Raw genomic sequence first — 57671 nt, forward strand, 5'->3', positions numbered from 1 at the left:
GATATATTATTGGTTATTACAGCCAATTACGACCACATCAATATAATGGCGGATTAACACCGAATGAATCCGAACGATTATATTGGTTAACCTCTAATACTGTGGCCAGTATTTGTTGACCACTACAACTGAAGCCTTACAGGGACGTCTGTTTGATAAGTACGTGCTCTTGTCCTTGAATGACTTTGATAAAGATGGATTCCCTTTAATCAGGAGACTGGCTGATGCCTACAACGGTAAGGAGTATGCCGGTGGCTTAAGTGATGAAAAGTTTGAGCGTCAGGAGGTCTCTTACCAGTTCCATCGCTCATCGCTAAGAATCCTAGCGCCTTCAGGAAAGCTCTAGGTCGTCTTGACAAGGGAGCGTTAGGACTGGTGGTTAAGCGTAAGTGGGATGAAGAAGCCGTTACCTTGAAATACACAGCCAGCGATGCTGGCGACTTCTAATCGGATCTAGTGAATCCCCTAGCGATTACATGCGGTAAACGTTGCGGAGGTCTTAACGGATTTGGTCTTTAATGCTGTTATCAGTAGTGGGTTATGCCTTAGCGATATGTCCTAATGAAACATCCTAGAGGGAGTTATCAGTAGTAGCTGTCTCGCTAAGAGGTCACAAGTGACCGTACGTATCTCAAAGCGGTCACTATAGAACAATAAACTAATAATATACAACGGCTTAACACCAGCGCAAACATCATTTAGAGGTAACTATAAAGCCGTCTTTAGGTGTCCGTTAGCACAATAATGTACTGAATCATACTCAACTTTGTTGTGGACATACTTAGCACTACGGCAACTTACTGATAGACATAAACTAATGGCCATAGTACTGTATATGGATACAGTGATAGATAATTCGAATTTTTCCAATGCTCGAGTAATAATATTCAAATGCTGACCTATAATAGGTGAAATATTGAGGTTAAAAGTTTAGTATTCGCAACTTGCGTCATATCGAGAGTTAAGATAATGAAGGTTCTACTTTCCATTAAGCCAGAGTTTGTTGAGAAAATTTTTTCCGGAGAGAAGTTGTTCGAGTATAGAAAAGCTGTATTCAAACGCCCTGAGGTTAGATCTGTGGTTATTTACTCAACAATGCCTGAAGGTAAGATAGTTGGGGAGTTCGCTATTGGTGAAATTCTAGCCAAACATCCTAAGGAGCTATGGGAAGAAACTAAAGCTGTTTCAGGTATTAACCAAAAGTTCTTTGATGAGTACTTCTCTGACAGGGAAGTTGCTTATGCAATACAGATCAAAGACTTAAGGAGATATCCTGAACCAATAAATCCATATGAAAAAGAGAGAGGCTTCAAAGCCCCTCAATCATTTAAGTATCTAGATTGTAATTCAGAGTTGTGCTTCAACTAGGCTCTAATAAATTTAGGGTCAACCTCTGCAACTCTTATTAACTCTTGGAACTGTTGATCAGACAACTCCAAGAAGCCCCAGCGATCTTCTCTATTTAAGCCAACTTGTTCAGCTAAGGTTTTTCGAATAGGTCTCTTCGGTAGAGCTACATTGTAGGTAAAATTAATAACATAATTGTATCGACGCTCTCTGTATATTTGTCGTAGTTCCTTCTCACTAAACACACTAAACTTGACACACTCACTTACGAAGTGTTCTTCGTTTTCATAAGTGTCGATAGTATGTACACCTTCGACGACACAAAGTGAAGTTGCAACAGCCCTATATTCCGCAGCTCCTCTACCATCTCCAGTTCGATAGATAACAATCACATCACCTCTTTGAAGTTCCATGACAGCCCTCATTTGGCAAATGTAGATTTTATGGATACTGTTTGAGTGTGAGATATCTTTTACTATATTAGGTGATTCCGTAAAGAGTCTAGAATCAGGGAAGAGTTTTGTATGGTGTTCAGGATATATACCTAATAGGTACTTTCTACTATCTTTACAGTGAATGAATGGGTAGTCTTTGTCTACATCGTTATGTGTTTTATTCAAGTCTCTGAGCAGCACTTGCTCTACACCATTTTTCGACGGTTTTGTCCCATAGTGTTCAAAACCATAGCGATTAAAAAGATTAACCAAGTAACCATGCTTTTCCTCAAACACAGTAACATAAATGTCTTGCACATTTGATGAATGGGCTAATGCATAGTCAAAAATCTTTTTCAAATAGCGATCACCTCGACGAGTTCCTTGTGGGTTGAACTTAAAGGTACCGACCTTCATATGATTGCTATCAGGTAGGAGAGGGGTAGTATCGTCACCTGGCCCACATTCAAACTTGCAGAATAAGAAGCCTTCGATTTCATTTTGTTCATTGTACAAAACAAGTGCCGAATCTTCCGCTTTCTTGTGAAACCAATCACTAAACTCTTTATAGCTCTCTTTGAGTGAACCAAAGAACTTATCATCAATACTAATGTCTTTAAATTTCTGAAGCCTCAAGTTGTCCATTCATCTCACCTCAAGCCAATGCCCCTCAACAATCAGACATAGCGTGCTGATTTAGTTGAATAAAAAATCAATTATACCAATATAGTTGCACAAATCTAAACATAGCTCAAAAATCAAGCCAATTATTCATTGTATGCTGCTCATACTTAAATCTGTAAGCGGAGGATATGTAATGGCAACGACTATTTTCATTTCTGGGATACATGGTGTTGGTAAAACAACTTTATGTAATAAGATCACGAATCATTTAGGTTTTCGTCACTATTCATGTAGTGATCTTATTAAGCAAAATTCAGATTATGTAGAAACGTCAAAGAAAATAGATAATGCTAGTCGCAACCAAGAAGTTCTACTGAAAGCCATAGAAAACATTAAGGATAAGGTTTATCTACTAGATGGTCACTTCTGTCTAATAGATAAATTAGAAAATGTCATACAGCTAGATCAGTCTGTATTTAAATCTATTGCTCCAAAAGCAATCGTGAATATCTGTTGTGAGACTTCAATAATAAGAGAGCGTTTGATAAATAGGGATGGAAAGGCCCTTAGCCTTACTAAATTAAACGAACTTCAATCAGCTGAAAAGACAGTGTCTGCTGAAGTTGCTGAAACTTTAAATATTCCATATTTTGTATATACCTCATCAGAACCCGTGGATGAATTAATCACCTTATTGAAGCAAATAACACTTTAATCACATTATTTAAAAACCCAGCCAATCCAATAAAATGAAATGAAATTTTCATCCACACGTTTTGTGTGAAAAGTATGGGACGCCGTAATCGTGAATGCGTTCCCTACCCTCCGATAGTTCCCCCTATGCAAATGAGGTTGAGCACAGTATATCTGATGGCAGTTAAACAACTGAGCTAGCTATGAGGATTGCGGATGCTACTAGAGCGTTCTATAAAGCACGCTGAGCGCATAGGTGATGCCAAGACAGCAAGAGATATAAACGGCTCTGTAAAGGCTCTAATAATGGCCTATAGGATGCCTTATGTGTTGTAGTAGTCGAGGGATGTTAGAACTAAGAAGGAATAGCAGGTGGAAAATCGTGATATAAACGTGAGACTGACCGTAATACATACGTGACACGATCAGTCTCATGTGTCATGCTAAGTCACTGATTTACAATGACATCAGGCATATGAGCTTTCTTACATCATGCCGCCCATACCACCCATTCCGCCCATGCCACCCATATCAGGTACACCAGCATCTTTCTGTGGTAGGTCTGTAACCATAGCTTCTGTTGTGATCATAAGACCTGCTACAGAGGCTGCGAACTGAAGTGCGCTACGCGTTACTTTTGTTGGGTCTAGGATACCCATGTCAATCATATCGCCGTATTCGCCCGTTGCCGCGTTGTAACCGTAGTTACCTTCGCCGCCTTTCACATTGTTAGCAACAACAGATTCTTCGTCGCCCGCATTCTTAGTGATTTGACGGATTGGAGCTTCCATTGCGCGAAGAGCAACACGAATACCTACGTTTTGTTCTTCGTTATCACCAGTAAGCTCAGTTAGTTTAGATGCGGCACGAATAAGAGCAACACCACCACCGGCAACAACACCTTCTTCAACTGCAGCACGAGTTGCATGAAGAGCATCTTCAACGCGGTCTTTCTTCTCTTTCATTTCAACTTCAGTTGCGGCACCAACTTTAATCACGGCAACACCGCCAGCAAGTTTAGCGACACGCTCTTGAAGTTTTTCTTTGTCGTAGTCTGATGTTGCATCTTCGATTTGTTGGCGAATTTGAGCAACACGACCTGCAATCATCTCTTCTTCGCCGAAGCCGTCGATGATTGTAGTGTTTTCTTTAGTAATAGTTACACGCTTAGCTTGACCAAGATCTTCTAGTTGAACCTTCTCAAGCTCTAGGCCTACTTCTTCAGAAATCACAGTACCTGCAGTTAGAACCGCGATATCTTGTAGCATTGCTTTACGACGATCACCAAAACCAGGAGCTTTAACAGCAGCAACTTTAACAATGCCGCGCATGTTGTTCACAACCAGTGTCGCTAGTGCTTCACCTTCAACATCTTCAGCGATGATCAGTAGAGGACGAGATGCTTTTGCAACGCCTTCTAGTGCTGGTAATAGCTCACGGATGTTAGAGATTTTCTTATCAACAAGAAGGATAAATGGGCTTTCTAGCTCCACCGCACCTGCTTCTTGGTTGTTGATGAAGTATGGAGATAGGTAACCGCGATCGAACTGCATACCTTCAACTACATCTAACTCATCTTGTAGCGCTTGGCCTTCTTCAACCGTGATAACACCATCACGACCAACTTTATCCATAGCTTCTGCAATTAGGTTACCCACAGTTGCATCAGAGTTTGCAGAGATAGTACCTACCTGAGCAATCGCTTTAGTGTCAGCACAAGGAACAGATAGTGCTTTTAGCTCTTCAACAGCAGCAACTACTGCTTTGTCGATACCACGCTTAAGATCCATTGGGTTCATACCCGCAGCAACCGCTTTTAGACCTTCAGTGATAATTGCTTGAGCCAGTACTGTAGCCGTTGTAGTGCCGTCACCAGCAGCATCGTTTGCTTGAGATGCGACTTCTTTAACCATTTGTGCGCCCATGTTTTGGAATTTGTCTTCCAATTCAATTTCACGCGCAACAGATACACCATCTTTAGTGATAGTTGGTGCACCAAATGATTTATCCAATACAACGTTACGACCTTTAGGGCCTAATGTTACTTTTACAGCGTCTGCTAGAACGTTTACACCTTCAAGCATTTTGATACGTGCATCGTTACCAAATTTTACGTCTTTAGCTGCCATGTTCGTCTTCCTTTCTTAATTATTAATTTGAAGTGATCGGATTATTCAACAATTGCCATAATGTCGTTTTCAGACATGATGAGAACTTCTTTACCGTCAATCTTTTCAGTCTTAGTGTTGTAACCTTCTGCAAAGATAACAGTATCGCCAACTTTAACGTCCAGTGGTTGAACTGAGCCATTTTCTAAAATACGGCCATTACCTACCGCAAGCACAGTGCCTCGGGTAGATTTTTCTGCAGCCGAACCAGTTAAAACGATGCCACCAGCTGACTTCGATTCAACTTCTTTGCGTTCAACGATAACTCGGTCATGTAAAGGACGAATATTCATCGGTCGTCTCTCCTGATTTTGGTAATATCCATAAAAATGAAAGGATCAGTCCCAATAACGTATTACTGGTGCTGATTTTTCTGTTATTTAGACATGTTGGGTCGTTTTTTTAGATCCCAAGTCCTAGCCCAAGATTTTTTTCGCTATTTGTGCCAGAACTTTTGCTCGATCACACTCTTTGCTTTAGGGTGGACAGGCATTTCATACATGAGACGACTATGGCAACAGAACCCCGCTTAGATAAACACGGTTTATTATCTGAGCCTATTCCCGATGTTTTACGACGACTAACTATTCCAATGATCTTTGGAATGGTCGCAATTTTACTATTTAATCTCGTCGATACTTTCTTTGTTTCACTGCTAGGCACTCAAGCTTTGGCCGCAGTGAGCTTTACCTTTCCCATTACTTTTGCGCTTAATAGCATCACTATGGGAGTCAGCGTTGGTATCTCTACCAGCTTAGGGCGATTATTAGGCCGAGGTGACAGTCAAAGCGCAGCCCGTTTTACCACTCACGGTTTACTGCTTGCTTTGGTATTAATGAGTATTGCCGCCATGATCGGTTTCTTTACGATCGATCCGCTCTTTACTTTGCTTGGAGCAGAACCTTCTTTATTACCCATTATTCATCAATATATGAGTGTGTGGTATCTGGCTATTCCCCTACTTGTCATTCCTATGGCAGGAAACAGTGCAATACGCGCAACAGGAGATGCAAAAAGTCCAGCCAAGATCATGATGCTCGCTGGCTTGATCAACGGGATCTTAGATCCTTTGTTAATTTTTGGTTACGGCCCATTTCCTGAGCTAGGTGTAAAAGGTGCGGCAATCTCTAGCGGGATCAGTTGGGCTGTGGCTTTAGCTCTTTCACTGTATCTGCTAAATAAGAGAGAAAAACTGCTCACACGCCCAGATCGCAAATGGCTTAGTGCCGACTGGAAACAAATTTTGCATGTCGGAACCCCCGCAGCCCTATCAAATGCGTTAAATCCAATCTCTGGTGCACTGCTGATGGCTCTTCTTGCAACACAAGGTACTGTTTCTGTCGCAGCTTATGGTGCAGCAATGCGCATTGAGTCTTTACTGGTTATTGTCATGATGTCCCTAGGTTCTGTACTAATGCCATTTATGGCGCAAAACTTAGGGGCTGATAACCCCAAGCGAGCCTTTGCAGCCCTATTTACAGCGATGAAGTTTGCCATCGTATTTCAAATGCTCGTCTTTATTGCCATGGTGCCTTTAAGTTGGCCACTGTCATCGCTGTTTAGCCAAGACAACGCCGTACGCGATCAGCTGTGGCATTATCTGTTGGTTGTGCCGGTGAGCTATGGATTACAAGCAGTATGTATGCTTTTGATCAGTGCGCTAAATGCCTTACATAAAACCACTCATGCTCTTATCTGGAATCTACTGCGCTTGTTTGGCTTTTTATTGCCTTTAGCTTGGTTAGGTTGTTACTTTGATGGGACTGAAGGCCTGTTTATTGGTATCACAATCGCCAATATTATTTGCGGTATTTTGGCTTTTGTTTATGCTCATCGATTACGACAAACCACCTTAGTAAATGATGCATAGAATTCACTAAAACAGTCAATTTATAAGCATTTTTAGGCCAAATAAAATATTAACAGCATTAACAAAAAAGGCAGCCTAAGCTGCCTTTTTTATATTCATCGATTTGCATTTTTACTATGCGGATTCAGTCATCGTAATCTGTGATTATTGTCTGATGACTTATTATCATCTTTACGTTCATATTCGCCATCGAAGGTATCACCTTGATCAGCGTGCGAACCAAAATCTGAATCAAAAGGTCCTTGCTGAAAACCACTACCAAAGCTCCCGCTAAACCCTGACGACTGCCCCATACCTTGTACTTTGACTCGTTGCATTAACTGCTTTGCTAACCATGCTCGAGGTGCTGGTAACAAAATGGTCATTCCCATGCAATCTGTCATAAAACCAGGGGTTAACAGCAATACCCCAGCAACAGCTAGCATGACTCCTTCCACTATCTGTTGTGCTGGTAACTCCCCTTGCTGTAAGCGATTTTGTACCGATGTTAATGTTGCTAGTCCTTGGCTTCTCACTAACGATGCACCAACAATAGCGGTGATTAACACTAAAGCAATGGTTGGCCATAACCCAAGAAATCCCCCTACTTGAATAAAGAGGGCAATTTCAATAATGGGAACAAAAATAAACAGTAACAATAGAATTGGAAACACAAATAACCTCAATCATTTACTGGCAGCCACACGTCTACACTACCAATAACAGTAAGTAATCCACACTCTCTATTATGGCATTACTCCTAGCCGGTGTCTGTGTGACAACTCGATTTATTGGTTAGCAAATACTTCAAGCCTCACCCATTCTTTCGCATTTTGATTTGTCAAAAGAGGACGAAAACAACTTTTTCACATTTTGTCACTTCTTGTCATTTTTCAACCCAAATACATATTCGATGTTAACAGGATTTGTGAGCATGATCTCATTTTAATGCAAAGATTTTCATGTCGGTCAAAAAAGTGATCTGGGTTATGTTTTTACCACTAAAGGAGAGTATTATCAGGGCCAAGTAAAGATGTCAGGTACGATCATCTAGCCAATTTTGCGGAATGGATTCGCGCTCTAAAAGTGGCTCTTAATTGAATTTTATTTATTAGCAGATTCCCAAAAGGCTAAACATATGTCTCAGATGATTGATCTTGAAAAAAATGAAGCAACAATGAACGTTGCAACTCGTATCGAAGAAGATCTACTTGGCGAACGTCACGTTCCTGCCGACGCATACTGGGGTATCCACACCCTTCGTGCTGTTGAAAACTTCAACATTTCTAGCACTACTATCTCAGATGTTCCTGAATTTGTTCGTGGTATGGTTTTCACTAAGAAAGCTGCTGCAATGGCAAACAAAGAACTAGGCGCTATCCCTTCAGAAGTTGGTGATTACATCATCAAAGCATGTGACCTAATCCTAGAAACTGGTAAGTGCATGGATCAGTTCCCATCTGACGTATTCCAAGGTGGTGCTGGTACATCTGTAAACATGAACACTAACGAAGTTGTTGCTAACCTTGCTCTAGAGTTAATGGGCAAAGAAAAAGGCGAATACAGCATCGTTAACCCTAACGATCACGTAAACAAGTCTCAGTCTACTAACTGTGCATACCCAACTGGTTTCCGTGTTGCTGTATACAACAGCATCATCGACATGGTTGAAGCAATCAGCTACCTAAAAGATGCATTTGATGCAAAAGGTGTTGAGTTTGCTAACGTTCTTAAGATGGGTCGTACCCAGCTTCAAGACGCAGTACCTATGACTGTAGGTCAAGAATTCCACGCATTTGGTGTTCTACTAAAAGAAGAGATCAAAAACCTTAAGCACACTGCAGAGCTTCTTCTTGAAGTTAACCTAGGTGCAACAGCTATCGGTACTGGTCTAAACGCAGCAACAGGTTACCAAGAGCTTGCGGTTAAGCGTCTTGCTGAAATCACAGGTCTACCATGTACTCCTGCAGAAGACCTAATCGAAGCAACTTCTGACTGTGGTGCTTACGTAATGGTTCACGGTGCACTTAAGCGTACTGCTGTGAAACTATCTAAGATCTGTAACGACCTTCGTCTACTATCTTCAGGTCCTCGTGCTGGTCTTAACGAAATCAACCTACCTGAAATGCAAGCTGGTTCATCTATCATGCCAGCAAAAGTTAACCCAGTAATCCCAGAAGTGGTTAACCAAGTTTGCTTTAAGGTTATCGGTAACGACACTACAGTAACATTTGCAGCAGAAGCAGGTCAGCTTCAGCTAAACGTAATGGAACCTGTTATCGGTCAAGCTGTATTTGAATCTATCAGCCTATTGAAGAACGCTTGTATCAACCTACGTGACAAGTGCATCGACGGCATCACAGTGAACAAAGAAACTTGTGAAGCATTCGTATTTAACTCAATCGGTATCGTAACTTACCTAAACCCATTCATTGGTCACCATGAAGGCGATATCGTTGGTAAGATCTGTGCAGAAACAGGTAAGAGCGTACGTGAAGTAGTTCTAGAGCGTGGTCTTCTAACTGAAGAACAACTAGACGATATCTTCTCTGTGCAAAACCTAATGCACCCAGAGTACAAAGCTAAACGTTACAACTAATTGAGTTTAAAGATATAATAAGGCGGATTTTCAGGATGAGAATCCGCTTTTTTTAGCTACAAATTCCCATAAAACTCGTTTTTTTTACTTTTAAGACAGGACCATTTAATTATGATCGGTGTAGAACTGTTTGTCGTTCTCGCGTTTATCTTCTTAGGCGCTCGAATCGGCGGTATTGGTATCGGCTTTGCCGGTGGTGCAGGTGTAATCGTACTTTCCCTTATCCTCGGTGTTCCAACCAGCCAATCTTTCATTCCAGTAGACGTTATCCTTATTATCATGTCAGTAATTACCGCGATTGCCGCAATGCAAGTTGCCGGTGGTATGGACTGGCTAGTTCAACTTGCAGAAGATTTTCTGCGTAAGAATCCAAAGCGTATTACTTTCTACGCACCGATCGTAACTTACCTAATGACACTAATGGCTGGTACTGGCCACACTGCATTCTCTACTCTTCCAGTAATTGCAGAAGTTGCTAAAGGTCAAGGTATCCGTCCTTCTCGCCCACTATCTATCGCTGTTGTTGCTTCTCAAATCGCAATCACAGCATCTCCAATTTCAGCGGCAGTTGTGTTCTTCTCTGGTATCCTTGAGCCACTAGGCGTTAGTTACATCACGTTACTTGCTATCTGTATTCCAACAACTTTTGCTGCCTGTATGGTTGGTGCATTTGTAGCAAACTTCATGGGTTGTGACCTAAAAGACGATCCTGTTTATCAAGAGCGTCTAGCGAAAGGTCTAATTAGCCTAGAGAACAAGACTCGTCGTGAAATCAAACCAGAAGCAAAACGCGCAACTTACATCTTTATTGCTGCGATTGTTTTCGTTGTTTGTTATGCAGCGGCAATCTCTCACTCTATTGGCCTAATTGAAAACCCAACTCTAGGTCGTAACGAAGCAATCATGACAGTAATGCTAACCGCTGCTGCTGCGATTGTTCTTACAACTAAGATTGACGCATCTCTTATCGCTCAAGCACCAACGTTCCGTTCTGGTATGACAGCATGTATCTGTGTACTTGGTGTGGCATGGTTAGGTTCTACTTTCGTTAACGCACACGTTGATGGCATCAAAGAAGTGGCAGGCGCACTACTAAGCGACTACCCATGGATGCTAGCTCTTGTACTGTTCTTTGCATCTATGCTGCTTTACTCTCAAGGTGCAACAACAACGGCTCTTATGCCTGCGGCGCTAGCGATTGGCGTATCTCCAGTAACTGCAATTGCATCATTTGCAGCAGTAAGTGCGCTATTTGTTCTTCCTACTTACCCAACGCTACTAGCTGCGGTTGAAATGGATGACACTGGCTCAACTCGTATCGGTAACCTAGTATTTAACCACCCATTCTTTGTTCCTGGTGTGGTAACAATTACAACGTCTGTTGCACTAGGCTTTGTTGTTGGCGGTATGCTACTGTAATCATTCAGTTGATTGGAAAAGGCTGCCTTCGGGTGGCCTTTTTTATATCTGAGGTTCGAGGTTCGAGGTTCGAGGTTCGAGGTTCGAGGTTCGAGGTTCGAGGTTCGAGGTTCGAGGTTCGAGGTTCGAGGTTCGAGGTTCGAGGTTCGAGGTTCGAGGTTCGAGGTTCGAGGTTCGAGCAGAATGCTTAAAAATGCGCTTAACACAAGAGATTAAAATGAATTTCTCACAGAAATGTGACGAGAAGTGATATAAAAGAAAAGAATACATCTTTACCCATCCGTGGGCAAAGACATCGAACAATAACGGATTCCCATACGTTATTGTTCTTGGTTCGAATGGCGGTTATTCCCAAAACAACCATTCGAGTATGTCTCAGTTTTTGCTACAAACTAGGCTTAAGACAGGAAAGCCTGTAGCTCTATAGTAGTCCCATAACTACTTAGGTTATAGAGGTAAAATCGTTATGCAGCGATGCAAAAATGGGATGAAGCTTGATGATCTAAGAACCTTAATTGCTATTGCAAAACACGGCAGTTTTCGCAGTGCAGCTCAGGCGTTAGATATCCCACCAACAACCTTAAGCCGTCGTTTACAACGCTTAGAAGATACACTTGGCAGTCAATTGGTATTGCGAGATAGTCGTAATGTTGCCCTTACGCCTCTTGGCCAAAATTATGTTGAACGATGCGAACCTTTAATTAAAGAACTCGAAGTTGCTACCTTAGAGTTAGATGATATTTCACATTCAGAGCCTCGTGGAGCACTACGAATTTCAGCGCCTGTAGGTTTACTGACTTACAAACTGATGCCGCTATTTAATGAGTTTCTCAGTTTGTATCCTGAAGTCACGCTCTCATTAAACCATCTCTCTAATCAGCACCACGATTACAGCCCAGAACAATACGATGTGGTTTTTCGTGTTGGCCATCAACCTGATTCCAGTTTCGCTGCCGCAACAATTGGTCAGTCGCAACGTATTTTAGTGGCCTCGCCCTGCTATTTAGCAAAGAATGATACGCCACAGCATCCTAACGATCTTTATCAACATGAGCGTTTAGCAACCGTTCCTGAATTTGAGTGGGCCTTGCGTCATGATGATATTCAGCAGCATCCAGACACACTGTGGGTGAACTCGCCTGTACGCTTAGCCATTGCCGATCTTAATAGCGTTAAACAAGCCGCGATTGCAGGATTGGGAATAGCATGCTTACCCAATTATGTAGTGGCAGATGCATTACAACGAGGAGCACTCAAAACGTTAATGACCGATTGGTACTCACCGTCTAGACCAATCTATATGTTGTATCAGCGATTAGAATATACGCCTGCTCATATCAGTTGTTTTATTGATTTCATGCGTAAAGGGCTAACGGAACAATGATCCAGCTCTTAGTTAGCGCAATAGAAATTGATTTGCAGTAAATGCCAATGCTAGCGTAGTAGTCATATCGCCGACAGATACAAACTGACGTGTAAAATCAAACTCATGGATGAAGGTGAACGAGTATGGATGCTCAATACACAATAATCATTGCCGATGATCACCCGCTATTTCGCAGTGCTCTGCTTCAGTCGGTTCATCTTGCCATTGGCGGAGTCACTTTATTAGAAGCTGACTCTTTATCCTCACTGCAACGCCTACTTGAAAAACACCATCTTGATGTCGATTTACTCTTACTTGATCTTAAAATGCCAGGCGCAAATGGAATGTCGGGGCTGATAGAATTAAGACAGTGTTATCCAGATCTGCCTATCGTAGTGGTCTCAGCCAGTGAAGAGCCCGCAATCATAAAACAAGTCTATCGTCACGGCGCCTTTGGTTTTATTCCTAAATCCAGTGGTATGAAAGCATTACATGGAGCACTCAACCAAGTATTAGCAGGTGACAATTACTTCCCAACCGATATTGATGCTCTCGATGAAACCGATGAACTGGTAGAAAAAATAGCGACATTAACACCGCAGCAACTCAAGGTACTAAAAATGCTGGCAGATGGATTGCTCAATAAGCAAATTGCCTATGAGCTTGATGTCTCTGAAGCCACAATCAAGGCCCATATGACCGCCATATTTCGTAAATTAAGTGTCACTAACCGAACTCAAGCAGTTATCTTGCTTCAAAATATTGTTTTGTAAAAAAACCTTACAGAAATATTAAAAATTAGGATAATAATTAAGCAGTTATTCGCTACAATGATATCTGGCCTAAACAATATAGGGGATATGCTATGCTCAGCGTTTTGCTTACTCAGTTTGTTTTAATATGGGCTGTGATTGATCCTATTGGTTCGATCCCGGTTTATCTATCCCAAACCCACCATCTATCCCCACATCAACGCCGCTTGGTTGCTATCAAAGCCATACTTATTGCTACCGGAATTTTGCTCTTTTTTGTTATTGTTGGCCAAATATTACTAGAGGCTATGCAGATCCCACTGCCAGCTTTTCAAGCGGCTGGCGGATTAGTACTACTCTTATTTGCTCTAACAATGATCTTTGGTGAGAGCAAAGTTGAGCAAGAGTGCAAACTTAGCGAACAAGAATTACAACATTCAGAACTTGGTGCATTAGCGGTTTACCCACTTGCTGTACCTTCTATTGCATCCCCAGGAGCCATGATGGCAGTTGTGATGCTAACCGATAACAACCGCTATTCATTTATCGACCAAGCTATCACAACCTCCGTTATGCTAAGTGTGTTAGTCATCACTCTTATCCTGCTACTAGGAGCGAGTAAAATCCAACGCTATATCGGAGATGTGGGTGCTGCGATTATCAGCCGAGTGATGGGACTTATTTTGGCTGCTGTTGCCCTAAATAACTTATTAATCGGGATTCGAGACTTTTATCTAGCCAGTTAGACTTTTGGCTAATACTCCTCTTTTTTTATGCCAGCGAATCACTAAGATCGCTGGCATTTTTATCGCTATTTTTATCTTTTGCTCGACTAAAGTTGCACGGCGCACTGTTGATTCCACTGTTATGGTTTACTGAAACATTTTATTAACAAACCAACAAGAACAGACAAGGAGATAACCATGGCATTTGAATCTAAACATCATGCCGAGGCCTACTGGAAGGAAAACCTCACCACTATGTGCAACTTACTCGCTATCTGGTTTTTAGTCTCTTATGGCGCCGGAATTTTATTTGTTGATGCACTAAATACCATTCAGATTGGCGGATTTAAACTGGGGTTTTGGTTTGCTCAACAAGGCGCTATCTATGCTTTTGTCATTTTAATTTTCGTCTACGTGCTTCGCATGAACGCCCTTGATCGTAAATACAAAGTACAAGAAGACTAAGGTGAGAACATGGATATTCAAACTTGGACATTTATCATTGTTGGAATCACATTTGCTGTCTATATCGGTATTGCGATTTGGTCACGAGCAGGATCCACCAGTGAATTTTACGTGGCAGGTGGTGGCGTTCACCCCGTAGCAAATGGGATGGCAACCGCAGCAGATTGGATGTCTGCCGCTTCCTTTATCTCCATGGCCGGAATTATCTCTTTTATTGGTTATGATGGCGGCGTGTATCTCATGGGATGGACGGGAGGATATGTCTTATTAGCCCTGTGCCTTGCCCCCTACCTACGTAAATTTGGTAAGTTTACAGTCCCCGATTTTATCGGAGATCGTTATTACTCAAAAACAGCCCGTATGGTTGCTGTGTTTTGCGCCATCTTTGTCTCTTTTACTTATGTTGCAGGGCAGATGCGAGGGGTTGGTGTCGTCTTTGCGCGCTTCCTCGAAGTTGATATTAATATGGGCATCATGATCGGAATGGGGATCGTCTTTTTCTATGCCGTTATGGGGGGCATGAAAGGGATCACTTATACTCAGGTAGCTCAATATTGTGTTTTAATTTTTGCTTTTATGGTTCCTGCGATCTTTACCTCTTTGATGATCACAGGATCTCCCATTCCACAGATTGGTTTTGGTTCAACGATTAATGGCAGTGAAACTTATCTCTTAGAAAAACTCGATGGCATCACTCAAGAGCTTGGATTTACCGCCTATACTGATGGCTCGAAAAGTATAGTTGATGTCTTCTTTATTTGTGCCGCCTTAATGGTGGGAACAGCGGGACTACCTCACGTTATTATTCGCTTTTTTACCGTCCCTAAAGTTAAAGATGCTCGAATATCTGCCGGATGGGCTCTAATTTTTATTGCTATTTTATACACCACAGCGCCTGCTGTTGCCGCTTTTGCCAGAATCAATTTGATCGACACCATTAACGGTCCAGACATGAAAGGAGTCAGTGCTGAACAAGCGCCAAGTTGGGTCACTAATTGGGAAAAGACAGGGCTGGTCTCATGGCAAGATAAAAACGGTGATGGCAAGATGTTCTACTCTGGCGATGATCGTAATGAGATGACCATCAACCGCGATATTATTGTGCTCGCAAGTCCAGAGCTGGCCAAATTACCCAATTGGGTCGTTGCACTGCTGGCAGCGGGCGGGTTAGCAGCCGCACTATCAACAGCAGCAGGACTTCTGTTAGTTATTTCAACCTCTATCTCCCACGACCTACTGAAAAAAGGCTTCAAGCCTAATATGACCGACAAACAAGAACTCCTAGCGGCTCGGCTTGGGGCCATTGTCGCAATAGTTGGTGCCGGTTATCTGGGGATTAACCCGCCAGGCTTTGTGGCGCAAGTTGTTGCCTTTTCATTTGGCTTAGCCGCCAGTTCGTTCTTCCCTGCCATTATCTTAGGAATCTTTTATAAGCGTATGAATAAAGAAGGAGCAATCTCAGGCATGATTGCTGGTATCGCCTTTACGACGGCTTACATCATCTATTTTAAATTCATCAATCCAGCAGCAAATACACCTGAAAATTGGTGGTTTGGGATCAGCCCAGAAGGCATTGGTACCCTGGGGATGTGTTTAAACTTTGTAGTTGCAATTGTGGTCAATAAATTTACGGCAGAAGTACCTAATGATGTTCAAGAAATGGTGGAGTCTATTCGCTATCCTCAAGGAGCCGGAGAAGCCCACGATCATTAACGAGTAATGGGTCAGAGTAAAATACCCATACCGCAATGTGGCGCTAAGGTAATTAACTTAGCGCCATTAAATTAGACGGGCTCAGATAGCCTCTGTTTCTTTTGCTGCTGAGTAATTTGGTTCAATAATGCGCGCAATTTTAATGGCTTAACTGGTTTGGATAAATAGGCAAACCCTTGAGTCTTAACCCGTTCTTGGATTGCCGTTGTCCGGTCTGCGCTGATCACTACCCCAGCAAACTCTTGCCCCAGTCGTAAACGACACTGCTGCAATACTTCCAGTCCCGTTTGCCCTCGATCTAAATGAAAGTCAGTTAGGATCACCTGAGGCTGCCACTGTGGCGTAATATGCTGCAGAGCCGAAAATAAATCGGGAGCTAATCGAACATCACACTGCCAACGACTCAACACGCCTTTCATCGCCGCTAAAATAGGGGCTTCATTATCAACACATAATACTCGCAACCCTTGTAAAGAGTGGCTCATTTCTTGAGAAGTCGTGCGAGCGATAGGTTTAGCTTGCGCTACGGTAGCTCGCGATACCTGTAATGAGAAAACCGTTCCTTTGCCGGGCCAAGAACGCAGATCGAGTGAATGATTTAGCACCCGAGCAATACCTTTTGCTATTGCTAATCCTAACCCCAGTCCTTGTCCCTTAATATCTTGATCAAAACGGGTAAACTCATCAAAAATTTGTGCTTGTTTACTCGCTTCAATACCCGGCCCGTTATCCCAAACTTCAATCAATAAATCATCCCTTTTACGGCGAACGCCAAGCAACACTTTTCCTCCTGGGTTATAACGCAATGCATTTGTTAAAAAATTCTGTAATGCGCGACGTAATAACTTAGGATCGGAGTAGATCATAGCTTGCGTATTGATCAATGAAAACTGAGTTCCTTGCTGCTGAGCTAAAGCGTTAAACTCGGCATTTAATGTATTTAACACATCACTTAATGCAAAAGCATGTACTTGAGTATTAAGCTTACCCGCTTCTAATCGTGAAATATCCAACAGATCTGAAATAAGATCTTCAGCCGCTTCTAATGAGCTTTCAATATGGCGCGCCAGTTGCTGACTTTCAGGATCTTGAGCCACCTCTGCCAGAGAAGATGAAAATAATTTAGCTGCATTTAAGGGCTGCATAAGATCATGACTCACTGCGGCCAAAAAACGGCTTTTTGAATGTGCTTGTCGCTCTGCTTGCTGAGTCGCAACCACTAGGCGACGATTTAATTGTTCTAACTGCTGGGTCCGTTGTTGAACACGCGCTTCAAGATTTTCATTCGCTTCTTGTAATGCACCTTCCGCTTGGCGAAAAGCCGTAATATCGGTAAAACTCATCACAAAGCCGCCACCTGGCATCGGATTTCCTTGAACCTCGATTACTTGCCCATCAGGACGAATGCGAGATGAGGTATGGGCGGTACCTCGTTTTAAATGTTCCACTCGTTTTGCCACATGCCATTCAGGATCTCCCGGACCACACAAACCCATTTGCGCATTATGCCGAATAACATCTTCTATCGGTCGCCCAACTTGAATTAAACCTGCAGGGAAGTGAAACAACTCCAAATAACGCTGATTCCACGCAACCAAATACAGTTTTTTATCAACAACAGCAATGCCTTGGCTAATATGTTCAATCGCACCTTGTAATAAGCCACGACTAAAATCAAACAGTTCAGAAGCCTCATCAACAATGGTTGCCACCTCTTCTAACTGCATATTTCGCCCCTCTAGAGCCGAGCTTAATACTAAACGTGCTGTCGAGGTTCCAAACACTCCAGCTAGCATCCGTTCGGTATGACGAATTAAATTGGCTGAAGCCAGCTGGGAAGAGACTAAGGGCTGATGTTGTTGACTGTATTGCGCAAAAGCCTGACGAGTCCGTTTTCGACCAACAAAACGGGCCACCAGCATTTCTAATTCAGCGACAGTAACGCGAGTTTGATATAAACGACCACTATCTTGCTCTGGTACTGGAACCCCAACAAAGGAGGCGGCCTGCAATCGTTCTGTTAAGCTGGCACGCGATAGTAATGACACCACAACATAACACAGCAAATTGGCTAACAAGCTGAGAAACATCCCCCAATCGGTTATCGACACCTCAGCCGCCAATAGAGTTGGCGGAGGGGTTAAAAGCCATAACACCACATTTGTTTCACCATTGCCCGCCAGTAGATCAGCTTGCTGCATTAAGGTTAATAACCAGAGTGTAATCCCCACGGCTAAACCACAAAACACCCCGTTACGATTGCCTTTACGCCAATAAATACCGCCAATTAATGCAGGAGCAAATTGTGCCATCGCCGCAAAAGCTAATAGACCAATGGTTGCCAACGAAGAGATAGATTCTAAAGCTAAAGCAACGCCCCATGCTGCCAATAGAACCAAGCCAATTAATAGCCGACGAATTTTTAACAGCACTTGAGAAAAGGCTTTAAAACTGCGTTGCGGGATCGGTAAGCGACGCAGCAATAATGGCAAGACTAAGTCGTTCGATAACATAATGGCAAGGGCAATGGTTGAAACAATCACCATTCCAGCAGCGGCAGATGTTCCCCCTAAAAAAGTTAAAATAGCCAACCAGTTATGTTGCAAATAGAGCGGTAAGTTAATGATTAAAGTATCGGCTGAAACCGTAGGTAAGAGTTGCTGACCTAAAATGGCTATAGGTAAAACACCCAACCCCATCAATAGTAGATAAAGAGGAAATACCTTGCGTGCTAAATGCAGATCTTTAGGCTGCTGATTTTCGACCACTATGGTATGAAACTGACGCGGCAAACAGATAATTGCCGTCATCGCCAGCAGAGTATGAATGGCGAAGGTTGGCCAATTAGGAGCCTGCCAACTAAATGATGACATTGAAAGTATGGTTGAACTGACTGGCGGTTGAATCAGCCAGAACACAGCAAACCCAGCTAGCAACAAAAAGGCCACTAACTTTAATAGCGACTCAAAGGCTACCGCTAACATTAAACCACGGTGATGCTCTGTTGTATCGATATGTCGCGAGCCAAAGACTATCGTAAACAGAGCAAGCAGCAAGGTAAGCATGAACATAAAATCAACACGCCCCCACTTTTGAACTAACGTCTGAGATAACTGAGGAGCAATTTGTTCAACCCCAAGGGCTATACCTCGCAATTGCAGTGCGATATAAGGCAAAATGCCCAACAGTGCAATTAAGGTTACTGCGACCGCTAAGGCTTGAGATTTACCATAACGAGCGGCAATAAAGTCGGCAATGGAAGTAATATGCTCGCGCTTAGCAATTAAGATAATCCGCGCTAGCACTCGCCATGCAAAGACAAAAACCAGAATCGGTGCAAGATATATTGGAACAAAAGACCAGGTATCATCACTGGCTTGCCCAACCGTGCCGTAGAAAGTCCACGAGGTACAATAAACCGCAATAGAGAGGCTATAAATCCAAGGTCGCCAGCGTGCTAACCACTGCCGTTTTTTATCGCCATACCAAGCAATACCAAATAAGACGATCAAATAACCCAATGAAATTAAAGTGACGACCCATCCTTGGCTCATGCTTCCTTCCTTTAACAAACTTAGCGTGTTGCTTTTTTGTTAAAGCCTACGGAGAAACCAGCTAAGTCTCAATCGTACAGATGAAAAAATAGCGGCTTTCGTGAGCCGCTATTTATTTTTATTCGTTTGTTACATTCAATTAGGCAGAAGCTTTTGCTTGCTCGGCATAATTAGTGTGACGCTTAGGTTCCATTTTCATAAAGAAGACAGGCAGCGCCATCACCGCCATTACCCAGAAAACATCTGCGCTCCAAATACCATAAATCCATCCACTCAATGTGGTCAGAACTGCCATAACAGCCCCTAATGGAATCGCATTATACAACGCCTGTAATGCCACCATCTGATTGCTTGGTGCATGTTGAATATAGCGAATTGCAGCCAAATGCGCGGTAGCAAACGTAATGGCGTGTAACGACTGCACCGCAAACATTACCCAAAGGTCGGTACTCGATGCGGTTACCCCCCAGCGAATCAGTACACCAACAGCAGCGAGACGGAACATGTTGGTAATTGTCCAACCAGAAAATAAGTGCTTACTAACGGCAAAGATAGCGACTTCTGCGACCACACTGAAACTCCAAAGGTAACCAATGGTCGCTTCATTAAAGCCCGCCACTTCCTTCCAATAAATAGAGCTAAAGCCGTAATAAGCTGCATGGCTACCTTGAATTAGGGCATTGATCAGCAAAAAGCGCAGTACCGTTGGATCTTTTAATAAACTCAAAACAGCCGGTCGTACCTGATCTTGTTCTTGATCATCAACAGGGACAATGGCAGGTAGATGCATGGTACGAAGTAAAGCAAATGCCAAACCAGCGGCTGCGACCCAAGGAATTACGTCAGCACCATAACGGTCAGCCATTAAACCCACGACAGTAGAGCCCGCAATAAAAGCAATCGAGCCCCATAAACGTGTACGTCCATAGTCAAGATGACCATCTTTAGCATAGTGATTGGCAAGAGCATCGGAGATAGGAACAACAGGGCCAGCGGCAAGGTTAAAGAAGGTGGTAACCAATGTAAGTGCCCACAAACTTCCACCGCAGTAAATATAAACAATACAGGAGATAAGCCCTAATAAGCTAAAGCCGCGTAATGCTGGAATTAGGTGGCTCACTTTATGAATGCGAGGCGTCAAGACAAGGTTGGCAGCACAACGAACCGCAAAACCTAAACCTAATAAAACACCGATATCTGCGGCATCAACCCCAATGTGAGCAAACCATAATGCCCAAAAAGGTAAATAGACCCCGTAGGAGAAGAAAAAACCAACCAAATATTGAGAAGTCCAACTAAATGGGCTGCTACGAAACATGAATCATCCTGAAAATTAAAGAACGTGATAAAGAGCACATATTATGCCTAAATCACGCCCTCTCTTTTGTGCTATCAAACGCAAAAATAGCATTCCTATTCATACTAAATGCCACATCAAAATCACTTATCTAGAGCACAAAAGTCAATGTAATACCTCTGCAATGCTATTAGGTAGCACCCAATCTTACCCTATGCGCCTAAAGTCTAATTGTAAAACACCTTCTTCTATCACAAATTATTAACAAGTGAGACCTCTAATCGACTAATTCTGTAAATGGACATCGCGAGTCAACTCAAGGAGAACCGAATGAGTGAAGCACATATTTTTCCCGTTAATGCTCAACTAGCTAATCAAGCCCACATTAACGATGAGCAATACCGCGAGCTGTACCAACAATCGATCATCAACCCTGAAGGCTTTTGGCGCGAACAAGGCAAAATACTGGATTGGATAACCCCTTATAGCAAAGTGAAAAATACCTCTTACGATCCGGGCCATGTCAGCATTAAATGGTTTGAAGATGGAGAACTTAATGTCTCTGCAAACTGTATTGACCGCCACCTACCAACCAAAGGGGATCAGGTTGCAATCATTTGGGAAGGTGATGATCCCAACGATCACGCTCATATCACCTACAACGAACTCCACCAGCAAGTCTGTCAATTTGCCAATGCCCTAAAAAGCCAAGGCGTACGCAAAGGGGATGTTGTGTGCTTATACATGCCGATGGTCGCAGAAGCCGCAGTCGCGATGTTGGCCTGTACTCGCATAGGTGCTGTCCACACCATTGTATTTGGTGGCTTCTCTCCTGAAGCTCTTGCGGGACGAATAATCGACTCCAATGCAAAAGTTGTGATCACCGCAGATGAGGGCGTCCGAGGTGGGCGTGCTGTACCTCTTAAACAGAATGTCGATCAAGCTTTACTGCATCCTGAGGTCATTTCAGTGGAAAAAGTTGTGGTATTAAAACGCACCGGCAGCCCTGTTGAGTGGTTTAGTGAGCGTGATGTGTGGTGGGATGACATCACTGCAGTTGCTTCAACCCACTGTGAACCAGAAGCGATGAATGCCGAGGACCCACTGTTTATTCTCTATACTTCAGGCTCAACCGGAAAACCGAAAGGAGTGCTTCATACTACGGGAGGTTATTTGGTTTATACCTCCCTTACCTTTAAGTATGTCTTTGACTATCAAGAAGGTGATATCTATTGGTGTACCGCTGATGTGGGTTGGATAACCGGACACAGTTATCTGGTTTATGGTCCTCTTGCCAACGGAGCAACAACCTTACTGTTTGAAGGTGTCCCTAATTATCCAGCCACAAATCGAATGAGCCAAGTCGTCGACAAACATCAAGTAAATATCCTCTATACCGCACCGACTGCAATTCGAGCCTTAATGGCAAAAGGAGATGAAGCCATCGTTGATACTTCACGCCACTCACTGCGTATTATGGGCTCGGTTGGTGAACCGATTAATCCAGAAGCATGGGAGTGGTATCACCGCACAATCGGAGACAGCCGTTGCCCTATTGTTGATACTTGGTGGCAAACCGAAACGGGCGGCATCTTAATTACCCCACTACCAGGAGCGACCGATCTAAAACCGGGCTCAGCAACACGACCTTTCTTTGGCGTACAACCGGCCTTAGTCGATAATCTTGGTAATATTTTGCCAGGAGCAACCGAGGGTAACTTAGTTATGCTCGATTCATGGCCAGGGCAAATGCGGACTCTCTGGGGTGACCACGAGCGCTTTGAACAAACCTATTTCTCTACCTTTGCTGGCATGTATTTTACTGGCGACGGCGCTCGTCGTGATGAAGATGATTACTATTGGATAACAGGCCGAGTAGATGATGTATTGAATATTTCAGGTCACCGGATGGGAACCGCTGAAATTGAATCGGCTCTGGTTGCCTTTAATAAAATTGCAGAAGCTGCCGTTGTTGGGGTTCCACATGAAATAAAAGGCCAAGCTATTTATGCCTACATCACGCTAAATGACGGCGAAATACCTAGCGCTCAGCTGCATAAAGAAGTCAAAGATTGGGTGCGAAAAGAGATTGGGCCTATCGCAACACCAGACTTTCTTCACTGGACAGATGCCTTACCCAAAACGCGCTCGGGCAAAATTATGCGTCGAATTCTTCGTAAAATTGCCACCGGAGATACCAGTAACTTAGGTGATACCTCAACCCTCGCCGACCCAAGTGTGGTTGAAAAACTGATCGCAGAAAAACAGCAGCTCTTATAGCCATTACCACCGCAATACCCTCCATCTATCCAGTTGAGCCCAACTTCTCTATTGGGCTCTTTTTTCATTCAATTCTAGGTCGGTATCACTGCGCTCAGGCAAGAAATTGCTTTCAGTTGGTGAATTTTTCACTGCTTTATTATGGATTCAGTACATTTTCTGCTGCTGATTTCTCATTTTTATTTCATGCTTTTTCAGTATTTTTGATCCTTGTATGACAAAGCATCACAAAAAATGAAAAACATTGGGATTTCCTAGGCTTATCGAAATGAACTTGTTATGTTAAACGGCGTCTAATTCAACACCTCCAAACTAATACAGCGTACACGTGTTAGCAGAAAAAAGTGGTGATTAGACCAGTATTTTGCTGCGATTTGCGGTGAAATCTCTATAATCGCTAAACAAACTTAATTTGGCAGCGTATAAAACGGACACAAGGAAGCCCAGTTGCAGAGATTTGCAACTTACTTAACTAAATCGCCTAAAAAGAGTGAAATTACGTCAAGATGTCGACCGTTAAACGAATTTTATTGATCAATGGCCCAAATCTAAATCTATTGGGTCTGCGAGAGCCAGGACACTATGGCAATGATAGCTTAGACAGTATCGTGTCCGCTCTAACTGCCAAATCAACCGAACTCGGTGTGACTTTAGAGCACATTCAATCCAATGCTGAGCACGAGATTATTGATGCCATCCATCAAGCCTACGGCAAGGTAGACTTTATCATCATCAATCCAGCCGCATTTACCCATACCAGCGTTGCTATTCGTGATGCCCTACTTGGTGTGGCGATTCCATTTATTGAAGTGCATCTGTCTAACGTTCACGCTCGGGAGCCATTTCGTCACCACTCTTACCTTTCCGATAAAGCGGTTGGAGTAATTTGTGGATTGGGGAAAGACGGTTATGAATTCGCCCTGACTGCTGCGGTTCGTCGCCTGCAATCAGACAGCTAACTGAACAAAATATTACAAAGAGAAAGATAATGGACATTCGTAAAATTAAGAAGCTAATTGAATTGGTTGAAGAATCAGGTATTGCAGAACTTGAAATTTCAGAAGGTGAAGAGTCAGTACGCATCAGCCGTAGCACCGCTCCTGTAGTTCCTGCGCAGCAATACTACGCACCAGCACAACCTGCAGCTCCTGTTGCAGCGCCAGTACAAGCCGCTCCTGCTGAAGCTCCTGTTGCAGCAGCACCTGAAGTTACAGGCCACAAAGTTCTTTCTCCTATGGTAGGTACTTTCTACCGTTCACCTAGCCCAGAAGCTGCTAAGTTCGCTGAAATCGGCCAATCTGTAAGCGTAGGTGACACTCTATGTATCGTTGAAGCAATGAAGATGATGAACCAGATCCAATCGGATAAAGCAGGTACTATCGTTGCAATTCTAGCGAAAGACGGCGATGCAGTTGAATTCGATCAGCCTCTATTTGTTATCGAGTAATAGAGGTCGATTATGTTAGATAAAGTAGTTATCGCAAACCGAGGAGAGATTGCTCTTCGTATTTTGCGAGCTTGTAAAGAGCTTGGTATCAAAACCGTAGCAGTTCACTCAACTGCTGACCGTGATCTTAAGCACGTATTGCTAGCTGATGAATCTGTTTGTATCGGCCCTGCTCGTGGTACAGAAAGTTACCTAAATATTCCTCGTATTATCAGTGCTGCTGAAATCACTGGTGCCGTTGCGATTCACCCTGGATATGGCTTCCTTTCTGAAAATGCCGATTTTGCCGAGCAAGTAGAGCGTTCAGGTTTCATTTTCGTTGGTCCTAAAGCAGAAACCATTCGTCTTATGGGCGACAAAGTTTCTGCAATCAACGCAATGAAAAAAGCTGGTGTTCCTTGTGTTCCAGGTTCTGATGGCCCACTGGGTAACGACGAAGACAAGAACAAAGCGATTGCAAAACGCATCGGTTATCCTGTGATCATCAAAGCCTCTGGTGGCGGCGGTGGTCGTGGTATGCGTGTGGTTCGCAACGAAAAAGAGATCGTTGAAGCAATTGCAATGACTCGTGCAGAAGCAAAAGCGTGTTTCAACAATGACATGGTTTATATGGAGAAATACCTAGAAAACCCTCGTCATATTGAAGTTCAAGTGCTTGCTGATGGTCAAGGTAATGCTATTCACCTAGGTGAGCGTGACTGTTCAATGCAGCGTCGTCACCAGAAAGTTGTTGAAGAAGCACCAGCTCCAGGTATTACTGAAGAAATGCGTAAGTACATCGGTGAGCGTTGTACTCGTGCATGTATCGAAATTGGTTACCGTGGTGCGGGTACATTTGAGTTCCTATATGAAAATGGCGAGTTCTACTTTATTGAGATGAACACCCGTATTCAGGTGGAGCACACTATCACTGAAATGGTGACAGGTATCGACTTAGTAAAAGAGCAGCTTCGCATCGCCGCAGGCCAACCTCTGTCATACACTCAAGACGATATCAAACTGCGTGGCCATTCAATCGAATGTCGTATTAACGCCGAAGATCCTGTTCGTTTCCTACCATCACCAGGTAAGATCGAGCGTTTCCATTCACCAGGCGGTATGGGTGTTCGTTGGGAATCTCATATTTACACCGGCTACACTGTACCCCCTCACTACGATTCAATGATCGGTAAACTGATCACTTACGGAGAAAACCGCGATGTGGCTATCTCTCGTATGAAGAATGCGCTAAGTGAGATGATCATTGAAGGTATTCACGTGAACGTACCGTTACTGCTTGATATCATGAATGATGAAAACTTCCAGCATGGTGGTGCAAACATCCACTATCTAGAGAAGAAGCTAGGCTTATCATAATTTAAGCTTGCGCTGATAAAAGGTCGCATTACGCGGCCTTTTTTGTTGCCTGTAAATCATAAGATTGCAGGATGCTTGATTTTCCTCAGTGGCACTCAAGAGTAAGTTTTGCCACAATAGCCCACCTTTTTCACCGAGGGGCTCTATAGCTCAGTTGCTATAGTCGCCGCTTAGTTCTTTGTAAATATACTGGAGACGCAGCATGAAGACGCTTTCAGCACGCTATCGTCAGGCTCATCGAGAAGCCAAATGGGCGATAGGTCTAGCGTTAGCTTATTTCATCTGGTGGTATGTCTCGGCCTATGCCTTTGCACCGACAGCGCTACCTAAAGCTATGCCTGAACTATACTGGGGCTTTCCGCTTTGGTTCCTATTGGCCTGTATTATCGGCCCAATTGTTTTTACCATCTTATGTGGCTTAATGGTGAAGTTCATTTATCAAGATATCAGTCTCGATATTGAACCTCTTGAGTCACAACCAAACGATCCTAATCAAACCAAGGGCCAAGAGCATGAATAGCCAAATTCTGATCCCACTTGTGCTGTATTTAGCGGCGGTTTTTGGCGTTGCCTTTATGACTCGTCGTCATCGCGGAAAAGGTGGCTTTCTTAACGAGTATCTCGTCGGTGGACGCAGCATGGGAGGTTTTGTCCTTGCCATGACGCTTGCGGCAACGTACGCCAGTGCCAGCTCATTTATTGGCGGTCCTGGTGCGGCTTATAAAATGGGTCTAGGTTGGGTGTTACTTGCGATGATCCAGCTTCCTGCCGCTTGGTTAACTCTTGGGGTTTTAGGCAAAAAGTTCGCTATTGAAGCCCGTCTACACAACGCACTGACTCTTAACGATATTCTTTATGCCCGCTATAAAAATCGTGGTGTTGTTATTCTGGCCTCGATCGCTCTATTACTCGCGTTCTTCGGTACTATGGTGGTGCAGTTTGTAGGGGGAGCGCGTCTACTACAAACGGTTACAGGCCTCTCTTACAATGAAGGCTTGATGATCTTTGCCGTTACCGTCGGACTTTACACCACCATTGGTGGATTTCGTGCTGTGGTCATGACCGATACTATTCAAGGGATCATGATGATCATCGGTACCATCGCCCTCTTAATTGGTATTGTTCATGCCGGTGGTAGCATGGGTGAGCTGATGACCAAACTGCATCATATCGATCCAGCACTCATTACCCCTTATGGTCCAAACCACTTCTTAACCGAACCTTTCATGTTAAGTTTTTGGGTCTTAGTCTGTTTTGGTGTAATCGGTCTACCCCATGCTGCTGTTCGTTGCATGTCATACAAAGACAGTAAATCGCTGCATAAAGGTATGGTGATCAGTACGGCCATGGTTGCGTTCTTAATGCTAGGTATGCACTTGGCGGGCGCATTGGGACGTGCCATTGTCCCTGATGTTGCTAGCCCAGATCAGATCATGCCAACCTTGATGATCTCAGTTCTTCCACCGCTAGTTGCTGGTATTTTCTTAGCGGGTCCAATGGCGGCCATTATGTCGACCATCGACTCTCAGTTGATCCAAGCTTCAGCAACCTTACTAAAAGATCTGTACATCAACTACATCAACCCAAGTATTGCTGAAGGGGAAGAAGCACAAACCAAACTGCCGAAACTGTCATTATGGGTTACTGGCATTTTCTCTGGCTTAGTCTTTGTGGCAGCAATGAATCCACCTGATATGATCATCTGGCTAAACTTGTTAGCTTTTGGCTGTTTACAAGCGGTTTTCTTATGGCCTCTAGTCTTAGGTCTCTATTGGAAGAAAGCCTCAGCAGCCGGTGCTTACGCCTCAATGATTGTTGGTTTAACGACCTATATCAGTCTGTCGTTTATCAAACCCGATATGGGCGGCGTTCATGCCATCGTTCCAACATTAGCACTTGGTTTTATCGCTTTTGTTGCTGGCAGCCTATTAAAACCAGTTGCTCACACTCAGCCACAACAAAGTGTCTAAAGTGAGTGCCTAACGGCGGCAAAATACGCTACAATTAGCGCAATCGAAAGATAGTACATCACTTTGTACTATCTTTTTTTTGTCCATAACATCCTCGATCAACCCGGATTTCCCATGGGGATTGGCGAAAAAATATGCTAGACTCCGCCCCCTATTGTGTTGATCAGAAACTATAAGCGAATTAACCATGCCTTGGATTCAATTAAAACTGAACGCAACTGCAGAAAATGCAGAAGCAATTGGCGATATGTTAATGGAAGAGACAGGCGCACTTTCTGTCACTTTCCTTGATGCACAAGACACGCCAGTGTTTGAGCCGTTGCCAGGTGAAACCCGCCTTTGGGGTGATACCGATGTGATCGGTTTGTACGATGCTGAAGCCGACATGGATTTCGTGCAAAGCATGCTAAAAAACAGCCCACTATTGGCTGATGATTTTGCTTATAAAATCGAGCAACTTGAAGATAAAGATTGGGAACGTGAATGGATGGATAACTTCCACCCAATGCGTTTCGGTCGCCGTCTATGGATCTGCCCAAGCTGGCGTGAAGCCCCAGAACCTGAAGCGGTAAACGTACTGCTTGATCCAGGTCTGGCTTTTGGTACAGGTACTCACCCAACAACATCACTGTGTCTTGAGTGGTTAGATGGTCAAGATTTAACAGGTAAAACTGTTATCGACTTCGGTTGTGGCTCAGGCATTCTTGCTATTGCAGCTCTAAAATTAGGCGCAGCAAAAGTGATCGGTATCGACATCGATCCACAAGCAATTTTAGCTTCTCGCGACAACGCAGAGCGCAATGGCGTTGCTGATAACCTAGAGTTATACCTACCGCAAGATCAGCCAGAAGGCATCCAAGCAGATGTAGTTGTGGCGAACATTCTTGCCGGTCCTTTACGTGAACTTTCACCGGTAATTAAGAGCCTTGTGAAAGATGGCGGTGAGCTTGCGATCTCTGGTGTTTTAGAGTCACAAGCAGAAGATGTTGCGACTTACTACAGCGACGAATTGACTCTTGAACCTGTTGTTGCACGCGAAGAGTGGTGCCGCATTTCAGGTCGTAAAGCGTAATTCGACGTTCTAGGGTCTGTTTTACCTGACTTTTTTTCGTTATAAGAATCGGCCAATCGGTTGAATATCATACGGTTTTAAAAAAGAAAAACTGAATGCTCAATTATTGGCCTTTTCAGAACGGGAAAAAATGCGTAAAATGCGCGCCCTTACTGACACAGTTAGGTACGAACATTTTGCAAATCGGTCCTTATCAACTAAAAAACCAGCTGATAGTTGCTCCTATGGCAGGCGTGACCGATCGGCCATTTCGTGAGTTATGCCTTCGCTATGGTGCAGGCATGGCAGTTAGCGAGATGATGTCGTCTAATCCGGATCTGTGGAAAACATCAAAATCAATGAATCGAATGGTTCACGAAGGTGAATCCGGCATACGTTCGGTTCAGATTGCAGGCTCTGATCCTAAGTTGATGGCCGAAGCTGCACAATTTAGTGTTGAGAACGGTGCGCAAATCATCGATATCAACATGGGTTGCCCAGCTAAGAAAGTAAACAAACGGTTAGCCGGTTCTGCTCTGCTGCAATACCCGCACTTGATTGAAGAAATTCTAAAAGAGGTGGTTGGAGCGGTTGATGTGCCTGTTACGTTGAAAACACGTACGGGTTGGGATACAGAGAATCGAAACTGTGTCGATATAGCAAAACTCGCCGAGCAATGCGGCATACAAGCCCTCGCCCTTCATGGTCGAACTAAGGCTTGCATGTACAAAGGCGAAGCGGAATATGACTACATTAGAGCGGTGAAACAAGCCGTCACTATCCCGGTTATCGCAAACGGTGATATCGATAGCCCTGAGAAAGCGCGCTTTGTACTCGATTATACGGGTGCCGATGCTCTGATGATTGGCCGACCTGCACAAGGAAAGCCATGGATTTTTCGTGAAATCCACCATTATTTAACAACTGGCGAGCATCTTGCTCCTCCATCATTTGATGAAGTCAGCGAGATCATGTTGGGACATGTTCGTGAACTCCACCGTTTTTACGGTGAGTACTTAGGGTTGCGCATTGCACGTAAACACGTGTCTTGGTACTTAAAAGAGCATGCACCAGCAGGAAATTTCCGCCAGACCTTCAACGCTATCGAAGATGCCAATGAGCAGATCGATGCGCTGCAAGGCTACTTCGAAAACGTTGCATAAATACTAGAAGAGCTTACAGAATATGTTCGAACAAAATCTGACTTCCGAAGCATTAACAGTAACAACTGTAACTTCACAAGACCAAATCACACAGAAGCCACTACGTGACTCTGTAAAGGCGTCTCTTAAAAACTACCTAGCTCAATTAAACGGTCAGGAAGTCAACGATCTGTACGAGCTAGTGCTGGCAGAAGTTGAGCAACCACTACTAGACACTATCATGCAGTACACTCGCGGTAACCAAACTCGCGCAGCAACTATGATGGGTATCAACCGTGGTACGCTACGTAAGAAGCTAAAAAAATACGGTATGAACTAATCGCTTTGCGATGAATTCAGACAGAAAAAGGGCGCTAATTTCTTAAGTTAGCGCCCTTTTTCATTATTAGGAATCACCCACCAGCAATACGCTTTCTACTACTCTACAAGCTCTTGCAGCGCGGCAATTAACGCCTTAACCCCAGCTTCGACCTTACTGCGCGGACAACCGACATTCAGGCGTAAATACCCGATGCCTTCGTCACCATAAGTATCGCCACGCATAATTGCGACTTTATGTTTCTCGATAAGGCACTGCTGAAGCCTATCCATATCAATCTGTAATGGATTTAGATCGATCCAGGCCAGATAGGTCCCATCCGGTACACGATAGTTTATTGCCGGAAACGCGCTGTTAAGCTCACTTGCGACATAATGTAAATTATTCTGCAAGTACGCTGTTAACTCATCAAGCCACGCTTCTCCGTGATTATAGGCACTAATATGAGCGATAACGCTTAAGATAGCAGGTGATGATAATCCATGTGCCGCTTTTAAGATGGTTAGATAGCGTTGCTGAGTCGATGCATCAGCAATAAACGCGTAGGCACCCGTTAAGGCTGGAATATTAAATGACTTCGAACCAGAGCTAACTATCGCCCATTGATTATCTTGTGCTACTTTCGACCATGGAATATAAGATGCAAACGCCATATCCATATGAATGTCATCGGAGATCACCTTCACCTTGTGCTGGGCACAAATCTCAGCCATACGCTCTAGTTCATCACGACGCCAGACTCGTCCCGTTGGGTTATGCGGACTGCACAGTAGTAAAACTTTACACTCTGAGCGCTGTGCCTGCTGCAGGAACACATCCCAGTCAATTTCATAGCTTTGTGCCGTTTTAAGTAAAGGACAAGCAAGCATCTGACGCTGATTTGCTGCAATCATATTGCCAAACGCATCATAAGCAGGCGTTAATACTAAAATGCCTTCGTCCTTCTCACTCCACAATGTGATGAGCTGAGAGACGATATAGATCACCGAAGGCCCATACACCAAATCCTCAGCCTGCAGTTCAGCTTGATAACGTCGCTTAAACCAACCACACACCGCCTGTTTATAATCATCGTGGTTCCAACGACTGTACCCTAGCACGCCATGCTCTAGGCGCTCAGTTAATGCCTGTTGAATGCAAGGAGCTGTCTCAAAGTCCATATCAGAAATAGTAAATGGCAATAAGTCAGCCTGACCAAAGCGATCTTGAACGTAATCCCATTGGGTACAATACGTGCCGTAGCGATTAACAGGTGTTGAGAAATCGAACATAAATACCTCGTTAAAAGACAAGAAAGCGGAGCTCAAAGGCTCCGCTAAGTTGTTACGCTTGTGCTGGCATCAAGCTTTGAATTTCATTTTTAACCATGTGAACTTGCGGACCAATCACCACTTGTAGATTATGTTCATCAAGCTTCACGACCCCAATCGCACCATTAGCTTTTAACACGACATCATTAACCAGAGACATATCTGCCACCGACAAACGCAGACGGGTAATACAGTTATCTAAAGATTGAATGTTCTCAGCACCACCTAGAGCCGCTAAAATTGCTGCACCTTTATAACCTGAGTTTTTCTCACCAGTGACAGCAAACGTTAATTCATCTTTCACTTCAGCCTCACGACCTGGTGTTTTTAGGTTAAAGCGCGTAATCGCAAAGCGGAACACACTGTAGTAAACCACAAACCATACCGCCGCCACCATTGGAACTAAATACCATTTCGTAGCCGTACCTTGCAGCACACCAAAGATTAAGAAGTCGATGATGTTGCCATCGGTATTACCAATCGTCACACCCAATAGACCCATAAGCATAAAGCCAAGACCGGTTAGGAATGCGTGCACCACATACAGAGCAGGAGCAACAAATAGGAATAGGAACTCTAGAGGCTCTGTGATACCACCGATAACACATGCCACGACACCAGATAACAATAACGCTTTTACTTTAGAGCGATTTTCTTTACGCGCACAGTGGTACATTGCTAAAGCCGCACCAGGTAGACCACCTAAGAAAACAGGCATCTTACCTTGTGATAGGAAAGCCGTCGCAGAGCCAGAGAAACCATTAGTTGTGCCACAAGATAGCTCAGCATAGAAAATATTCAGTGCGCCACTTACTGAGTTACCACACACATCCAAAGTACCACCAGCTTCTGTAAAGCGAATTAGAGCAACCAGAATATGATGTAGACCAAATGGCAATAATAGACGCTCACCCGTACCAAATAGGAATGGACCGAATGGACCTGCGTGAGAAATTAGGCTACCGACACCATCAATACCAGCGGCAAAGTAAGGCCAAATTAGAGGAACAACTAGACCAACAAGACCTAAAGATAGCGCTGAAATAATTGGAACAAAACGAGCGCCACCAAAGAAAGCCAATGCGTCAGGCATTTTAAAGGTATAAAAACGAGCATGCAGTTTTGCCACAATAATACCGACAATCACCGCACCTAAAATACCCGTATCAATAGACTCAATACCCAGTACTGATTTCACACCGTATGCCGCTTCTTGCTCTTTATTACCAATCACACCAGCAACAGTTAGGTAGAAGTTCACCGACAGATTTAATGCCGCATAACCCACAAAACCGGCAAACGCTGCAACTCCTTTTTCTTCACGAGCTAAGCCAAGAGGAATAGCTACGGCAAACATGACCGGTAAATAGATAAAGGCAACCAGACCAATCTTGGTCATCCACATAAAGATCAGCTGCAAAATAGTATTATCTAGAAATGGCAGACTCTCTTTTACTGCGCCACTTGATAACGAGCTACCGATACCAAGCAAAATACCTGAAAACGCGAGCAGAGCGACAGGCAACATGAAGGTCTTACCAAGGCTTTGGAAGAACTCCCAGATTGTCGTTTTCTTTGCTGTCTGAGACATAATGGTTACCTCTAACCGGACCGTATATTGGGTAGGGTTCAAATTAGATAAAACGTTTTACCTAATTGAGTTTAAAAAACGCCAACAGAGTGAATTGAAATTATTATGCTGCTGGCGTGCTATACTTGATGGCCCGAATGATAAAACGTTTTATCAACCGTAAACGCTGTCCTGATCACGGAAATATCCTAACAATTTGCCGATTTATAAAATTGTGATCCGGCTAAAACAATCAATTTTGGGTATAACGTTTTACTAAGAATTGCGTCTGGCTAGCAGTAATAGAAAAAAGAACGGGTTATAGTGCAATTAGCTTGCGATGACCGAAAATAAGAACGAAGAGATGACCATTAAGAAAGTCAAAATTACCGATGTCGCCCACCATGCAGGAGTCTCTGTCTCAACTGTATCTTTGGTGCTAGGAAATAAAGGTCGCATATCAGAAGCGACGATTGCCAAAGTTCACCAAGCCATTGATGAGTTAGGTTATGTCTGTAATAAGGCCGCAGCGAACTTGCGATCGCATCAATCCAACCTTATTGGCCTTATTTTGCGCGATATTACCGACCCATTTTATACCGAGGTAACCGCTGGGATCAGCCAAGAGTTGGAACAGCACGGCTTGATGCTGTTTTTAGCCCAAAGTAATAACGATCCGGAAAAACTCAAGCAGTGCGTACAATCTATGGTGCAACAAGGGGTCGCCGGGATCTTATTTAGCCCAGTACGCGGGGTTACTTCTGAGCTCTTAACTATGACCAAACAAGCGGGTGTGCCAACGGTTTGTATTGCTAAAGCATCAGTCAGTAGCGAGGTCGATTATATTGGACCCGATAATAACTTTGCAGCAATACTTGCCACCAAACATCTGATAGAGCAAGGTCATCGTCATATCGCATATGTGGGTGGAAAAAGTGATTCATTAACGCGTGCAGAACGAATTGGCGGCTACTGTTCTACCCTGATGCAATATGGTCTTCCTTTTAAACCAGAATGGATCATTGAATGCAATTCAAGCCAAAAACAGGCAGCGGAAAATATCGAACGACTATTAACTCAGCATCCTAAAATTACCGCCTTATTGTGTCACCGTCCGGCCACAGCCATTGGTGCAATTTATGGTATTAAACGGGCTGGAAAAAATATCGGTCGAGATCAATATATTGGTCAGCAGGTTGCAATATTAGGGTTTGATGATGTTCCAGAGGCAGAGCTTACCGAACCCGCTCTTAGCTTTATTGCTACCTCAGCCAAAGAGATAGGTCATCAAGCAGGAAAACGGCTATTAGCTCGCATGAAGGAGCCTGAATCACCAATCCAGCGTCTGATTTTACCGCCACAATTGATCATTCGAGAATCGGCTTAGGGATAAAACAATACATAACAAAAAAGCTTCGTTATATCTCATTACGAAGCTTTTATTATAAGAGCCCGTTATTACAAGAAACAGTATTATAAAAAACTGCTTTTAAACGTATATGGCATTAGCTTGCAGTGCGTAACGCAAAGTCACACTTATAGGTAATCACACAGATACGCAGTGACTTGTGATACCTGAACCTCAAACGATGAATCGCCCGGAACTTCAAAGTCATCACCTGCGTAATAGGTTTCCCAATCAACATGACCCGGCAGTTTTACCGTAAGAGCCCCTTTAACCACAGTCATACGCTCAGGCGCTGCGGTTCCGAACGTATAAGTACCTGGCTGCATCACACCAACACTGGCGTGATCCCCTGCCGATTCAAAACCTAGTGATACCACTTGGCCTTCAAAATATTCATTTAACTTGATCATGATGGTCCTTATCAAATTACTGCATCATTAAGAGATGACTTCAAGCTATCACAAGGATAAACAATGTAAATGTAATATTTTGCCTGTTGCGCAAAAACTTTAGCAAGGTTCGCACTTTACGATTTTAATTTATCGCAACTCTCAGGATGACGACCACAACAGCGACTCTCTTCTTTGACCACTTCCTCAGGTGTTCCGTGTTCATCGGTCAACGCTTCAAGAATAGAGCAGTGGCTGGCATCATCATCAATATGACCACAACAGGCGTCATTGATTTTTTTTAGTGCTCCACGGATACGTTGCAGTTCGGCAATTTTGCCATCGACCTCAGCCAGTTTTGCTTGAGTAATGGCTTTCACTTCCGCACAACTGTGTTGCGATGCTTCCAGACGAATATCAAGCAGTTCTCGGATCTCATCTAAGCTCAGTCCAATCGCTTTTGCTCGTAAAATAAAGCGGACTCGAGATAAATTATCTTCGCTGTAAAGACGATAGCCACTTTCACTGCGACCTGCTGGCACAATCAGATGATTCTTTTCATAAAAACGTAAAGTATCACTGCTGACATTACACAGCTTTGCCAACTGACCAATTAAATACATCACGACCTATCCTCATAGTGCTCGCCAAAATACAGTGAGCAACCTCAAAAAGCAAACGTTTGCGCAACGTGAGAATTCATGTAAAATAACGCCACATCAAACAGGTCGTTATTTTCTTGGCTCGACAAAATGGTTGTCGGGGCTATTTCCCAACGCTTACCCACAGCTCTTGAGTTGGCGTTGGGAAATATCCTATTCACCGTGTATCAAAGAGATGGTAGCAATGGAAAACGCTCGACCTATTCGCCGCGCACTAATTAGCGTATCAGATAAAACAGGAATTGTTGAATTCGCCCAAGCTTTAGTTAGCCAAGGTGTTGATATTCTATCAACGGGAGGCACAGCTCGTCTGCTAGCCGATAACCAGATCCCTGTCACCGAAGTTTCCGATCACACAGGCTTTCCTGAAATGATGGACGGTCGTGTTAAAACCTTACACCCAAAAATTCACGGTGGTATTTTAGGTCGCCGCGAGCAAGACGATAGCATCATGGCAGAGCATAATATTGCGCCAATAGATATGGTCGTCGTTAACCTTTATCCTTTTGCTGCAACGGTTGCTAACCCAGATTGCACCCTAGCTGAAGCGATTGAAAATATTGATATTGGCGGCCCGACTATGGTTCGCTCTGCCGCTAAAAATCACCGCGATGTTACCATCATTGTGAATGCTGGCGACTATGACCGCGTATTAACGGAAATGGCGGCAAACCAAGGTTCTCTGACTTTAGCAACCCGCTTTGATCTGGCGATTGCAGCATTTGAACACACGGCAGCCTACGACGGTATGATTGCCAACTATTTCGGTACTCAAGTACCCGCTTATGGCGATAGCGAAGAGAACCAAGCCGACTCTATCTTCCCACGCACTTTCAATCAGCAGTTTATAAAAAAACAAGATATGCGTTATGGCGAAAACAGCCATCAAGCAGCAGCATTTTATGTTGAAGCTCAACCACAAGAAGCTTCTGTTGCAACTGCGCATCAGCTACAAGGTAAGGCGCTTTCTTACAACAATATTGCTGATACAGATGCCGCACTTGAGTGTGTAAAAGAGTTTCTTGAGCCCGCTTGTGTGATTGTAAAACACGCCAATCCATGTGGGGTTGCTCTGGGTGACAATCTGCTTGATGCTTATAACCGCGCTTATCAAACCGATCCAACCTCAGCATTTGGTGGCATCATCGCCTTCAACCGTGAGCTTGATGCCGCCACAGCCCAAGCAATTGTTGAACGTCAATTTGTTGAAGTGATCATTGCGCCATCTGTTTCGGCTCAAGCTGCTGAAATTGTCGCAACCAAACAAAATGTACGCCTATTAGAATCCGGTCTATGGCAACAAGAGCACAAAACCACCCAATGGGACAGCAAACGCGTGAATGGTGGCCTACTGGTGCAAGAGCGCGACCAAGGCATGGTGAGCTTACAAGATTTGGAAGTGGTCAGTGAGCGTCAACCAACAGAAGACGAACTACGTGATGCCCTATTTTGCTGGAAAGTGGCGAAATATGTGAAATCTAACGCCATTGTTTACGCCAAAGGAAATATGACTATCGGGGTTGGTGCTGGACAAATGAGCCGTGTGTACTCTGCAAAAATTGCAGGGATCAAAGCCGCCGATGAGAACTTAGAAGTGGCAGGGAGCGTTATGGCTTCTGATGCTTTCTTCCCATTTAGAGATGGCATTGATGCCGCAGCACAAGCGGGAATTAAGTGTGTCATTCAACCGGGCGGTTCGATGCGTGACCAAGAAGTTATTGATGCAGCCAACGAACACGGCATGGCAATGATCTTCACTAAAATGCGTCATTTCCGCCACTAAGCGCTCTGCAACGACAACCGATTAGAAGGATAAAACAATGCAAGTATTGATCATTGGTAACGGTGGCCGTGAGCACGCCTTAGCATGGAAAGTGGCACAAAACCCAGAAGTATCACAGATCTTTGTTGCGCCAGGTAATGCTGGTACGGCTTTAGAACCTAAGGTAACTAATGTAGCTATTGCGGTTGAAGATATCGCAGCGTTAGTCGCTTTTGCCCAAGAGCTGCAAATTGAGCTGACTATTGTCGGACCAGAAGCGCCTTTAGTGCTGGGTGTTGTCGATGCCTTCCAAGCGGCTGGATTAGCCATTTTTGGCCCAAGCCAAGCAGCGTCTCAGCTCGAAGGCTCGAAAGCATTTACCAAAGACTTCTTAGCGCGTCATCAGATCCCAACTGCGCAATACCAAAACTTTACTGAAATAGAGCCAGCATTAGCGTATTTACGCCAACAAGGTGCTCCAATTGTCGTGAAAGCTGATGGCTTAGCCGCAGGTAAAGGGGTGATTGTTGCCATGACGCTACAAGAAGCTGAAGATGCAGTACGTGATATGCTCGCAGGCAACGCCTTTGGTGAAGCGGGTCATCGCGTAGTAATTGAAGAGTTTCTTGATGGTGAAGAAGCCAGTTTTATCGTGATGGTTGATGGTGAACACGTTCTCCCAATGGCAACCAGTCAAGATCATAAACGAGTGGGTAACGGCGATACTGGTCCAAATACCGGAGGAATGGGCGCTTACTCCCCAGCCCCTGTGGTTACCGATGAGATCCACCAGCGTGTTATGGATGAAGTGATCTACCCAACGGTGCGAGGCATGGCTGCCGAAGGAAATCCTTATACGGGCTTCTTATACGCAGGTCTTATGATCATGAACGATGGCACTCCAAAAGTGATCGAATATAACTGCCGCTTTGGTGATCCTGAAACTCAACCAATTATGTTGCGCTTGCAGTCAGATTTAGTCGAACTGTGCCAAGCTGCGATTGATGGTAAATTAAATCACTGCCAATCACAGTGGGATCCTCGTGCAGCAATCGGTGTTGTACTTGCCGCTGGCGGTTATCCTGGCCATTATCACAAAGGTGATGTTATCTGTGGTTTACCGCAGCAAGAAATCGCAGGGGAAAAAGTCTTTCATGCGGGAACATGTGAGCTAGATGGACAGGTTGTTACCAATGGAGGACGAGTGCTATGTGCAACCGCTATGGGTGATACTGTACAACAAGCTCAGCAGCGCGCTTACCAATTGGCTCAACAGATCGATTGGGACGGCATGTTCTACCGCGAAGATATTGGTTATCGTGCTATCAATCGAGAGCAAGCTTAAAACGTTTTGCTCTAACTTTTAGACATTAATGAAAAAACGCGTGTTAGGTTTTACTAACGCGCGTTTTTTATGTCTGTTTTACCTTCCGAAGATCAAGAAAACAGAAGCTAAATTTAAATTCTGTTTATCTAGCTTTTACTGATCATATTCTGCGGCATCACACAATCTTGATTCATCGACGCCGACCACAGAATCTGCTTGGCTTTCACACCTTGCTTTGACTGACTACCCAGTAGCGCCATATAACCTTGTTTAGGTGCAGTAAATTGGACCTTACTATTACCTTGGTAATGAAATGGTAATGCGGTACCAGTTTGACATGAGATAAATGACTGACCTTGCCAATGGCCCTGAATCAAACGCTCACCCTCTTTACGCTGTTTTTTAACAACAGATACCGCTTCATTGGCATAACGGCTAATTTGGGCTAATTCAGGCTCTGCTAGCGGCAATGTCACTTTGTTTACTAGATAACGTTGGTAAATGGCATTACCTTTGCTATCAAAACGAACCGTTAAGCTAAATGGCACCATATGCTCTTCGTAACTCTGAACCCCAGTACGGCTCATCTGACGCAGTACGCCATTTTGCCACTGGTACTCAGACTGATAATGTCCATTTTGTAGAGTATTAACTTGTTCGAATAATTTTAGCGGTGCATTTTGCTGGATATCCAACCAATACAGGGCTGTGGTTTGGTTTTGAGTAATGCCGCCCGTTAGGTGGGCAATGGGGGATAAGGTTGGGTTTGAGGCGTTGTCACCTGCAGCACATGCAGATAGCAGCAGTGGAAGAAGAAAACTAACAATACGCTTAGTCATAAAAAAAACCGCCGAAATAAAAAATATTACCCGGCGGATTATAGATTACTTCACAGAATCTTTCAGTGCTTTACCAGCTACGAATGCAGGAACATTAGCTGCTGCGATTTGGATTTCCGCACCAGTTTGTGGGTTACGGCCAGTACGCGCTGCACGGTGGTTCACTTTAAAAGTACCAAAGCCAATTAGTTGAACCTGGTCACCTTCTTTAAGTGCATCAGTGATGCCATCAAGAGTTGCTTCTAGTGCAGCTTTTGCTTGAGCTTTAGATAGGTCAGCTTTCTCTGCAATCAGGTCAATCAGTTGGGTCTTGTTCATTAGGTTTCCCTTCTAAGGTTTTTCGTAAGACGGGACAACTCTAATTCAAATTACGCCCATGTGGCAAAGGTTTGTCAGCATTGTTTAGCTCATCTGTAGACTCTTTAACCACAAAGTGAGCGCAGCTTCACAAAATGTTACTAAATATAAGTAGTAAATAGTTGTATTTATCTGCTCTAAGCCCGATTAATATAGCCGAATATCTATAGTCATTGACCCTTGGATCCCCATGATACTGCTTACTGTTTACATCACTACCGCCATTGGTGTTTCATTTGTATGTTCGGTTTTAGAAGCCGTTCTACTGAGTATTTCACCCAGTTACATCGCAACACTGAGACAGCAAAACCACCCTGCCGCAGAAAAATTGACTGCGTTAAAGGACAATATTGATAGGCCCCTCGCCTCTATCTTAACCCTAAATACGATTGCTCATACCATAGGTGCGGCAACGGCAGGTGCTCAAGCTACCATCGTATTTGGTAGTGAGTGGCTTGGTGTATTCTCGGGCGTATTAACTATCGCCATTTTATTGCTGTCTGAGATTGTGCCAAAAACCATCGGTGCAACTTACTGGCGTCAATTAGCACCAATGAGTGCCACACTATTACGCTGGATGGTGATCATGCTGATCCCATTGGTATGGATGTCTGAGCAAATTACTCGCCGCCTATCTCGCGGTCATGAACAGCCTAAACTGCGTGATGAAATTTCAGCTATGGCACTATTGGCTCATGAAAATGGCGAATTGGCAGAAGGCGAATCAAAAATTTTGACTAACTTGCTCCAATTTAGAGATGTAAGCGTAACGAAAATTATGACCCCTCGTCCGGTCCTATTTCGTGTAAATGCAGAACAATCGATTAATGAATTTCTCTCAATGCACAAAGAGAGTCCATTTTCTCGTCCATTAGTTTATAGCGAGCAAAATGATAACATCGTCGGTTTTGTCCACCGTTTAGAGCTGTTTGCAGAAAGCCAAGCGGGCCGTGGCCAAAAAGAGCTGGGCACCTTGATGCGTCCATTACCTATTGTGATGAATACTTTTAGCGTACCACAAGCATTTGAACGCCTAATGAAAGAACGCTCACAATTAACTCTTGTCGTAGATGAATACGGTACCGTACAAGGTTTAGTGACCTTAGAAGATATCTTTGAAAGCTTAGTAGGCGAAGAGATTGTCGATGAAGCTGATAAAAATACCGACATGCAACAGCTCGCGTTCCAACGTTGGGAAAAATGGAAACGCACTCATGGCGTGATTGAAAATAAAGACAGCGAATAATGCTTAATTAAAAATCTGCATTAAAGCAAAAGGGCCGCAATAAACGCGGCCCTTTTTGTTTTTCATCTCATCTTGTATTTTTCATACCAGAGTTGTAGATGATCATCATTATGAATTATCACAAACTACTTGCTCTGGCGCAGTACGAGAGGCATTTACGGCTGATACCCCCCAGCCTAAGCCAATTATTACAACCGTTGGAACCACCCAACTCGCATAATAATGATAAAGCGGTAAATTGTGTTCACACCAAGCCGTTACAGCTTCAGGCATAGCTCCCAAAATATGAGTAGCATCTACAATACCAAATCCGGCTGCAGTTGCTACGGCCACCAGCACCATAGTTGAAGATAACTGCTTACGCAAAGGCGCAATTAATAGTAATGCAATCGCAATCGGATGTAGGGCAACAACGGCTGGCAAGGTAATGGCTAACAACTGCTCTAATCCCACATTTGCAATCATACCCGCTAGAATCATAGTAACCCATACACTCTTACTGTACGTCACTTTGCTAAAGGTACGACTGTAAAACTCACTACCTGCTGTCGTCACACCAATAGCCGTTGTCAAACAAGCCAGCACCATTACAACACCCAATAACATGGTGCCAAATGCGCCAAAGTGTAGATTGGTAAACGCCGTTAAGATCTCGCCACCATTGGTAAATTCAACACCTAAATTAGCGCTATTTGTTCCAATATAAGCCAATGATAAATAAACCGCGGCCATGGCTGCTGCGTACATAGCGGCTGCCATTAAGGTGTATTTAGCCGTTGCTCGAGGGCAATCAACCCCCATACTTTTAATGGCACGGAAAATCACCCAGCCAAAACCAATCGAGCCCAAGGCATCCATGGTCATATATCCCTGAGTTAACCCTTCTGCAAATGCGCCATTAACATAAGGACCGGTAGCCATTTCTACTTTGCCCATCGGAAATAGAAACGCAAAGACAGCCATCACAGCCAAAATAGCCAGTAGTGCAGGAGTTAACCATTTACCCACGGTATCCACTAACTTGCCTGGAAATAGAGAGAACAGCACGACAATCAAACAAAACGCAATAGAGAATGGAACTAGAGCACTGTTATCCCCTAAAAATGGAGCAAAGCTAAACTGATACGCCACAGTAATGGCACGGGGAATCACAAATGCAGGACCAATAACAATAAAGACCATAACCCAAAAAGCTGTTGCTAATGGCTTAGGTAGAGCCGCGGTTAAATTATCGGAGCCTTTGACTAAAGCTACCATCACAAGAGCTAAAGCAGGAAGACCTACACCCGTTAGTAGGAATCCCATCATACCGCTCATGAAATTATCACCAGCTTGATAGCCTAAAAAAGGAGGGAAAATTAGATTGCCTGCACCTAGATACATGGCGAAAGTCATAAAGCCTAAAGCGGCAATGTTGCGAGCACTTAACATAGTCTTCCTTTGTTCTTAGTTTGCCTTTCAGCTTGGAAGAAACGTTAAGTGAAATAAGAGAGTGTTAGGTCACTGCCAGCTTCTTCTCAAGCTGACAGAAATTGGGGTATAGCCTGCCAGCTCTAAATAAGGTTCAGAGAGAGCAGAAGGAGAGATTGAGCCATAACCATACGGCTATGCGGCGCATCTAAGCTGTGTACTGAAAAACAGTTCATGGCGATTCCTACTGCGTTAGCTGACAAACAATGACAAGAAGCTCATTACTCCCTGTCGACCCTTTTAGTTATAAAGGGGACAAAATACAAACACAAGCGACAAAATAAAATAAGTAAGATGGGTTACAATTAAGCTAAAAATCAGTTGGATTCACTGGCTTTCAAGTTAAAAATCAGAATTTAAAACTTAACAAATTCACCAAATACCAAACACAAACAAAACAATTGCTCATATTTCACACTAGCTTACTTTATGAAAGCTATTTTTTGCTTAAAAAAGAGACAAAAAAAGAGGAGAACATTATCTCCTCTTCTATATGATCACTACGCGATCTATTAATAGCTGTTATAAAGCAATGCCAATATTGCTGACACCGTCTTCACGAAGTTCGCGGCGAAGACCTTTGATCAATTCAATATCGCGCTTCTCTGCTTCTTTCAATGCGCGGAAAATCGCCCACTGCATATCCCATTCAACACAAACGGCTTCACACTGTTTTTGGTTGTCATTGGTAATTTCGATACCTTCTCGTGCTTGTTCTAAATCAGCCACAGTATCTACTGACAACGAGCTAATTTTTAATACCGTTTCGAGCATCAGGTCACGATCAAGTAAAGCGTGCAGTAGATCAGCAAGTGCCATACACGCATCAATAGCAGGATTGACCGCATACAGATCGAAATCATCAGCAACAGGGACTAACTCTTCCAGTTTCTCTAACTGGTTTTCAAAGTTGATTTTGGCACTCTTAACCGTTAACAACTCCCAAATGCTGTCTAAGATTGAGCGATATTGACGAGCATCAGCAAAATCAGTTTCTGCACAGAAGAAAGCGTAGTTTGGGTACATACGCTCACATAAAGAAGCCATAAACGTTAGATGTTGCCAAGGTTCAAGTTTTTCAAGACGAAGCTGGATTGGGTTTTTTAACATAGGATAATCTGCGATAGTTATCAGCAAGGACTCTGCTTATAAAATCATAAAGGGAATACATATGCACAAACTAGCGATCGTCTCACGGCAACAACAAGCCTATGAACGTCTTTTAGCTGCGACACCTCTACCCTTACTTGAAATCACCAATGATCCCAAGCAAGCGACGATCATTCTAGCAGATCCACCAGAGATCGCAGCTTATCTCGATGATTATCCGCAATTAAAATGGTTACAATCAACATTTGCCGGTATTGATGCCTTAACCAAACCACAATTACGACAAGATTATCACCTAACAAATGTGCGAGGCTGTTTTGGTCCTCTAATTGCAGAATATGTTTTTGGTCAATGGCTTAGTCATAGTCGACACTTTCCTCTATATAGCAAACAGCAGCAGCAACACCAATGGCATCCCCTCCCTTATCAATCCATTGCAGGTAAAACACTGGTTATCATAGGTACAGGCAGTATTGGCCAGCAGCTCGCCCAAGTTGCAAAAGCTTTTCACTGTCAGGTTATCGGGGTTAATCGTCACGGTAACTCTCCCTGTGAGCTGTTTGATCGTATTTATGCCACCGCCCAACTCTCGCAAGCGTTAGAACAAGCAGATGTGATAGTGTCTGTTGTTCCTGCCACCAGCGATACCACCGATCTTTTTAATCACCAAACGTTTAGCCACTGCCATCAAGCCCTACTGTTTAATGTTGGACGTGGTAATGCGGTTAATATTGCCGATCTTTATCAAGCATTGGATCGCGATCAGATCCACCATGCTTATTTAGATGTATTTAAAACCGAACCGTTGGAGCAAAACTCCAAATTATGGGACCATCCTCAGATCTCTATTACCCCTCACATTGCAGCCGAGAGCTTTCCTGCACAAGTTTTTGAAATATTTAAACTAAACTATATTAAGTGGCTAAATAATCAGACACTCAATTATCAAATTGACTTCAGCAAAGGATACTGACTTGTTAAATTACGCTATTTTTAATAACAATTGGGATCTAGTTAAGGATCCTCGGTGATCTTTTCTTTCTGTCTTTGATTAATAATAGATAAAAAAAAGCCCACACCACGGCAACATGGTATGGGCTCTATAATTTAGATTGGTTAATGCTTATTTATGGTATGGCTTAGAAAGCTCATGAACCGCATTAACAAAAACTTCAGCATTTTCAGGTGGAACATCTAAATGAATACCATGGCCAAGGTTAAACACATGACCTGTACCACCGTCACCAAATCCTTCTAAGATAGTCGCCACTTCTTGACGAATACGTTCAGGTTGAGCGTACAGCATTGATGGATCCATGTTACCTTGCAGAGCAACTTTATCACCAATGCGACGTTTTGCTTCTGCAATATCAATAGTCCAGTCTAAACCAACACCATCACAACCGGTTGCTGCGATCTGCTCAAGCCACATGCCTCCATTTTTCGTAAATAGCGTCACAGGTACACGGCGACCTTCGTTTTCGCGAATTAGGCCATCCACAATTTTGTGCATGTAGCGTAAAGAAAACTCGTTATAGTCGCGAGGCGTCAATACACCACCCCATGTATCAAATACCATAACAGCTTGTGCACCAGCTTTAATCTGAGCATTTAAGTATTCAATGACACTGTCTGCTAGTTTATCTAACAATAGGTGTAAAGTTTGAGGCTCGGCATACATCATCTTTTTGATCTTAGTGAAAGCCTTTGAGCTACCACCTTCAACCATGTAAGTTGCCAATGTCCACGGACTACCCGAGAAGCCGATCAATGGCACTTGGCCTTGCAAATCTTTACGGATCTGACGAACGGCATTCATAACGTATTGTAGTTCGCCTTCAGGATCAGGAAGACCAATCTTGTCTACGTCGGCTTTACAAGTAATAGGACGCTCAAATTTTGGACCTTCACCTGCTTCAAAGTATAGGCCTAAACCCATCGCATCAGGGATTGTCAGAATATCAGAGAACAAAATCGCTGCATCTAACTCAAAACGACGCAACGGTTGCAAAGTCACCTCACTGGCTAACTCTGCATTTTTACATAGCGACATAAAGTCACCTGCAACACTACGGGTTGCTCGGTATTCAGGTAGGTAACGGCCTGCTTGACGCATCATCCATACGGGTGTGCAGTCTACCGGCTGTTTTAACAACGCACGTAGATAGCGGTCATTCTTTAATTCGCTCATTAGAGACTCCAACGATTCTGATTAGCCTAAAAGGTCACTAAGGGGCCACAATAGACCATAAAATAACTTGCCTGTCGAACGCGTTATACCGATTAGCACCATTTAGCAAAACGATGGACTAATAGGGATAATCACTCGGTAAGAAATGGGCAAACTATAGCAAAAAAGCGTCAATTCTGCTGATCTTTTCCCTGTTTGATCCGCAATAATGTCTGCTCAATCAGTTCTCGGGCAATCGTTCCTTTCGGTGCAACAGGTGGGAGTTGTTGATAATGGGCCCAAATCGCATCTGTTAGCTCGGCATAATCGGGCTTTAATTCGCCACTTTGATAATCCGCCACAAAAGCCATCATTAAGTTCGATGGAAAAGCCCAAGGTTGACTACCTATATACTGGATATTATCAACAACTATTCCGGTCTCTTCGAAGACTTCCCGAGCCACACATTGCTCCAGTGTTTCACCTGCTTCAACAAACCCGGCGATCACCGTGTACATTCCATTTTTATGACGTGGGTGTTGGGCCAATAGAATAGATTCGTCTTTGCGTACTGCCACAATAATACAAGGCGATAAACGTGGATAATGAACCATATGGCACTGTTGACACCGCATAGCATTTTCATCAGGAGTGAACGTTAATGCCCCTCCACATTGAGTACAAAAACGCTGACTCTTTTGCATATATCCCAACTCCATCGCTCTTGAAGCTAGATTGAACAAAGGGGAAGGAAGAAAAAGTAAGTCACGCAAGGATCGATACTCACCAAGTTCAAGCTGAGGCGGGGCATAAATGGCATAAACAGGGATATGATTAAACTCACCAATATGATGCGCAATTTTAGGATCTATCCCTAACGCTTCGGCACTTAGACAAGGAAGATCATGATTTATCAATAAAATGCCCTGATCATCAACTAGGCACCAATATGCAGTATCTCTCTTTTTTAACATGAATGTCACATCCGTCCTTGCAGGAAAATACGTTTACTGGCAATCTAACCTTATATAAGGAAATGATTCCTTAAGGCTCTCTATATTCGATTAGAGAAACGATCGTTGTCGTAATGTGTAACTAGGTTACCTTACATGAGATCATGAGGGAACGCTCATGCTAAGTAAATTCGAACAGGTCAAAAAAGAATGGGGCGGTCATAATGATGTCATCGACCAATGGCTAATGATGCGCCAACAACTGCTAATTGATTACTGCAAATTGGCAGGTTTACCACCCAATCAATCTGCACGAAATCATCTTCCTACACCAGAACAACTCACCTTCTTTTGTGAACAGCTCATCGACTACATCTCCGCTGGTCACTTCAAAATATACGATATGGTGATGGAACGCTGGCATCAAACTGGCTATTCGCCTACTGAAGAGATCTCAGCTCACTATCAGAAAATTTCTCTGACGACAGAGCCATTGCTGAATTTTGCAGAAGCTTATGTCGCTATCAATGATGATGATAATCTGGCTAATTTCAATCAGCATATTTCCGATCTAGGTGAGTTATTAGAAGTACGCTTTGCCTTAGAAGATAGGTTAATAGAACTGATTAGTGACAGCCTATCTTACCCACCAGGCGCCTAGCCACCAGCTTAAATGCTCGATGGTTTAGATATGTCTAGCAACATAATTAAACGTTGCGAAATGGATAATATAAAAAATAGCCAATAAAAAAGGCACCCGAGGGTGCCTTTTATTTTATCTTGTCGCGGCAAGATTAATCTTCGTCGCTAAGACCTGCGTTAAGCAGTGCAGCTAGATCTTGTGATGCTTGTTCAGCATCGATCTGAGGTGCTACTGGCTCGAACTCAGCATCACGGCTACGTTGACGTCGTTGGTGGTGTGCGAAACCAGTACCAGCTGGGATCAGACGACCAACAATAACGTTCTCTTTCAGACCACGTAGATCATCACGCTTACCAGAAACTGCAGCTTCTGTTAGTACGCGAGTCGTTTCCTGGAACGACGCAGCAGAGATGAATGATTCTGTTGCTAGCGATGCTTTAGTGATACCTAGTAGGTCACGAGCATATGCTGCAGGAGTTTTGCCTTCAGCTTCTAGCTGACGGTTCGCGATAGTTACACGAGAGTATTCTACCTGCTCACCTTCTAGGAACTCAGAATCACCAGGAGCTGTGATTGTTACCTTACGCAGCATCTGACGAATGATCGTTTCGATGTGCTTATCGTTAATCTTAACGCCCTGAAGACGGTAAACTTCCTGAACCTCGTTCACGATGTATTCTGCTACTGCGAACACGCCACGTAGTCGTAGGATATCGTGTGGAGACTCTGGACCATCAGCGATTACGTCACCTTTCTCAACTTTATCGCCTTCGAATACGTTAAGCTGACGCCACTTAGGAATCATCTCTTCGTATGGCTGACCCTCTGCAGGAGTCAGGATTAGACGACGCTTACCTTTAGTTTCTTTACCGAAAGAAACAGTACCAGTAATTTCCGCAAGGATTGCTGGTTCTTTAGGCTTACGAGCTTCGAATAGGTCAGCAACTCGTGGTAGACCACCGGTGATATCTTTAGTACCGCCAGATGCCTGAGGGATACGAGCTAGCGTATCACCAATGCCCACAAGAGCACCGTCATCTAGTTGGATGATTGCTTTACCAGGTAGGAAGTATTGAGCTGGAATTTCAGTACCAGAGATCATTACATCGTTACCGTTTTCATCAACTAGTTTAACAGTTGGACGCATATCTTTACCTGCACCTGTACGCTCTGCAGCGTCAAGTACGGTAATCATAGATAGACCAGTTAGCTCATCAGTTTGACGAGATACAGTCACACCATCGATTAGGTCAACAAACTGGATACGACCTGCCACTTCAGTGATGATTGGCATTGTGTGTGGGTCCCAGTTAGCGATAACTTCGCCAGCTTTAACCTCATCACCGTCGTTCTTAGTTAGGTGAGAACCGTATGGTAGTTTGTAGTTTTCTTTCGTACGGCCAAACTCATCAATGATGGTCATTTCAGACGCACGAGAAGTAATAACTAGTTTACCTTCACCGTTGATTACGAACTTAGCATTCTGTAGTTTCACAGAACCGTTGTTCTTAACCTGGATGCTGTTTTCAGCAGCAGCTGCCGATGCCGCACCACCGATGTGGAACGTACGCATGGTAAGCTGTGTACCCGGTTCACCGATTGACTGTGCTGCAACAACACCAACGGCTTCACCAGTGTTCACTAGGTGACCACGAGCTAGGTCACGACCGTAACATAGCTTACAACAACCGAAGTCGTTCTCACAGGTAACCACAGAACGTACTTTAACTAGGTCAACAGAGTTCGCATCGATAATGTCACACCACTTCTCATCGATTAGGGTGTTACGAGGGATAAGAACTTCTTCTGTACCTGGTTTTAGAACGTCTTCAACAACCACACGACCTAGAACACGGTCACGTAGTGCTTCTTTAACATCACCACCTTCGATCAGAGGCATCATAGAGATACCACCGTGAGTACCACAGTCATCCGCTGTAATTACAACGTCTTGTGCTACGTCTACTAAACGACGAGTTAGGTAACCTGAGTTCGCAGTCTTAAGTGCGGTATCCGCAAGACCCTTACGAGCACCGTGAGTAGAGATAAAGTACTGAAGTACGTTTAGACCTTCACGGAAGTTCGCAGTGATCGGCGTTTCGATGATTGAGCCATCCGGCTTAGCCATCAGACCACGCATACCAGCAAGCTGACGAATCTGAGCGGCAGAACCACGAGCACCTGAGTCGGCCATCATGTATACGCTGTTGAACGACTTCTGCTGTTCTTCTTCACCGTCACGGTTAATAACAGTTTCGAAAGACAGGTTATCCATCATAGCTTTAGCAACTTGTTCGTTTGCTGTTGCCCAGATATCGATAACTTTGTTGTAACGTTCGCCAGCAGTAACAAGACCAGACTGGAACTGTTCTTGGATCTCTGCAACTTCTGCTTCTGCTTCTGCGATCTTAGTGTATTTCGCTTCTGGTACAACCATATCGTCGATACCAACAGAAACACCAGAAAGTGCCGCATATGCAAAACCTGTGTACATGATTTGGTCAGCAAAGACTACAGTCTCTTTCATACCCAATTCACGGTAACAAGTGTTAAGCAGTTTAGAAATTTGCTTCTTACCTAAAGCTTCAGTGTTCACTAGGCTGTATGGCAGACCTTTCGGTACGATAGTCCATAGCATTGCACGACCAACAGTCGTATCAACCAGCTTAGTTTCTGGAGTTAGGTTACCTTGCTCGTCCTTCTTGTACTCAGTAATGCGAACTTTTACACGAGCGTGTAGAGCTGCAGAACCAGTACGGTAAGCTTTTTCAGCTTCAGCAGAACCAGCTAGGTACATGCCTTCACCCTTCGCGTTGATCATGTCACGCGTCATGTAGTAAAGACCCAATACAACGTCCTGAGAAGGTACAATGATCGGATCACCTGACGCAGGCGATAGGATGTTGTTAGTCGACATCATAAGAGCACGTGCTTCTAGCTGTGCTTCTAGAGTCAATGGTAAGTGAACCGCCATCTGGTCACCATCGAAGTCGGCGTTGTATGCCGCACACACTAGTGGGTGAAGCTGAATCGCTTTACCTTCGATTAGGATCGGTTCAAATGCCTGAATACCAAGACGGTGCAGTGTCGGCGCACGGTTTAGCATTACTGGGTGTTCGCGAATTACTTCGTCTAGGATATCCCAAACAACTGCTTCTTCACGCTCAACCATCTTCTTAGCAGCTTTGATTGTAGTCGCAAGACCACGAGTCTCTAGCTTACCGTAGATAAATGGTTTAAATAGCTCAAGTGCCATCTTCTTAGGAAGACCACACTGGTGCAGACGCAGGTATGGACCTACTGTGATAACAGAACGACCTGAGTAGTCTACACGCTTACCAAGCAAGTTCTGACGGAAACGACCCTGCTTACCTTTGATCATATCAGCCAAAGATTTCAGAGGACGCTTGTTAGAACCTGTAATTGCGCGACCACGACGACCGTTATCAAGCAATGCATCTACAGACTCCTGCAGCATACGCTTTTCGTTACGTACGATGATATCAGGAGCAGCTAAGTCAAGCAGACGCTTTAGACGGTTGTTACGGTTGATTACACGACGGTATAGATCGTTAAGATCTGAAGTCGCGAAACGGCCACCATCTAGCGGTACCAACGGACGAAGATCCGGTGGAAGAACTGGCAGTACAGATAGGATCATCCACTCAGGGTTGTTGCCTGACTGTACAAATGCTTCAACTAGCTTCAAACGCTTAGTTAGCTTCTTACGCTTAGTTTCAGAGTTAGTTTCTTCTAACTCTTCGCGCATAAGTTCGATTTCAGCATTAAGGTCCATATTGGCCAATAGTGCTTTAACCGCTTCTGCACCCATCTTAGCGTCAAATTCGTCGCCCCACTCTTCAAGCGCATCTAGGTACTGCTCTTCAGAAAGCAGCTGGCTACGCTCAAGGTTGGTCATACCTGGTTCGATTACTACGTAAGATTCGAAGTAAAGTACACGCTCGATATCACGTAGTGGCATGTCCATTAGCAAACCGATACGAGATGGTAGCGATTTTAGGAACCAGATGTGGGCAACAGGTGAAGCAAGCTCAATGTGACCCATACGCTCACGACGTACTTTGGTCTGAGTAACTTCAACACCACATTTTTCACAGATAACACCACGGTGCTTTAGGCGCTTGTATTTGCCACAAAGACACTCGTAATCTTTAACCGGGCCAAAGATACGTGCACAGAAAAGACCGTCACGCTCAGGCTTAAAGGTACGGTAGTTAATGGTTTCTGGCTTTTTAACTTCACCAAAAGACCATGAACGGATCATGTCAGGTGAAGCTAGACCGATTTTGATCGCATCAAATTCTTCGGTCTTATGTTGTGCTTTCAGAAACTTAAGTAAGTCTTTCACATTCGGCTCCTGTGAGGAGTTGACCCATAAAGGCGCCAGTCATCTGGCGCCTTCATATTTATACCGGAGTAACTAGTAAGTATAGATGACTAGTCTAACTTATTCGTCTTCCAGCTCGATGTTAATACCCAACGAGCGGATTTCTTTCAACAATACGTTGAATGATTCCGGCATACCTGGTTCCATACGATGATCGCCGTCAACGATGTTCTTATACATCTTAGTACGGCCGTTAACGTCATCCGACTTAACAGTTAACATCTCTTGTAGAGTATATGCTGCGCCATATGCTTCAAGCGCCCACACTTCCATCTCACCGAAACGCTGACCACCGAACTGAGCTTTACCACCAAGTGGTTGCTGAGTAACAAGGCTGTAAGAACCGGTAGAACGGGCGTGCATCTTATCGTCAACCAAGTGGTTCAGTTTCAGCATGTACATGTAACCAACAGTTACAGGACGCTCAAACGGATTACCAGTACGGCCATCGAACAACTGAAGCTGACCAGACGATGGAAGATCACCAAGTTGTAGCAACTCTTTGATTGATGCTTCTGGAGCACCATCAAATACAGGTGTTGCAATTGGTAGACCTTTACGAAGGTTCTGAGCAAGAGTCAGCACTTCTTCGTCTGATAGCAGAGCAATATCTACTTTCTGACGAGTATCGCCTAGATCGTATACACGCTGTAGGAATTCACGAATCTTGTGAAGTTCCTGCTGCTGCTTCATCATCTCGTTGATCTTGTCACCGATACCTTTCGCCGCAAGACCTAAGTGAGTCTCTAGGATCTGACCGATGTTCATACGAGATGGTACGCCCAGTGGGTTCAGTACGATATCAACAGTTTGACCTTTCTCATCGTACGGCATGTCTTCAACAGGGTTGATCTTAGAGATAACACCCTTGTTACCGTGACGACCCGCCATCTTATCACCAGGTTGAATACGACGCTTAACAGCTAGGTATACTTTAACAATCTTAAGTACGCCTGGTGCTAGGTCATCACCTTGAGTGATCTTACGACGCTTAGTCTCAAACTTCTTATCGAACTCAGCTTTCAGTTCATCATACTGCTCTGCAAGCTGTTCCAACTGGTTCTGTAGTGCTTCGTCATCAAGAGTCTGAGCAAATAGCTTCTCACGGTCCATTGAAGCAATCTTGTCTTCACTGTAACCAGAAGCAAGCAGAAGAGTACGAACACGAGCAAGAAGACCACCCTCAAGGATCTGGAATTCTTCTGTAAGATCTTTCTTCGCTTCTTTTAGCTGCATCTCTTCGATTTCAAGAGCACGCTTGTCTTTTTCTACGCCATCACGAGTGAATACTTGTACGTCGATAACAGTACCAGTCACACTACCAGGAACGCGTAGAGATGAATCTTTAACATCAGACGCTTTTTCACCGAAGATAGCACGTAGTAGCTTCTCTTCAGGAGTTAGCTGAGTTTCACCCTTAGGTGTCACTTTACCAACTAGGATGTCGCCACCCTTAACTTCAGCACCAATGTAAACGATACCTGATTCGTCCAGCTTAGAAAGTGCTGCTTCACCCACGTTAGGGATATCGGCAGTAATTTCTTCAGCACCTAGCTTAGTATCACGCGCCACACAAGAAAGCTCTTGGATGTGGATTGTTGTTAGGCGATCTTCCTGAACAACACGCTCTGAAACAAGGATGGAGTCCTCGAAGTTGTAACCGTTCCAAGGCATGAACGCGATACGCATGTTTTGACCAAGCGCTAGTTCACCAAGGTCTGTTGATGGACCATCAGCTAGCACATCGCCACGAGCAACTGGTTCACCAACCATTACACATGGACGCTGGTTAATACATGTGTTCTGGTTAGAACGAGTGTATTTAGTTAGGTTGTAGATATCGATACCTGCTTCACCAGGGATCAACTCATCATCGTTAACTTTGATAACGATACGAGATGCATCTACAAACTGAACTTGACCACCACGTTTAGCTACGGCAGTAACACCTGAATCAACACCGATTTGACGTTCAATACCAGTACCTACTAGCGGCTTATCAGCACGGATAGTTGGAACTGCCTGACGTTGCATGTTCGCACCCATTAGGGCACGGTTAGCATCGTTGTGTTCTAGGAATGGGATCAGAGATGCCGCCACAGATACAACCTGGTTAGTTGCAACGTCCATGTACTGAACATGGTCACGTGGGTGCAGACCTGAATCACCTTTCTGACGAGCAGTGATCAGTTCATCAGCAAAAGAGCCATCTTCGTTAAGCGCGGCGTTTGCCTGTGCAATAACGTATTGACCTTCTTCAATTGCTGATAGGTATTCGATCTCTTCAGAAACTTTACCATCTACCACTTTGCGGTATGGAGTTTCTAAGAAGCCGTATGGGTTACAACGCGCAAATACAGATAGCGAGTTGATCAAACCGATGTTTGGACCTTCAGGCGTTTCGATCGGACATAGACGACCGTAGTGCGTTGCGTGAACGTCTCGAACTTCGAAACCAGCACGCTCACGAGTCAGACCACCTGGACCAAGCGCCGAGATACGACGTTTGTGAGTAACTTCTGACAGTGGGTTGTTCTGGTCCATAAACTGAGACAGCTGAGAAGAGCCAAAGAACTCTTTAACTGCCGCAGAAATAGGCTTAGCGTTGATAAGATCTTGAGGCATGATTGCATCAAGGTCACCAAGGCTTAGACGCTCTTTAACTGCACGCTCAACACGAACTAGACCAACGCGGAATTGGTTCTCAGCCATTTCGCCAACTGAACGGATACGACGGTTACCAAGGTGGTCGATATCATCAACTTCACCTTTACCGTTACGAATATCGATCAGCTTACGCATCACATCGATGATGTCTTGGTTGTCTAGAGTGCCTGGACCTGTAGTCTCATCACGAAGTAGAGAACTGTTGAACTTCATACGACCTACAGCAGATAGATCGTAACGCTCTTCTGAGAAGAATAAGCTTTCAAACAGTTGTTCTGCTGCTTCACGTGTTGGTGGCTCGCCAGGACGCATCATGCGGTAGATTTCTACTAACGCACTTAGACGGTCTGTTGTGCTATCAATACGTAGCGTATCAGACATGTATGGACCGTGGTCTAGATCGTTCGTAAATAGAACTTCAATAGACTTGTGGCCAGCCTGAGACAATAGCGCTAGAGATTCTAGGCTTAGCTCTTGGTTTGCAGCAGCAATCAGTTCGCCAGTTGCTTCGTTAACGTAGTCTTTAGCAGCAACTTTGCCAACGATGTATTCAACAGGTACTTCGATATGATCTACGCCGTCTTTCGCTAGTTGACGAATATGACGAGCAGTAATACGACGACCTTTTTCTACGTATACAGTACCGTTAGCTTCGATATCAAAGCTTGCAGTTTCACCACGTAGGCGATCAGGAACAAGTTCCATCACTAGAGATTTACCTTGAACTTCGAACTTCACTTTCTCGAAGAACATGTCAAGGATTTGGTCTGTAGTGTAGCCTAGTGCACGTAGAATAATTGATGCAGGAAGCTTACGACGACGGTCGATACGGACAAAAACACTATCCTTAGGATCGAATTCGAAATCCAACCATGAACCACGGTATGGGATTACGCGCGCGTTATATAGCACTTTACCTGAGGAGTGGGTCTTACCCTTATCGCTGTCGAAGAAGACACCCGGGCTACGGTGCAACTGGGATACGATAACCCTCTCGGTTCCGTTAATAACGAACGTACCGTTATCAGTCATGAGTGGAATTTCACCCATGTACACTTCTTGTTCTTTAATGTCTTTTACGGTTCCAGCCGGCGCGTCTTTATCATACATAACAAGACGAAGCTTCACACGAAGTGGAGCTGAGTAAGTAACGCCACGAATCTGACATTCTTTCACATCGAAGACCGGCTCGCCGAGACGATAGCTAACGTATTGCAGCTCGGAATTGCCATTGTAGCTCTGGATAGGGAAAACAGAGCGAAAAGCAGCTTCTAGACCGTAATGCCCTTCTGGATCCTGCTCGATGAATTTTTGGAAAGAATCAAGCTGGATCGACAGCAAGTATGGTGCATCCAAAACTTGTGGACGCTTACCAAAATCCTTACGGATACGCTTTTTCTCGGTATAAGAGTAAACCATAGGTTCCTCAGATCGCTGATAAGTGATCCAACTACCCACTATAACTTTTGGGCAGTGACTAATCATTGTTTATGGTAGGAAATAGCTTGAGGTATCAAACTATTTTTTGCGTAGATTGTGGGTACAAAACAAGGTGAAAAATACCACAACCCTATAGCGCAAAAAGGCCGGTGGCATTTTTGCCACCAGCCAATAGCCTTAAAAGGCTATGAAATCAAATAGTTATTATTTGATTTCAACAGAAGCACCAGCTTCTTCTAGTTGAGCTTTAAGAGCTTCAGCTTCAGCTTTCTCAACGCCTTCTTTTAGAGGTGCTGGAGCGCCGTCTACTACAGCTTTAGCTTCTTTAAGACCTAGGCCAGTTGCGCCACGTACTGCTTTGATTACAGCAACTTTGTTAGCGCCACAAGCTGTTAGAATTACGTCGAATTCAGTTTGCTCTTCAGCAGCTTCTGCTGCTGCGCCGCCTGCTACAACTGCAGCTGCAGCAGTAACACCGAACTTCTCTTCCATAGCTTCGATTAGTTCAACAACTTGCATTACAGACATTTCTGCAACTGCGTCTAGGATTTGCTCGTTAGTGATAGACATAACAATTCTCTTTAAAAGTCAACAAATAGTTTAAATAGCAATCAGATAAAACTCTGCAATTAAGCAGCAGCTTCTTCTTTCTGATCACGTACTGCAGCGATAGTACGTACAAGTTTACCAGCAGACGCTTCTTTCATGCACATCATTAAGCGTGCGATAGCTTCGTCGTATGTTGGTAGAGTTGCTAGTACTTCAACGTTAGCAATAGCGCCTTCGAATGCAGCAGCTTTGATCTCAAAATCTTTATTCTCTTTAGCGAAGTCTTTGAAAAGACGCGCTGCAGCACCTGGGTGCTCATTAGAGAAACCGATTAGTGAAGGACCAACGAAAACGTCTTGTAGACATTCGAAATCAGTACCTTCAACAGCACGACGTGCTAGGGTGTTACGAACAACTTTTAGGTAAACGCCGTTTTCACGAGCTTGTTTACGTAAAGTAGTCATCGCACCTACAGCAACACCGCGAGAGTCAGCTACAACTGCAGACAGGGCACCATTGGCAGCTTCGTTGACTTCAGCAACAATTGCTTTTTTGTCTTGAAGATTTAATGCCATTGGATTTGCTCCTGGTTTTATTTACACCACTTCTTATATAAGATAAGAAGAGCTTGTACGGCGCAGATCCTTGAAAGATATAAATCAATCATGTTCTGGCACCGTCTACGTAGGTAATATTAAGTTCTGATGAACACCTACGGTCTTTGACGGAGGTCGAAAATACGACCTCAGCCACGAATTCTGAAACGCCAGATTATACAGTAATCTGACGTTTCCGCAATT

Annotated in this window: 47 protein-coding genes (1 of these 47 running past the window's edge); 26 read left to right on the plus strand and 21 right to left on the minus strand. The window is 44.0% G+C overall.

Going from position 1 to position 57671, the window contains the following annotated elements:
* Positions 1 to 163 precede the first annotated feature (163 nt).
* Both CTN07_RS22700 and CTN07_RS17075 read left to right on the plus strand, forming a co-directional pair.
* Positions 164 to 346 (plus strand): hypothetical protein, encoded by a 183-nt coding sequence (locus CTN07_RS22700; RefSeq protein ID WP_146154892.1) that lies wholly within the window; start codon positions 164 to 166, stop codon positions 344 to 346.
* A gap of 623 nt (positions 347 to 969) precedes the next feature.
* The gene (locus CTN07_RS17075; RefSeq protein ID WP_036764519.1) at positions 970 to 1368 is read left to right on the plus strand and encodes an ASCH domain-containing protein; all 399 of its coding nucleotides are present in this window, start codon (positions 970 to 972) and stop codon (positions 1366 to 1368) included.
* Here CTN07_RS17075 and CTN07_RS17080 read toward each other — a convergent pair.
* Positions 1365 to 2426: a hypothetical protein gene (locus tag CTN07_RS17080; protein ID WP_005301712.1), complete on the minus strand. Its 1062-nt coding sequence runs from the start codon at positions 2424 to 2426 to the stop codon at positions 1365 to 1367. The genes CTN07_RS17075 and CTN07_RS17080 overlap by 4 nt on opposite strands.
* Before the next feature lie 172 nt (positions 2427 to 2598).
* Between CTN07_RS17080 and CTN07_RS17085 the strand changes: the two genes are divergently transcribed.
* A complete protein-coding gene (locus CTN07_RS17085) occupies positions 2599 to 3120 on the plus strand; it encodes an ATP-binding protein (RefSeq protein ID WP_005301715.1) in 522 nt (173 codons plus the stop codon).
* A gap of 463 nt (positions 3121 to 3583) precedes the next feature.
* Here CTN07_RS17085 and groL read toward each other — a convergent pair whose 3' ends face one another.
* Both groL and CTN07_RS17095 read right to left on the minus strand, forming a co-directional pair.
* Positions 3584 to 5227, minus strand: coding sequence for a chaperonin GroEL (groL, locus tag CTN07_RS17090; protein WP_005301718.1), 1644 nt, complete (start codon positions 5225 to 5227; stop codon positions 3584 to 3586).
* Positions 5228 to 5268: 41 nt separating this feature from the next.
* Entirely contained in the window at positions 5269 to 5559 is a 291-nt protein-coding gene (locus tag CTN07_RS17095; protein ID WP_005301722.1) for a co-chaperone GroES, read from the minus strand.
* A 218-nt stretch (positions 5560 to 5777) separates the two neighbouring features.
* Between CTN07_RS17095 and CTN07_RS17100 the strand changes: the two genes are divergently transcribed.
* Complete coding sequence (locus CTN07_RS17100) at positions 5778 to 7136, plus strand: MATE family efflux transporter (protein WP_005301725.1); 1359 nt, start codon at positions 5778 to 5780, stop codon at positions 7134 to 7136.
* A 128-nt stretch (positions 7137 to 7264) separates the two neighbouring features.
* Here the strand turns inward: CTN07_RS17100 and CTN07_RS17105 are convergent, their stop codons facing one another.
* Positions 7265 to 7789 carry an FxsA family protein gene (locus CTN07_RS17105; RefSeq protein WP_036764520.1) on the minus strand — a complete coding sequence of 175 codons (525 nt, stop codon included), beginning with the start codon at positions 7787 to 7789 and terminating at the stop codon, positions 7265 to 7267.
* Positions 7790 to 8253: 464 nt separating this feature from the next.
* On the opposite strand from CTN07_RS17105, the gene aspA reads away from it, so the two are divergent.
* The 7 genes from aspA to CTN07_RS17140 all read left to right on the plus strand — a co-directional run bounded on the left by aspA (position 8254) and on the right by CTN07_RS17140 (position 16154).
* On the plus strand, positions 8254 to 9714 hold the full coding sequence (aspA, locus tag CTN07_RS17110) for an aspartate ammonia-lyase (RefSeq protein ID WP_005301728.1): 1461 nt from the start codon (positions 8254 to 8256) through the stop codon (positions 9712 to 9714).
* A gap of 111 nt (positions 9715 to 9825) precedes the next feature.
* Positions 9826 to 11133 carry an anaerobic C4-dicarboxylate transporter gene (locus tag CTN07_RS17115; RefSeq protein ID WP_005301730.1) on the plus strand — a complete coding sequence of 436 codons (1308 nt, stop codon included), beginning with the start codon at positions 9826 to 9828 and terminating at the stop codon, positions 11131 to 11133.
* A 466-nt stretch (positions 11134 to 11599) separates the two neighbouring features.
* Positions 11600 to 12517 carry a LysR family transcriptional regulator gene (locus CTN07_RS17120; RefSeq protein ID WP_005301733.1) on the plus strand — a complete coding sequence of 306 codons (918 nt, stop codon included), beginning with the start codon at positions 11600 to 11602 and terminating at the stop codon, positions 12515 to 12517.
* Between the two features lie 125 nt (positions 12518 to 12642).
* The gene (locus CTN07_RS17125) at positions 12643 to 13272 is read left to right on the plus strand and encodes a LuxR C-terminal-related transcriptional regulator (RefSeq protein ID WP_005301735.1); all 630 of its coding nucleotides are present in this window, start codon (positions 12643 to 12645) and stop codon (positions 13270 to 13272) included.
* Between the two features lie 92 nt (positions 13273 to 13364).
* Positions 13365 to 13997 (plus strand): MarC family protein, encoded by a 633-nt coding sequence (locus CTN07_RS17130; RefSeq protein WP_005301738.1) that lies wholly within the window; start codon positions 13365 to 13367, stop codon positions 13995 to 13997.
* Positions 13998 to 14174: 177 nt separating this feature from the next.
* On the plus strand, positions 14175 to 14441 hold the full coding sequence (locus CTN07_RS17135; protein WP_036764522.1) for a DUF4212 domain-containing protein: 267 nt from the start codon (positions 14175 to 14177) through the stop codon (positions 14439 to 14441).
* Positions 14442 to 14450: 9 nt separating this feature from the next.
* Positions 14451 to 16154 carry a sodium:solute symporter family protein gene (locus tag CTN07_RS17140; protein WP_005301741.1) on the plus strand — a complete coding sequence of 568 codons (1704 nt, stop codon included), beginning with the start codon at positions 14451 to 14453 and terminating at the stop codon, positions 16152 to 16154.
* Positions 16155 to 16225: 71 nt separating this feature from the next.
* On the opposite strand, the gene CTN07_RS17145 is transcribed toward CTN07_RS17140, so the two are convergent.
* On the minus strand, positions 16226 to 19708 hold the full coding sequence (locus CTN07_RS17145) for a PAS domain-containing hybrid sensor histidine kinase/response regulator (protein WP_005301743.1): 3483 nt from the start codon (positions 19706 to 19708) through the stop codon (positions 16226 to 16228).
* Between the two features lie 139 nt (positions 19709 to 19847).
* On the minus strand, positions 19848 to 21026 hold the full coding sequence (locus CTN07_RS17150) for a 3-phenylpropionate MFS transporter (protein WP_005301746.1): 1179 nt from the start codon (positions 21024 to 21026) through the stop codon (positions 19848 to 19850).
* Positions 21027 to 21335: 309 nt separating this feature from the next.
* Between CTN07_RS17150 and acs the strand changes: the two genes are divergently transcribed.
* The 9 genes from acs to fis all read left to right on the plus strand — a co-directional run bounded on the left by acs (position 21336) and on the right by fis (position 30591).
* Positions 21336 to 23285, plus strand: coding sequence for an acetate--CoA ligase (gene acs / locus CTN07_RS17155; protein WP_005301749.1), 1950 nt, complete (start codon positions 21336 to 21338; stop codon positions 23283 to 23285).
* Between the two features lie 506 nt (positions 23286 to 23791).
* A complete protein-coding gene (aroQ, locus tag CTN07_RS17160; protein WP_036764525.1) occupies positions 23792 to 24244 on the plus strand; it encodes a type II 3-dehydroquinate dehydratase in 453 nt (150 codons plus the stop codon).
* Between the two features lie 29 nt (positions 24245 to 24273).
* On the plus strand, positions 24274 to 24732 hold the full coding sequence (accB, locus tag CTN07_RS17165; RefSeq protein ID WP_005301753.1) for an acetyl-CoA carboxylase biotin carboxyl carrier protein: 459 nt from the start codon (positions 24274 to 24276) through the stop codon (positions 24730 to 24732).
* Positions 24733 to 24744: 12 nt separating this feature from the next.
* On the plus strand, positions 24745 to 26088 hold the full coding sequence (accC, locus tag CTN07_RS17170) for an acetyl-CoA carboxylase biotin carboxylase subunit (RefSeq protein ID WP_005301757.1): 1344 nt from the start codon (positions 24745 to 24747) through the stop codon (positions 26086 to 26088).
* Positions 26089 to 26290: 202 nt separating this feature from the next.
* Positions 26291 to 26608: a YhdT family protein gene (locus CTN07_RS17175; protein ID WP_036764527.1), complete on the plus strand. Its 318-nt coding sequence runs from the start codon at positions 26291 to 26293 to the stop codon at positions 26606 to 26608.
* Positions 26601 to 28058, plus strand: a complete 1458-nt coding sequence (gene panF / locus CTN07_RS17180) for a sodium/pantothenate symporter (protein ID WP_005301759.1) — start codon at positions 26601 to 26603, stop codon at positions 28056 to 28058. Before CTN07_RS17175 ends, panF begins: the two co-directional genes overlap by 8 nt.
* Positions 28059 to 28245: 187 nt before the next feature.
* Positions 28246 to 29130, plus strand: coding sequence for a 50S ribosomal protein L11 methyltransferase (gene prmA / locus CTN07_RS17185; protein WP_005301762.1), 885 nt, complete (start codon positions 28246 to 28248; stop codon positions 29128 to 29130).
* Between the two features lie 176 nt (positions 29131 to 29306).
* Positions 29307 to 30272 carry a tRNA dihydrouridine synthase DusB gene (gene dusB, locus CTN07_RS17190; protein ID WP_036765173.1) on the plus strand — a complete coding sequence of 322 codons (966 nt, stop codon included), beginning with the start codon at positions 29307 to 29309 and terminating at the stop codon, positions 30270 to 30272.
* Positions 30273 to 30294: 22 nt separating this feature from the next.
* Complete coding sequence (gene fis, locus CTN07_RS17195; RefSeq protein ID WP_002542007.1) at positions 30295 to 30591, plus strand: DNA-binding transcriptional regulator Fis; 297 nt, start codon at positions 30295 to 30297, stop codon at positions 30589 to 30591.
* 98 nt (positions 30592 to 30689) lie between these two features.
* Here fis and CTN07_RS17200 read toward each other — a convergent pair whose 3' ends face one another.
* Both CTN07_RS17200 and malX read right to left on the minus strand, forming a co-directional pair.
* Positions 30690 to 31862, minus strand: coding sequence for a MalY/PatB family protein (locus CTN07_RS17200; RefSeq protein WP_005301793.1), 1173 nt, complete (start codon positions 31860 to 31862; stop codon positions 30690 to 30692).
* A gap of 52 nt (positions 31863 to 31914) precedes the next feature.
* Positions 31915 to 33492 carry a maltose/glucose-specific PTS transporter subunit IIBC gene (gene malX / locus CTN07_RS17205; protein ID WP_036764531.1) on the minus strand — a complete coding sequence of 526 codons (1578 nt, stop codon included), beginning with the start codon at positions 33490 to 33492 and terminating at the stop codon, positions 31915 to 31917.
* Between the two features lie 343 nt (positions 33493 to 33835).
* On the opposite strand from malX, the gene malI reads away from it, so the two are divergent.
* Positions 33836 to 34858 carry a Mal regulon transcriptional regulator MalI gene (gene malI / locus CTN07_RS17210; protein WP_036765175.1) on the plus strand — a complete coding sequence of 341 codons (1023 nt, stop codon included), beginning with the start codon at positions 33836 to 33838 and terminating at the stop codon, positions 34856 to 34858.
* A gap of 149 nt (positions 34859 to 35007) precedes the next feature.
* Here the strand turns inward: malI and ppnP are convergent, their stop codons facing one another.
* Together ppnP and zntR are read right to left on the minus strand one after the other, a co-directional pair.
* On the minus strand, positions 35008 to 35289 hold the full coding sequence (ppnP, locus tag CTN07_RS17215; protein WP_005301802.1) for a pyrimidine/purine nucleoside phosphorylase: 282 nt from the start codon (positions 35287 to 35289) through the stop codon (positions 35008 to 35010).
* Positions 35290 to 35405: 116 nt separating this feature from the next.
* Positions 35406 to 35891 (minus strand): Zn(2+)-responsive transcriptional regulator, encoded by a 486-nt coding sequence (gene zntR, locus CTN07_RS17220; protein WP_036764534.1) that lies wholly within the window; start codon positions 35889 to 35891, stop codon positions 35406 to 35408.
* Positions 35892 to 36114: 223 nt separating this feature from the next.
* Between zntR and purH the strand changes: the two genes are divergently transcribed.
* A complete protein-coding gene (gene purH, locus CTN07_RS17225; RefSeq protein WP_005301804.1) occupies positions 36115 to 37713 on the plus strand; it encodes a bifunctional phosphoribosylaminoimidazolecarboxamide formyltransferase/IMP cyclohydrolase in 1599 nt (532 codons plus the stop codon).
* A gap of 37 nt (positions 37714 to 37750) precedes the next feature.
* Positions 37751 to 39037, plus strand: a complete 1287-nt coding sequence (gene purD / locus CTN07_RS17230) for a phosphoribosylamine--glycine ligase (protein WP_005301807.1) — start codon at positions 37751 to 37753, stop codon at positions 39035 to 39037.
* 128 nt (positions 39038 to 39165) lie between these two features.
* On the opposite strand, the gene CTN07_RS17235 is transcribed toward purD, so the two are convergent.
* Entirely contained in the window at positions 39166 to 39858 is a 693-nt protein-coding gene (locus CTN07_RS17235; RefSeq protein WP_005301809.1) for a DUF1481 domain-containing protein, read from the minus strand.
* Between the two features lie 45 nt (positions 39859 to 39903).
* The gene (gene hupA / locus CTN07_RS17240) at positions 39904 to 40176 is read right to left on the minus strand and encodes a nucleoid-associated protein HU-alpha (protein ID WP_005301812.1); all 273 of its coding nucleotides are present in this window, start codon (positions 40174 to 40176) and stop codon (positions 39904 to 39906) included.
* 229 nt (positions 40177 to 40405) lie between these two features.
* On the opposite strand from hupA, the gene CTN07_RS17245 reads away from it, so the two are divergent.
* The gene (locus tag CTN07_RS17245; protein ID WP_005301815.1) at positions 40406 to 41461 is read left to right on the plus strand and encodes a CNNM domain-containing protein; all 1056 of its coding nucleotides are present in this window, start codon (positions 40406 to 40408) and stop codon (positions 41459 to 41461) included.
* Between the two features lie 108 nt (positions 41462 to 41569).
* On the opposite strand, the gene brnQ is transcribed toward CTN07_RS17245, so the two are convergent.
* Both brnQ and CTN07_RS17255 read right to left on the minus strand, forming a co-directional pair.
* Positions 41570 to 42892 (minus strand): branched-chain amino acid transport system II carrier protein, encoded by a 1323-nt coding sequence (brnQ, locus tag CTN07_RS17250; RefSeq protein ID WP_005301818.1) that lies wholly within the window; start codon positions 42890 to 42892, stop codon positions 41570 to 41572.
* Between the two features lie 561 nt (positions 42893 to 43453).
* The gene (locus tag CTN07_RS17255) at positions 43454 to 44041 is read right to left on the minus strand and encodes a YjaG family protein (RefSeq protein WP_005301821.1); all 588 of its coding nucleotides are present in this window, start codon (positions 44039 to 44041) and stop codon (positions 43454 to 43456) included.
* A gap of 61 nt (positions 44042 to 44102) precedes the next feature.
* Here CTN07_RS17255 and CTN07_RS17260 point away from each other — a divergent pair, with 61 nt between their 5' ends.
* The gene (locus CTN07_RS17260; protein ID WP_005301824.1) at positions 44103 to 45014 is read left to right on the plus strand and encodes a D-2-hydroxyacid dehydrogenase; all 912 of its coding nucleotides are present in this window, start codon (positions 44103 to 44105) and stop codon (positions 45012 to 45014) included.
* A 150-nt stretch (positions 45015 to 45164) separates the two neighbouring features.
* On the opposite strand, the gene hemE is transcribed toward CTN07_RS17260, so the two are convergent.
* A complete protein-coding gene (gene hemE / locus CTN07_RS17265; RefSeq protein ID WP_036764538.1) occupies positions 45165 to 46232 on the minus strand; it encodes a uroporphyrinogen decarboxylase in 1068 nt (355 codons plus the stop codon).
* Between the two features lie 170 nt (positions 46233 to 46402).
* Positions 46403 to 47185, minus strand: coding sequence for an NAD(+) diphosphatase (nudC, locus tag CTN07_RS17270; RefSeq protein ID WP_036764541.1), 783 nt, complete (start codon positions 47183 to 47185; stop codon positions 46403 to 46405).
* Positions 47186 to 47342: 157 nt separating this feature from the next.
* Between nudC and CTN07_RS17275 the strand changes: the two genes are divergently transcribed.
* On the plus strand, positions 47343 to 47825 hold the full coding sequence (locus CTN07_RS17275; protein ID WP_036764543.1) for an Rsd/AlgQ family anti-sigma factor: 483 nt from the start codon (positions 47343 to 47345) through the stop codon (positions 47823 to 47825).
* Between the two features lie 133 nt (positions 47826 to 47958).
* Here CTN07_RS17275 and rpoC read toward each other — a convergent pair whose 3' ends face one another.
* The 5 genes from rpoC to rplA all read right to left on the minus strand — a co-directional run.
* Positions 47959 to 52176, minus strand: coding sequence for a DNA-directed RNA polymerase subunit beta' (gene rpoC / locus CTN07_RS17280; protein WP_005301833.1), 4218 nt, complete (start codon positions 52174 to 52176; stop codon positions 47959 to 47961).
* Between the two features lie 99 nt (positions 52177 to 52275).
* Positions 52276 to 56301, minus strand: coding sequence for a DNA-directed RNA polymerase subunit beta (gene rpoB, locus CTN07_RS17285; RefSeq protein ID WP_005301835.1), 4026 nt, complete (start codon positions 56299 to 56301; stop codon positions 52276 to 52278).
* 225 nt (positions 56302 to 56526) lie between these two features.
* Complete coding sequence (rplL, locus tag CTN07_RS17290) at positions 56527 to 56892, minus strand: 50S ribosomal protein L7/L12 (protein ID WP_005301839.1); 366 nt, start codon at positions 56890 to 56892, stop codon at positions 56527 to 56529.
* A gap of 59 nt (positions 56893 to 56951) precedes the next feature.
* Positions 56952 to 57446, minus strand: a complete 495-nt coding sequence (gene rplJ, locus CTN07_RS17295) for a 50S ribosomal protein L10 (RefSeq protein WP_005301842.1) — start codon at positions 57444 to 57446, stop codon at positions 56952 to 56954.
* A 223-nt stretch (positions 57447 to 57669) separates the two neighbouring features.
* Positions 57670 to 57671: a 2-nt sliver of a 50S ribosomal protein L1 gene (gene rplA / locus CTN07_RS17300; protein WP_005301845.1), read on the minus strand. 703 nt of this gene lie beyond the right edge of the window; just 2 of its 705 coding nucleotides fall inside the window; the start codon falls outside the window, past its right edge; the stop codon is cut by the window's right edge — 2 of its three bases fall inside, at positions 57670 to 57671.

This window comes from Photobacterium damselae (assembly GCF_003026815.1).
GTDB lineage: Bacteria > Pseudomonadota > Gammaproteobacteria > Enterobacterales > Vibrionaceae > Photobacterium > Photobacterium damselae.

Bases quoted from the DNA above. Each gene is read 5' to 3' on its own strand.
- CTN07_RS17075 (WP_036764519.1), top strand. From the start codon at position 970: ATGAAGGTTCTACTTTCCATTAAGCCAGAGTTTGTTGAGAAAATTTTT.
- CTN07_RS17080 (WP_005301712.1), bottom strand. From the start codon at position 2,426: ATGGACAACTTGAGGCTTCAGAAATTTAAAGACATTAGTATTGATGAT.
- CTN07_RS17085 (WP_005301715.1), top strand. From the start codon at position 2,599: ATGGCAACGACTATTTTCATTTCTGGGATACATGGTGTTGGTAAAACA.
- groL (WP_005301718.1), bottom strand. From the start codon at position 5,227: ATGGCAGCTAAAGACGTAAAATTTGGTAACGATGCACGTATCAAAATG.
- CTN07_RS17095 (WP_005301722.1), bottom strand. From the start codon at position 5,559: ATGAATATTCGTCCTTTACATGACCGAGTTATCGTTGAACGCAAAGAA.
- CTN07_RS17100 (WP_005301725.1), top strand. From the start codon at position 5,778: ATGGCAACAGAACCCCGCTTAGATAAACACGGTTTATTATCTGAGCCT.
- aspA (WP_005301728.1), top strand. From the start codon at position 8,254: ATGTCTCAGATGATTGATCTTGAAAAAAATGAAGCAACAATGAACGTT.
- CTN07_RS17115 (WP_005301730.1), top strand. From the start codon at position 9,826: ATGATCGGTGTAGAACTGTTTGTCGTTCTCGCGTTTATCTTCTTAGGC.
- CTN07_RS17120 (WP_005301733.1), top strand. From the start codon at position 11,600: ATGCAGCGATGCAAAAATGGGATGAAGCTTGATGATCTAAGAACCTTA.
- CTN07_RS17125 (WP_005301735.1), top strand. From the start codon at position 12,643: ATGGATGCTCAATACACAATAATCATTGCCGATGATCACCCGCTATTT.
- CTN07_RS17130 (WP_005301738.1), top strand. From the start codon at position 13,365: ATGCTCAGCGTTTTGCTTACTCAGTTTGTTTTAATATGGGCTGTGATT.
- CTN07_RS17135 (WP_036764522.1), top strand. From the start codon at position 14,175: ATGGCATTTGAATCTAAACATCATGCCGAGGCCTACTGGAAGGAAAAC.
- CTN07_RS17140 (WP_005301741.1), top strand. From the start codon at position 14,451: ATGGATATTCAAACTTGGACATTTATCATTGTTGGAATCACATTTGCT.
- CTN07_RS17145 (WP_005301743.1), bottom strand. From the start codon at position 19,708: ATGAGCCAAGGATGGGTCGTCACTTTAATTTCATTGGGTTATTTGATC.
- CTN07_RS17150 (WP_005301746.1), bottom strand. From the start codon at position 21,026: ATGTTTCGTAGCAGCCCATTTAGTTGGACTTCTCAATATTTGGTTGGT.
- acs (WP_005301749.1), top strand. From the start codon at position 21,336: ATGAGTGAAGCACATATTTTTCCCGTTAATGCTCAACTAGCTAATCAA.
- aroQ (WP_036764525.1), top strand. From the start codon at position 23,792: ATGTCGACCGTTAAACGAATTTTATTGATCAATGGCCCAAATCTAAAT.
- accB (WP_005301753.1), top strand. From the start codon at position 24,274: ATGGACATTCGTAAAATTAAGAAGCTAATTGAATTGGTTGAAGAATCA.
- accC (WP_005301757.1), top strand. From the start codon at position 24,745: ATGTTAGATAAAGTAGTTATCGCAAACCGAGGAGAGATTGCTCTTCGT.
- CTN07_RS17175 (WP_036764527.1), top strand. From the start codon at position 26,291: ATGAAGACGCTTTCAGCACGCTATCGTCAGGCTCATCGAGAAGCCAAA.
- panF (WP_005301759.1), top strand. From the start codon at position 26,601: ATGAATAGCCAAATTCTGATCCCACTTGTGCTGTATTTAGCGGCGGTT.
- prmA (WP_005301762.1), top strand. From the start codon at position 28,246: ATGCCTTGGATTCAATTAAAACTGAACGCAACTGCAGAAAATGCAGAA.
- fis (WP_002542007.1), top strand. From the start codon at position 30,295: ATGTTCGAACAAAATCTGACTTCCGAAGCATTAACAGTAACAACTGTA.
- CTN07_RS17200 (WP_005301793.1), bottom strand. From the start codon at position 31,862: ATGTTCGATTTCTCAACACCTGTTAATCGCTACGGCACGTATTGTACC.
- malX (WP_036764531.1), bottom strand. From the start codon at position 33,492: ATGTCTCAGACAGCAAAGAAAACGACAATCTGGGAGTTCTTCCAAAGC.
- malI (WP_036765175.1), top strand. From the start codon at position 33,836: ATGACCATTAAGAAAGTCAAAATTACCGATGTCGCCCACCATGCAGGA.
- ppnP (WP_005301802.1), bottom strand. From the start codon at position 35,289: ATGATCAAGTTAAATGAATATTTTGAAGGCCAAGTGGTATCACTAGGT.
- zntR (WP_036764534.1), bottom strand. From the start codon at position 35,891: ATGTATTTAATTGGTCAGTTGGCAAAGCTGTGTAATGTCAGCAGTGAT.
- purH (WP_005301804.1), top strand. From the start codon at position 36,115: ATGGAAAACGCTCGACCTATTCGCCGCGCACTAATTAGCGTATCAGAT.
- purD (WP_005301807.1), top strand. From the start codon at position 37,751: ATGCAAGTATTGATCATTGGTAACGGTGGCCGTGAGCACGCCTTAGCA.
- CTN07_RS17235 (WP_005301809.1), bottom strand. From the start codon at position 39,858: ATGACTAAGCGTATTGTTAGTTTTCTTCTTCCACTGCTGCTATCTGCA.
- hupA (WP_005301812.1), bottom strand. From the start codon at position 40,176: ATGAACAAGACCCAACTGATTGACCTGATTGCAGAGAAAGCTGACCTA.
- CTN07_RS17245 (WP_005301815.1), top strand. From the start codon at position 40,406: ATGATACTGCTTACTGTTTACATCACTACCGCCATTGGTGTTTCATTT.
- brnQ (WP_005301818.1), bottom strand. From the start codon at position 42,892: ATGTTAAGTGCTCGCAACATTGCCGCTTTAGGCTTTATGACTTTCGCC.
- CTN07_RS17255 (WP_005301821.1), bottom strand. From the start codon at position 44,041: ATGTTAAAAAACCCAATCCAGCTTCGTCTTGAAAAACTTGAACCTTGG.
- CTN07_RS17260 (WP_005301824.1), top strand. From the start codon at position 44,103: ATGCACAAACTAGCGATCGTCTCACGGCAACAACAAGCCTATGAACGT.
- hemE (WP_036764538.1), bottom strand. From the start codon at position 46,232: ATGAGCGAATTAAAGAATGACCGCTATCTACGTGCGTTGTTAAAACAG.
- nudC (WP_036764541.1), bottom strand. From the start codon at position 47,185: ATGTTAAAAAAGAGAGATACTGCATATTGGTGCCTAGTTGATGATCAG.
- CTN07_RS17275 (WP_036764543.1), top strand. From the start codon at position 47,343: ATGCTAAGTAAATTCGAACAGGTCAAAAAAGAATGGGGCGGTCATAAT.
- rpoB (WP_005301835.1), bottom strand. From the start codon at position 56,301: ATGGTTTACTCTTATACCGAGAAAAAGCGTATCCGTAAGGATTTTGGT.
- rplL (WP_005301839.1), bottom strand. From the start codon at position 56,892: ATGTCTATCACTAACGAGCAAATCCTAGACGCAGTTGCAGAAATGTCT.
- rplJ (WP_005301842.1), bottom strand. From the start codon at position 57,446: ATGGCATTAAATCTTCAAGACAAAAAAGCAATTGTTGCTGAAGTCAAC.